Raw genomic sequence first — 57671 nt, 5'->3', positions numbered from 1 at the left:
ATAAGCCGGCAATTCATTTTCGTACTCTCTCATATTTTCCATGAATTTATTGTTAACACCCCGGGCTGTCTTACCAGAAAAGACCCTGGTTAATAATACATCTTCTTCTGATGCATTAAGAATAGCCTTCTTATGCAATGGATGTGCTCCACTCTCTTTTGTAGTTAAAAAAGCTGTGCCTAATTGAACTGCTTTTGCACCAAGACATAAAGCTGCTGTGATACCTCTCCCATCCATAATCCCTCCTGCAGCAATAACAGGTATGGAAACATTGTCTACAACTTGTGGAATTAAAGACATTAATCCTATTAAGCTATCTGGATTCATAAATGATCCTCTATGTCCTCCTGCTTCGCTGCCTTGAACAACTACTGCATCCATTCCTATACTCTCAACTATATGTGCTTCTTTAACATTTGTTGCAGTACCTATAACAACTGTTCCTATCTTTTTTAATTCTTTCACAATCTCTTTACTTGGAATTCCAAATGTGAACGAGCAAACCTTCAATTTTTCTTTTAATACTATTTCAATTTGTTCTTCGAATTCTGATTTAGTAGAAATCGACAAATCATCCTTTACTATCTGAAGTTCTTTTCGATATTGGTCTAATAAACTATTCGTTTTTAAAATTTTATCTTCTATTAATTCATGATTTTCAGGTACAAAAAGATTTATACCAAATGGATGTTTAGTTTTTACATTATGTATGAATTCTCTTGTTTTATCTGCTGTTAAATAACCGGCTCCAATACTACCTAAACAATTATTATTTGAAACTGATGAAACGAGTTCCGGAGTAGTCACGCCTGCCATAGGAGCTTGTAAGATGGGATATTTAATCCCTAACTCTTGAATCAATTTATTCTCCATAACGAGTTCCACCTCATTTTTTTGAATTTATAATAAAGTTTTCCCCTGGGATGTATTGTATTTTTTACTTATCATTGCTAGGTTGCCAAACGTTGAATAACCTTGAATGGATATTGCAATAATTCTCTGATAAAACAAGAAATATTTAGCTTTTGTAGCTTGTTCACTGATTAATGCTAATATCAATTAACCGTTTGATAACGGTTGATAGGCCGTCCTATCCCGCCATACTGTAATACAATTTCTACTTTGTTTTGCTTTTCGAGATGTTCCAGATAGCGACGAGCTGTGACTCTTGCAAGTCCAGTCCCTTCGGCAACTTCTTCTGCTGAGATTGGTTTCTTTTTCTCTTCGATGAATAGAAGTATTTTCTCCATTGTTGCCGGGTTAAGCCCTTTAGGGAGTACTTCCTTCTTCATTTTATGCTCCTGTTCAGGTTGGCTGCGCAAGAGGCGGTCCAATTCATCCTGAGTCAATTCCTCTTTCTGTTTGAATTGCTCCCTGTATGCCTTATAGTTTTCGAGCGCTTGCTTCATTCGCTCAAAGGTGAATGGCTTCATGACATAGTCAAAAGCTCCAAACTGCAGAATTTCCCGAATTGTCTGCTGGTCATTAGCTGCCGTAACGACGATGACCTCTGTCGAAATGGCCTTTTCCCTGATTTTGCGGATAGTAGCAAGCCCATCCTGTTCAGGCATGAATATATCCATTAAAACAAGTTCTGGCTTCAAGATTTCTATTTGTTCAAGCCCCACCTTACCGTTCGGGGCAAAACCGACGACATGGAAGCCTTCTATTTTCTCAATAAACCCACGATTAACCTCGCGTACCATTGGATCGTCCTCTATTAGTAATACAGTAACTGTTTCCATTTCATTTCCCCCCTTAAAAAGTAATGACAATGCTGCTCCCTTCACCAGGAGAACTATCCACTTCAATATTGCCGCCGCCTTTGGCGACAATTTCATGAATCAAGTACATGCCAATCCCATGTCCTTCTTCTTGTTTGGTGGTGTATCCATTTTTGAATAGATTATTGATGACGGCTTCATCCATCCCAATTCCATTATCCTCCACCAAAATTGATGTAGATTCATCCGTTTGGTCCAAGCTAATAGACACTTTACGCTCTTTTTGGATAGATTTCTGTACAGCCTCGAATGCATTTTCCAGAAGATTTCCGATAATGACGACAAAATCATGATGGTCGAGCCCATTTGGAAAATGAGTCCAATTGCTGTTCTTATCTATTTCGACTTCGATACCTAGTTCTTTCCCATGGCTAACCTTACTTAAAAGCAAACCTGATAGATTGTCATCTTTAATGCGTTCATGTAGGAAATCAGTGAGCATTTCTTGTTCTTCTTTAGCTTGGAAGATATATTCAGTTGCTTTTTTATATTTACCAAGTTGAAGCAAGCCTGCGATTGTATGCATCTTATTTTTATGTTCATGATTTTGAACACGGAGAGCCTGAACAAAAGCCTTTACGCCTGTAAGCTCCTCGGCTAGCTTCTTCACGTCTGTCCTGTCCTGAAAGACTGCGACGGCTCCAATCGTTTTGCCCCTTACCTGAATAGGAATACGATTACTCAAAATGGAATGCTGGTTGACCAATAACTCCTTATTATAGACCGGGTGATTAAAATCAATGATCTCTGGCAATCTTGTATCAGGCAGAACATCATAAATATTCTTGCCGATTAGATTTTGCTTATCTACACCAAGGATACGATAGGCCTTTTCATTAAAAACCGTAATGGTCATATCATTATCAATAGCGATAATTCCTTCATGCATTGCATTGAAGGTTTCATTCCGTTCGGCATAGAGACGAGCTATTTCATGTGGCTCAAGCCCAAACATTTGGTTTTTAACATGCCGTGCAAGTGACCATGCTCCCCATGCGCCAAGTAGCAGCGAAAAACCAATAGCCAAGAAGATTTCAATCCTTGTCCCCCATACAATTTCCCATAGAGTTGGGGTCAGATAACCTGTGATAACCACCCCTACCTGATTATGTTCATCATCCATAATAGGAACAAATCCGCGCATAACTGTGCCTGCTTCTCCATTCGCTTTAGAGACATAGCTGTGTTCCGTAAACGCAGCATCCTCATCTGTCGTTTTTGACACTGTACCTATCATCCTTTTGACAGGATGGGACAGTCGGATACGATTATTATTGAGCACAACAATATAATCAGCATTATTGATAACCCTAATCCGCTCAACAACTGGGTTTATTTCTTCCGCTCTGCTTTTGTCACCGCCTTCTGAAAGCAGCTTCCTCACCTCAGGCAATTCAGCAACCGTTCTTGAGAGGAGCAGGCTCCGTTCGCTGATTTCTGCCTCCTTCTTTTCCATGACACTTCCGAGCACAAAGATACCTGCAACAGCAAAAGAACAGATAATGATGAAGAAAGTCATAGTCATAATCTTCCAATGGATAGATATTTGCTTCATGCCCAAAACTCCTCGAGTAACTTTTTTCCATTGTACCACCAAAAAACACGGTAGAATATTGAAAAGAATAATATGGCGGGGATATGATATGAAAAGTTTTTTAATAACAGCTGTTTCCATCATTGCCGTATTGGTGATATACATGGGGGTTCAGCATGATTTTGGGCAGAAAGCAAGCTTACCGCCTGATTTTGAACAAGAGGGCTTAAACGAACAAATTGTCATCAACTTTAGTCATGTTGTTGCCGAAAATACACCAAAAGGGCTCACCGCTGATAAATTTGCAACGCTAGTCGAGAAGAAGACTAACGGAGCTATCCAGGTAGAGGTATATCCAAACAGCACACTCTACTCAGATGGGGAGGAACTGCAAGCTTTGCAAAATGGCGATATCGAGATGATTGCTCCCTCCTTCTCAAAAGTGACAGATTGGATTCCCGAATGGCAAGTTCTCGATCTGCCGTATTTATTGAAGAATTATAAAGATATAGAAGAGATTTTCACAGGTCCCATAAAGGGAGAGCTATTAGGGATGCTTGATGAGTATGGTGTAAAGGGCTTGGCCTTTTGGAATAATGGATTTAAACAAATTACAACGGCCCATTCTCCTGTTAAACTGCCAGATAATCTTGAGGGACTTACTCTGCGTACCATGCCAAGTAACATGCTCAAAAGGCAGCTGAACCTTGTTGGTGCAGAGAACCGAAGCGCTTCCTTTGACCAGGTTTATAGTTTATTAGAAAGGGAGAAGCTTGACGGCCAAGAAAATACGATCTCTAACATTGATTCTAAGGGTTTCTATCAAGTGCAAGATCATATGATACTATCCAACCATGGTATTCTTGGATATGCAGTCATGATTAACAATGAGTTTTGGAACAGTCTTCCAAAGAATTTACAGCAGGCAGTCATCGAAGCAATGGACGAAGCGACAGCTTGGAACTTAACGCAATCCGAGCAAATGAACAGAGAATCCTTAGCGAAATTGGAAGCTTCCGCTGAGCTTGAAATCTATCATCTAAGTGACGAAGAATTACGGCAATGGCAGCAAACTTTCTTGCCACTGTATGATTACTATAAGACCCAATTCGACGAAAAACTATTAAAAAAGATTCAAGAGTCGATTGACTGATGAGGCCTTCCCCTACGGAAGGTCTTTCTTTTTCATATAGATTGGATGCTGATTAAAGAAATATGCTCATTCTTTCGATTAAGATAATTATCCTGGTGACCAAAAAGACCAAAAAGAACATTAAAACCATAATCCCACAATTCCTTCTTTATCCTTTAAGATAAACACAATAAATTGTAAGCGCTAACAATAAAACAGAAAGAAGGGTTGGCTTTGAAAATCTTTAAGAATCTAACTGTCCAAGTTGTCACCGGTATCATTTTAGGGATTATGGTAGGGGCAATTTTCCCTGAGTTCGGTGCCAGTTTAAAAATCCTTGCTGATTTATTCATAAAATTAATTAAAATGTTGATTGCTCCAATTATCTTTTTGACAGTAATCATTGGGATTGGAAGCATGGGCAACCTAAAGAAAATCGGGAAGATTGGCGGCAAGGCTTTATTGTATTTCGAAATTGTATCCACTCTTGCTTTAGCAATCGGTATTCTTGTCGTCAACTTTGTTCAGCCTGGAAGCGGGCTTAATACAGAGAATTTAAAAACTGGCGATGTATCTCAATATACGGCACAGGCTGCTGAATCGGATCAGGGCTTCGGAGCATTCATTCTGAACTTGATTCCTGAGAATGTTGTCGGCGCCCTTGCTTCAGGGGAACTGCTTCCGGTCTTGTTCTCAGCAATTCTATTCGGACTGGCTGCTGCTTCTGTCGGCGAAAGAGCCAAACCAGTCATCACCTTCTTTGAAATAATAGCTGATATATTCTTTAAGATTGTCAATATGGTTATGAAAATATCCCCTATCGCCGCGTTTGCCGCAATGGCCTATACAATCGGAAATTTCGGTCTTGGATCGCTTGTTTCACTCGGAAAATTGATGGGCTCTGTGTACCTCACTATGTTTTTATTCGTCGTCTTGGTCCTCGGCTCAATTGCAAAATATTACGGTTTTAATATCTTTAAGTTCATGGCCTATATTAAAGAAGAGATTCTGCTGGTTCTTGGTACATCATCTTCCGAATCTGCCCTGCCGGGAATGATGCGAAAGCTAGAAAACTACGGCTGTTCAAAGCAAGTCGTCGGTTTGGTCATCCCTACAGGGTACTCCTTCAACCTTGATGGTACATCTATATATCTATCAATGGCCGCCATCTTTATCGCCCAGGCCTATGGGATTGATTTGACCATCTGGCAAGAACTGACCTTGCTTGGCATATTGATGCTAACCTCAAAAGGCGCTGCAGGGGTGACAGGATCCGGCTTTATCACACTGGCCGCCACTTTGGCTGCCTTCCCAATGATTCCGGTAGAAGGAATGGCGTTATTAATTGGTGTCGATCGTTTCATGTCTGAAGCACGTGCAATTACGAACCTAATTGGCAACGGTGTGGCAACTGTTGTTGTTTCTAAATCAGAGAAAGAATTCAATGCGGATTTTGTGCCTGATGAACAACCAAAGAGGTATGATGCCACTTCTCCTGCAGACAATCTATAAAACAAGAGAAAGACAAGCCGTGCCTCCATCTGCCAGCTTGTCTTTCTTTTTAAATACTTTTTCTAATTTTCCATTCATATACGGATGATCAACCTGTGATACTTATTATTTTTCATTTTCAGGTTAATTTAATTATTGCTCTTAATCCATACCTGAGAAGATAGCTGCATAATGAAAAGACTGCCTATCTGACGTCCCGTCTCTGAAGAACAGTTAAATAAAAAAAAACGCCGAATCAATCGGCGTTTCAGTAGTATATTCGATTTCCTTTTTCCTTCTGCTTTTTATAATACTTGTCGTATGCAACCAATGTTAAGACTGCTAGGATGGGATAACACAGTACCATGGAGTTGTATGAAGTGTATCCTGCAAAATTAAAATGGAATAGCAGGAAACCAATCGTATTAATGACAAGCAACCTCATTTTCAATGAATGGTTTTCTTTCATTTTCATAAAGAATAAGCCAAATAAAAGAATTGTAATCCCGATGGACATGGAAATATAGGAACCCAGGAACATTCCGAATGAATCAAAGAATACCACTGGTATCAATCCACTAAACATCACGGTCAAATAACAGGTTAGCAGCAAGAGAGAATATCTAACATATTGCATGGTTTCTTCCCCCTTATTGATTTAATAACTTCGTTTTCATTTCTCTGTTCATATCATCCAGCTTCGTTACAAACTCTTTACTGCTGGCGATAATCCTTCTGCTGGATGCTTCCTGGGTCTCAATAGCAGAATAAATATCCTGGTAAGCCTTTTGAAGCTTTTCAATCGAGATAGATGGATTCTCCAGGAGCTTCGTTGTTTTTTCTGTGTTTTCTTTTAGCATTTGCGCGTTTGCCAAAATCATGTTTTCTGTAGCTTCATTTACGTCATTGATTGCTGTAATGATTCTTTCCTGATTTTGCAGTGCCAAATGAATAGCAGATGTAACGGGAGCTAAGTTCTTAGTCGTATCAATTGCATTCCGAATGGCTTCTTTCAATTTATCATTATTTTTCTTGATAATATCAACAGAAGCAAGGGATTGCTGTAGCACATTTACCATAGAGCTCATATTCTTTGTTCGCACAATAATTTTCTCCTGTGCCTCCATGACAAGCTGCTGCTTATTCTGCCATTCTGGATCGTTCTTTTTATCCTCAATCATTTGGAAAAGATGCTGACCCATATAGATTTGTTTATCTAAGAGATAAATTTTTTCATGGACATCTTTTTTGATGACATCAAGCTCAGCATTATCCTCCTGAAGCATATCTCTTCCTCTAAGTAAGGACTGGACGATTTCATCAATATTCTTTTCCACTGTTTGATACTTGGCAATAAACTTTTCATTTGAACTCTTGCGCAAAAACTTCGGAACAATCTTTGCTATTCCTTTTGTCTGATAGGCATTTGGATTTAGGTCAGAAACCGCCTCGCGAAGCTTGAGCAGATTAGTTGGTATATCGTGATTGTCCTTGTTGTCCATCATGTCTTTGACTGGTCTGCGAAGACTGTTTAATGATTCCCCAGCCATACGTTGCTCATTGCCGCCGAAATTGCTTAAATGCTCTAGGACGGAGTCAATATTATGTGCATCCGTGTCAGATATTTTTTTGACGACCTGAGTTGCTTCATCATTTAATTTTTTCATATCTTCGGGATTTATGAATGATTGAATCGCTGTTTCATCAAATTCCCTATTTTGTTCACTCATCGGTTTTCCACCTCTTGTCCGACATTATTTTTCGTATCTTTGATCGATTGTAGTCAATGTTTTCTTTAAGTCAAATTCCCTTGTATTGTCAATATGTCTGCGAATTTGTGTAATTCGCTCCTGTATGATAATCAGTCGATTTAATGTATCATGTTCATACTTTTCTTGTTGTTTGGATTCCAATTGACTAAAGTCAGCTATCAGCTTTCGTAAATCTTTAATTATTGTCTCCTTAACCTGATGCTCATAATCAACATCAGAGATGAGATCCACATGCTCCAGTAAATAACCCAGGCTTGGGATAATTTGAGTAAAGGCATGATCAATCGGTGATGAGAGATAGTTTCTTTTTCTCGCATCTTCCAGCTCGTTTATAAGAGCAGTAAAGTTATTGTTATTTTGATATATCATTTTCATTTTTTCCGGCTGAAAACTCATAATGGCCCATCTTAAAAACAGGTCAATCTTTTCTAGATCGCTTTCTTTCTTTAATAACTGTTCAGAGATTTTCTTTTCTGTATAAACTCTCGATCTTGTATCGTATCGAACATCAAGTAAAGGCTGTTTGGTTTTAGCTTTTTGCGCATTAATCGTAATGTAATCCGGTCCAGCCAAGATAGATAGTATATTTGAATCCAATTCATATACATAATGGGCATAACGATCATCCAATTGAGTGCATACAAACTGGTCTTTTTGATTTTTACCTGCTATTCGCTTCATCACATTTGCCAAACGTTCCTGTTTTGGTCCTGCTGGTTTTGCGTCCTGCAGAAAAACTACAGCTGTAGCTCCTACCAATCCAAGAAGGATCATATAGAACATAAACAGTCACCCCTTTCTAAGGCAATTTTACCATACTATACATACGAACAAACAGACAGATAGTTTCAAAAAACATTGGTAATTTTCATTTCCTGTAGCACTTTTATCAAAAATAATGGATATCTCAAGAAAAACTATATTTATATATTATTTCTTTCCCTAAGCGAATATCTTAATTTAAAATTTCAGAATAGAAACTATTTTACACACCTAAAATATGGATTGTTTTGGTAAAATACAAATTGAAAGCTGACCCAAATCGTAAAACGGCCAATCGACGGCGAATTTCCATTAATTCACCTGTTAATTTAAAGGGTAAATCACATCTACATACGTACCACCAAGAAAGTATAAATTCAAACGAATAGAGGATGATAGCATGTATTTTTCATCAAAAAGAGACTTATGGATAACCGCTACCATTTGGTTATTCGCATTTATTTTTATTCTTTCACCCATTTTCTTTCCAGACCTTGGTGTTTGGATGACCCCTGAGTTCTTAGACAAGCAATGGATTAAAATCGTACTCTTAGTACCAGTTGGTTTTTGTTTAATGTGGATATGGCTTAAAACGGGATATACAATTGCGGAAAATCTCCTCACCATACACTACGGTCCATTTAAGAAGGAAATTAAGATTGATACGATTAGTAGTATAAGAAAAACCAGAAATCCTTTTACAGATCCTGTCCAATCTATGAATAAAATAGAAATTAATTTTACAGGATTTAATACGATTGCCATTTCACCAAAAAACCAAACTGAATTTGTTCGTCAATTATTAAAGCAAAATCCACATATAAAAACGGATTACCATTTTGAAAATCGTACGGAGAGTTAGGATAAGAATTAATAGATTAGCCTTTTTAAGTGCAATCTGCCTGCAGCGTCGGTCTAATACCATGAGCACATAAAAAACACCGGAAAACACCGGTGTTTTAATTAATTATCTATTTGTTGTCGATTAGCTTAAAAGGAAAATGCAGTTCAAAATTGGCTTTTCTTTTTTCAGGCTCTTTCTTAATCACTTCCCCTGTATTCAGCCAAGATGCTACATCAAAGTATTTCTTATAATCCGTTAGCTCATTTTGTAATTTGGTTTCTATGTGTTGATTTGAAAAACAAATCACATTGTCTAAATGTCCCATTGGCCTAGCCGTAAAACAGACTTTGTTTTTTAAAGGCAACTGATTGAACGTTTCAATACATTCTTTTCTGCACTGATACTGATCGCTGAATTTAAAAAACAACTGATCCCAATTTATGCGTTTAACTCTTTCATTCCAGTCATTTAATGCTGTCTGTTTATACTTATAGGAATAGAAATGGATCTCCACTTTCTGGTCCAACAGCCCAATGGGATAGATATCCGTTATTCCATCATATTTTGAATGGAGTGTAAATTTAAGGGGAGATTTCATATAATGCTCAAAGTTAGATAAAAGCTCAATATAGTCCGGTGCAAATATGAACATTCCAATAAATGGAGAGTTGTATTCCATACCTAAATCATCGTATACTTTCTTGCCCCAATCATTGTCTGAGACAATCGTGAAATGACTGTTTTTCACTTTCTTTTTCATATCCAGATGAAAACAATAACTAGATATCTTTTTCGTTATTTTTTGTAGATAACCTTCCATTTTATCTCCCCCTTTCTACATTATTATTACCTTTATTCCTTTTTTTAATGAAAAAATAACATCTAAATTATGGAATCTTACATTTCTCGCTAAAGATTTCCCAAATTATGCCGATATGTGATATAGCACCCTCTATGACATTTTATGATGGAGACATTTTTTAGTTACTCATTTTATCCTTAAATTTGTTTGGGATTGATTTAACTGGTCTTTGCAGTTGTCTGACAAAAATATATGCCATACAGCCTTGTAAAACTGAGGGAGAATAAAGGAGGATGTACATTTGCAAAATCAAAAGGCAAGCCATAAGCCATTGGTCTATAAGGGTACAACACTTTTATTATCTGCAGGATTTATCCTATATAGCGGGGATACATCATTAAAATTATTGGACACCAAAAAGGCAGAAGCATCTAGTGTTACGTATTACGAAACCACTTCTAATTTAAATTTACGAGTCAGTAATTCTACTAAAAGCACTGTACTCTTAACCATCCCTAAAGGGGAAAAGATTAGCTACCTTGCAAAAAGTGGTTCTTGGTTCAAAGTGAAATTTAACAATCGCACAGGATGGGTCAATAATAAATATGTGAAGAAAGCTGAAAATATTACTTCTAGTAAAGCAATTGTGTCTGGCTATCAAACTACAGCTAATCTTAATTTACGATCCAAAGCGTCAACCAATGGGAAAATCCTGAAAACCATACCTAAAGGGAAAACCCTAACCTATATTTCCACTAGCGGTTCTTGGATTAAAGTAAAATATCAAACTACTACGGGCTGGGTTAGTTCAGATTATGTAAAAAAAATAAATGAGAAAGCTAAGGTTGAACCTGCTGTGGTGAAATCTGCTGTTGTTACCAGCAGTTCATCAGCCTACACAACGAAAGCTAACCTTAATTTACGATCATCCGCTTCAACAAAAGGAGCTATTTTAACGACGATTCCTAAAGGGAAATCCGTTACTTATGTTTCCAAAAGCGGTTCATGGTTCAAAGTAAAATATGGCGGTAAAACCGGTTGGGTCAGCTCCAGTTATTTAAAAGCTAACTCAGCTGCTGCTAAACCAACGAGCAGCACCCCTTCCGCTGTGGCAAAACCACAGCAAGAGGTTACGTACCAAGCAACAGCTAATTTAAATTTACGATCCTCTTCTTCCACAAAAGGATCTATTCTTACGACGATTCCTAAAGGGAAATCCGTTACTTATGTTTCTAAGAGCGGTTCATGGTTCAAGGTGAAATATAGCGGTAAAACCGGTTGGGTCAGCTCCAGTTATTTAAAAGCTAACTCAGCTGCTGCTAAACCAACAAACGGTACAGGCACACCATCTACCGTGGCAAAACCACAGCAAGAGGTGAAGTATCAAGCGACAGCAAATTTAAATTTACGTTCTTCTGCTTCAACGAAAGGATCCATTTTAACGACAATTCCTAAAGGGAAATCTGTTACTTATGTTTCCAAGAGTGGTTCTTGGTTCAAGGTGAAATATAGCGGTAAAACTGGTTGGGTCAGCTCCAGTTATTTAAAAGGTGTTACACCGGTTAAAAATGAGAGTCCCTCCCCTTCTGTTGAAAAACCAAAGGCGAATTTGACTTATCAAACTACTGCTAAACTGAATCTAAGAACTGAGGCTTCTACCCAGGGGTCTGTATTAACGCTTATACCAAAAGGAGAGAAAGTTACCTATCTATCAAAAAACAGTTTTTGGTTTAAGGTGAAGTATGGAAACAAAACAGGTTGGGTCAGCTCTGAATTCCTAAAGGAAACAACTGAAGATAAAAAAGAGGAAGTAAAGAATAAAGAGATTTATACGACAACTGCTAATTTGAAGTTTCGAATTTCAGGCTCTACCAGTGCAACAGTCATTACTACTATACCTAAAGGAAAGCAGGTTACGTATTTATCCAAAAAAGGGGCATGGTATAAGGTTTCCTTTAACTCACTTACAGGCTGGGTCAACTCATCCTACCTGGTAAAAGGAGCATCTACCTCCGATTCCTCTAATCCAATCAGTTCAGATTCCTATGTAACAATGGATTTAAGGACAAAATCATCCGTAACAGCTGCTCAGATTAATACGTATATTGCGAAAAATGCAACCTCCTCCAACAGTGTTCTATATAACAGGGGAAGCATATTTATTGATGCAGCAAACAAGTATGGCGTGAACGCTTTGTATCTTGCAGCACATGCCATTCATGAGAGCAATTTCGGTAAATCGACTATATCATTGGCAAAAAATAATCTGTTTGGTTACGGAGCCTACGATGCAGCTCCATTCGTGGGTGCTGTCAAATTTAATACAATCAAATCAAATATTGAATTTATTGCTCAAATGATGAAAGCAACGTATTTAAATGAAGGATACTGGTCCTATAAAGGTGCTTATCTTGGTTCTACCGTTAAAGATAGTAATGGGAATAGAATCGACAGCCTAAGCAGCGGGATGAATTTTTATTATGCGACCGATTCAAATTGGGGAAAAGCGATTGCCAAACATATGTCGGCAATGCTTGATTACAGTAACGAGGGTGCAAAAAATGCCACCCCGAATAAAAAGGTGCCAAGCAGACCCTCTTATCCTGATGCAAAAGATGTCTTTCCTACCGGTACTCTTGCTGTAGCCCATAAAACAATTAATCTGACATCAGCAGATAACACAGGTTCAACCGTTTATCAGACAACTTCAAACCTAAATTTGCGATCAAGTGCTTCAACAGATGGTTCTATTCTGCTCACCATTCCTAATGGGAAAACGATAACCTATCTTAGTGCAAGTGGTAGCTGGTGTAAGGTTCAATATAACGGAAAAACCGGCTGGGTCAGTTCTGAATATGTCACAAAAACAAACTCAGGATCTTCTGTCAGCATTCAAGCAGGAGAAACCTTTAATTTACTAGAAAAACATAACAATGAGTCTTTAAAAGTAAAATACAAAGGGAAAATGTATTATACATCCAGTTTTGGATTAAGCAGTTATTATAAATACATGTCCGTTAAAAATCTGGCGCGTGTGGATGCTACATCCTTAAATGTCCGTTCTGCTGCGAATACAGGCAGCAGTATAGTCGGTACCCTATCTAATTATCAATATATTGAGCTATCGGTTGATTCAAAAAACAATCCGGAAACCAGCAATGGATGGTATAAAGTGAAACTTTCAAATGGTACACAAGGATGGGTTTCCGGAATGCATATTATCCGTGAATTGAATAAATAATAGATTGTGAGATTGTCATATCTTAGTTTTTAGCCCAAAGATTCACTCTGGGCTTTTTTCTATAAGGATATATTTGTTTTGTCACAACAGCCCATTAGAAAACAAAAGGAAACATTCACTATTTATCCGCCCTTACGTTTTGTCCGACTCCTCATATATTAATTATAAAGATTTATATGGAGGTGGAAGTATGCAAAGAAGAAGAAGACGTGCAGGCAAAGGACTATGTTATCCAGGATATAATTGGTGCGGTCCTGGCTGTTCCGGTCCATGGGGACCTACTAATCAAGTAGACTCATGCTGCAAGAAACATGATGACTGTTATAAGAGATTTGGACCCACCAAACAGTGTGACGAGATGCTGTTAAACTGCCTTCAATCACAAATAAATCCTCGAACAAAAATGGGACGAGATGCTCGATTGTTTTACAATGTCATGCGCCTTAGGTATGATCTCCGATAATTTAATCAGAAACTATAAAAAGCCTCTCAAATCTTTTTGATTAGAGAGGTCTTTATTTTTACCTATACATTACATCAGTACTATTAGATCTGGAAATTTTCTATTTAACTCCATATTTCCCTCAGCTATAATCACTCTTAAATATTATGTAAATTGCATTCCCTCTTGTTCTATTCTTTTTATTATGCCGTGTTGCTTTATCGGAATGTTTAATATCTATATATATGGGCAAAACATTTAATATACCTAGAGAAATGAGGCGGAATTTATGTATTTTGAGTTGAAAGAAACGAAACATCGCCCTTTCCCTTTACCGAAATCACCGTGGGTACTGACCCAGGTATGGAATGATATGCTATTTTTACATTATCAAATAGATCCCACCCTTCTCCGTCCATATGTGCCGGAGGAATTGGAGATTGATTTATATGAAGGAAAAGCATGGATTTCGATTATTCCCTTTAAGATAACTAAAATGAGAGCAAGAGGGCTTCCACATTTTCCATATCTTCATACTTATTTAGAGCTGAATGTACGTACATATGTTAAATACAAGGGTGTTCCTGGTATTTATTTTTTTAGTTTGGATGCTGATAAACTATTAGCCGTCTTGGGAGCACAAGTGGGCTTGGGCCTACCTTATAAAAAAGCACATATGTACTTTCAACAAGATAGGGATCAATTTTATTTTCAAAGTGTACGAGAAAGCAGTAAACAAACCTATCAACTCGATGTTCATTATGAGCGTAAACAGATTTTATACGAACCCCTGCCGGACTCTTTGGATTTTTGGTTATTAGAACGATACAGTATGTATAGTATTTGGGGCGATTTAATCATACGCGGAGATATTCATCACGATCAATGGAAAGTAAGTATGGTTCATGCGCATATTTCAACTAATACTATGCTCGACTTTTTAGGAGATGAAACACTCGATCCTGCACCACAGCATATGCATTACTCGAGAAGAAAGCGATTTTTATTTTTCCCTCCAAAAATTGTGGGCAAAATTAAACACTCCACAGACAAATAATCTATACAATAGGTGTAATCTCGACTATATTATGTTAAACGAAAATATACTCTCTTTAGTCTGGTTAGATAAAAGTATTTAACTGAATTCTTCTTAATTCATTCTCCCTTTTATCATACCCATCAGTTGGGTAAATGATTGCTACCATAACTTACTCCTATCTTTTCGGTAAATTGGCTTTCTTTTGACTTCTTAATAATATTAAAATGTAAACTCCTATTAATCTATTCGTAACATTGTAACTATATAATGGTACTATAATAGTTTTCCAGAAGGATAGATGCTAAAAATGGACATAAAAGAGCCAACGAAAAAAACGAATTCAATAACCATACCTCCGGTGATTAAAGATTATATCGGAAATAAAACTACATTAGAAGATTTAGAGCAACTGAAGCATTTGGTTGCAAAAAGATATGCTGAACTTAAAGTACCCCGTCTCGATTAACGGGGTTTTTTATTTGCCTACATTCAACCTCTATTCATACTTTTCCTACTTAGTGTTTTCTCTTCATTTTTTCTATAATTCTTACCCCGTATTTTCCTATCCTAGTTCATCAAATCTGCACCCTTAACTTCATTAAGATGTTAATCTAATGAAAATAAAAAGCTCTCTCCTAGGCTCATTCTGGCTATAGTATTCTCTCAGCCCTATATTTAATAGAAGAAACTCGATATTTTTTACTAAACGATATTTCTAACTTCAAAAAATTGAGGATTCAGAGTCAATACCTTTCTAAAAAACAATAGAATCATGACTTTTTACTTATATTGACTATAACTTTCAATTGAAAGATGAATCTAACCACCCTGTACTAATTGCCCTCTTTTTTGTAGTATATGGGAGAAATGATAGAAATTTAAAGGAGAGTGTCGAATGTCAAAATCCAATATTAATCGTTTCTTCGTCCCAGCCTTTCTCGTGTTCCTGCTCCTCTTATCGTTCATTCCTGCGGTAACACCCAAGGCAGATGGACCAATTACTGTAACAGAGGCAATAGCAAACAATACAGGCAATGCTACTGTTGAAGGCTATATCGTTGCCCATACGACAGGAAATAATAGCTACAATTTTGAAGCACCATTCAGCAGTGATTTTAATATTGCGCTAGCTGATTCACCCAATGAAACGGATAAAGAAAAACTGCTTCCTATCCAGCTCCCGGCTAAATTCCGAGCAGAATTTGGGCTTCAGTCTAATCCATCCATCATCGGGAGTAAAATTCACGTTACTGGAAATCTTGAGGCTTACTATACAGTGCCTGGATTAAAATCACCTACCTCCATTGTTTTTGCAGAAGAACATGATCCAACTCCGAAAGCTGCCGCTGCTGCGAGCTCAGTCTCTCCAGGACCAGTATCAGCTGGAACAGCTATTTCCTTAACTACAGAGACGGAAAACGCAACCATCTACTACACAACAAATGGGATGGAACCTACCATAGACAGCGAAGTGTACACGACCCCTATCATCATCGCAGAAAACACGACAATTAAAGCAATCGTCGTAGCAGACGGCTATAAAAACAGTGATATTGTATCACTAGCCTATTACATTGCCACTAGCGGTTTACAGATACATGACATTCAAGGTGCCGAGCACCACTCTCCATATCAGGATCAATATGTGGCAGATGTTGAAGGCATCGTAACTTATATTGCCGATGCTAACAACTTTTACATGCAATCTCTAACGCCTGATAAAAACCCTGCCACCTCAGAAGGCATACTTGTCTATAAAAGAAACCATGCTGCACAAGTTGGTAATACCATTAAAGCAAGCGGTCAGGTTAAAGAATGGGTACTTGAAGGTTATGCAGAAAAATTAACAACGGATTTACCGGTTACAGAAATCAATGCTACTAACATTACGATTGTAAATGACTCACAACCGCTCCCTAAGCCGATTGAGATTAGCCCGCTTAAAGGACAGCCAACACGAATCATCGATAACGACCAGTTCAGCAAGTTTGATCCATATCAGGACGGGATTGATTATTACGAGAGCCTAGAGGGAATGCTCGTAAACATTAAACAGCCGAAGGTTATTGCACCGCAGGATTATGGCGAACTATATGTAGTGTCAAAATATACTTTACTCAACACCCTGGCAAAAGGCTTGAGGATTTCAGAAAACGATTATAACCCTGAGCGACTCATCATTGATACTGGTGATTCAAGCTTTGTTACCAAGACAGGCGATTCATTTACTGGAGATATTCATGGTGTTGTAAGTTATGGTTTCAGCAATTACCGAATCTTATCTGATAAAGAAAATTTACCAGAGCTTAAAAACGGTAGCCTGAAACAAGAGGTAACGAAATTTAAGCAACATGCCAAAAAACTGACAGTCGCTTCCTATAACGTAGAAAATTTCTCCCCGAAGGAAAGCGACGAGAAAACTACTAAACTTGCAAAAGCCATTACTGACAATTTAAATCAGCCTGATATCATTGGACTTACTGAAATACAGGATAATGATGGTGCCACAAATAGCGGTAATACAGATGCAAGTGCAAGCTATCAAACATTGATTGATAAAATCAAAGAGTTGGGCGGTCCTTCTTATTCATTCACAGATATTGCGCCGGTTAATAATCAAGACGGAGGCGCTCCTGGAGCGAATATTCGCGTTGGATTTTTATATAACCCAGAGCGAGTGTCACTCACTCCTGCTCCAAAAGGCAGTGCGAATGAAGCAGTCAGCTATGAAGATGGCAAACTGACAGCTAATCCAGGACGAATTGATCCTGAAAATCCTGCTTTCGATAGTAGTCGTAAGCCTTTAGCTGCCCAATTCACCTTTAATGGGAAGGATGTTATCGTCATCGCTAACCATTTTAATTCAAAAGGCGGAGATCAGCCGCTCTTTGGAAAAAACCAGCCGGCTATATTGTCTAGTGAGGAGCAGCGCATTAGCATAGCAAATGTGGTGAATCAATTTGTAAAAGAAATCCAGTCCAAGAACAAGAATGCCAATATTATTGCTCTCGGAGACTTAAATGACTTTGAATTTACAGATACACTCAAAACACTGAAGGGAAGGGAACTGACGAATATGATTGATTTGATTCCCTCAATTGACCGCTATACGTATGCCTATCAAGGAAATTTACAAGTGCTAGACCATATCCTTGTTTCGAAACCACTAACATTGCGTACAGCTGTTGATATCGTTCACATCAACGCTGCCTTCATGGAAGAACACGGACGGGCAAGTGATCATGACCCTGTATTAATCCAAACCATGCTAAAATAATGCTCAATAAATTCTTGAGAAGGCGGTCCTAAAAGGATTGCCTTCTCTTCTTTTATGTAAGGCAGAGTTTTGAGATGATACGTCTTAGGTAACGCATATTATGAACACAAGAAACCCAATGGTACATATACATCGGGTTTGTCATCTCTTGGCACTTCATAAGTCAAGGCTTGTCTACTGTCTCCTATTCCTTTAATGGTCGGATCCTGAACAATACCAATCCAGCTAAAATAACCACAAAAATCAAAACTAATTGTGGTGTATCATCTTCTGCGACAGACGGCATGACTCCTATTAAACCGAGCAACTTATATATAAAGCTGGTGACTAAAGTAGCAAATGCAATAATAAGATTGGGTTTTTAAAACGTACTTTCCAATTCATTCTATCACTCCATTAACTTAGTATGCCTAACTTCAAATATATTTAAAAGGCTGAATGCTGACAGTAAAAAGAAAATCCCTGCCCCCCAATTTAAGGACATTTCACTCGTGGCATAAGAAACAGCAATGATTAAATAAATTAAGGCGGATAACCCTAACCCAAACTTTCTCATTACATAACTATTAATAACCAGCCCAATAACCTTAATGGTAGCTGCAGAAAAGAAAATGAGAGCAAACAATGTCTCGCTTCCCAACTGACTTAAAGTTCCATATAACTCTGGCAATTGCTGAAACATATCATTGTTGAACATACATACCATAGCAAGGTAATAGCTCAATATACTAACTAGTGCCTCAAAATATGGTATAGACCTTTTCATCATCCACCCTCCTTAGTTCAGTTTTTGTATAGCAAACACAATAAAACCGATAACCGCTGGAATAGTTCCACCTATAACGGCAGCGGTCACAGTTCTTCTTAACCATACAGTATCTCCTTTAATGTCTTTTAGGGTTTCTAAAATACCAGCAATCTGTTGATCGTGTACAATTTGTGTACTACGCATTTGGTCCAACCGATCCTCCTGCTTGTCCATCCGGAGTTCATGTTTTTCAAAACGCACGTCCTGTTTATCAAATTGCCCTTCCGTCTGACGCTTGTACTCTTTGAACTCTTCTAACATATTCATCACCAACTGTTTTAACATGTAACCTTCACCCTCATCATATGCGAAGAATCTTTCTTTTGTGCCATAATTAGACTTTGTAACTATCATTTAATGTCTGAATAGTTGGCCAAGAGAATGGCTCACTTTACACGAGCATCACTTTAGGCAAAAAAAGAGGACTCCAACTAGAAGTCCCCTCATACTATGTGATTTGATCATACTTACCCGTGAAATAACTCAATGGTTTATTACTTATAATTGCATTCAAGTCTACATTACCAGCATATCCATCTACTATTCCTTTGTCTGTAAACTGCCATAAGTCGCAAACATAGTCAGGTTTCCTGCTACTTGCTCGCATGCCATTGTTACGCCCATAAGAAGGTATCCAAACAGCATCAAAGTCTCTTATATCGATATTAAAGGATTTATAAAGATGATTGGCAATATATATCCCTACTTTCTTCACCCCAAGAGCTCTCAATTTCTTTGCATAGACCTTAACCCCTGCTCTCATATCTTTCATGCTCTTCTCCTCAACGTCAAGCCAGTAAACAGGCGGGCTAAATTCTTTAGTCCGGTTATAAAAATCAGTAGCCTCTTTCTCCATATCAGAGATCGAAATACCTCTTACCCACGCATAGGCATTAGTTGGTACACCACGCTTATTAAATTCCTTGTGATGAGTTTTATAATGTCTGTCGATTGTAGAAGATCCATACTGAGTACGAACAATAACTAAATCCACTTCCTTGGCTAGTTTGTCATAATTTATAGATGATGGTGGCTGGTGATGTGAAATATCTATAATTTTCCCCATTTTTATCAGTACCCCCTTTTATTAGAATATATAAAAAGAGCCCTGGAGGACACTTAAAATAAATTAAACGGCAACTATAGTTTTTGACAGAGGCGAGCAATTTTGCTGGGCATAAAAACTGACTCGCTTTTTTATATTAAATCCTTAAATGGTAAGACTTCTCCCCTTCCCTTAAGGGATTGTGTGCACTATATTGGCCGAGCATACACCTGGATTCTGCTTGCCGTTTTTTATCCAACTAAGGCGATCTATAAAGGGCTTTTCGCTATGTCCTTCACAAAGTGGATGGGCTAATTTTTTCTCGCTATAACAGCAAACTTCTCTTTAGAGTGTATTCTTAGTTGTTTCTCCAGAAATTCATCCGCTTCCGGTTCCCATGGAATTCTAGCATCAGTTTTCCATGTGTATCTCATTTTTATCGCCTCCTACTTTTATAATATCAGTCAGAGGAGATTTATTAATAAGAGGTAAAAAGGTTTTATAAAAAAGAGGACTTCCAGAGTGGAAAGTCCCTTTAATTTTAAATTTTCAGCTTTTCTAATTCGTTTAATTTTAAATGCAAAAGAAGAATTTTTTGATTCACTTCCTTAGATGATTCCACATGTTGAAGCAAATAGCGTAACCGCATGGTGTGGAAAATACACAAAAGTTTCTTCATATATAATCATCCTTTATCCGACTTACGTTAATAATAGCGTTGGTATATAACTTCAACAAGAGGCTCAAGATGCGGTTCATTTGTCATATACAAATAAGAGGAATCCCACTTAGGAACCCTCTTATTTATTCTTCTCATGTTACCGCATAGTATGTTCCAATTATACTTTAAATCCACGAAACCTTTCGCACAGGATATTCATTTCCTGTAACTATTTAATGCTATGGAACGAATCCATAAAAGAGCCGGATTGCCAAAGATACAATTCACGCTTTAAGGCATACTCATGCTGTTCTACTTCTAGAATCAGGAGCTTCGATGAAATACATCCAAGTACGATTGGGTCATGGATCCATTCAGATCACCGCAGATGTGTACTCTCGCGTCTCTAAGAAAATCGAAAAAGATACTATGGAGAAATTTGAAGATTTCACAAAAAGTTAAAATGTTTAGAGGCGGGGCAAAAGCGGGGTGAAAATTTGGACAAGCTAAAAACATGTGATTGCCCCACCAAATAAAAAACCCTTGACGCTAGCAGTGTCAAGGGTTTCAGCTATTAATACATTTGAAGATATTGTTCTCTCTCCCATGGATGAACTTGGGTTCTAAACATATCCCATTCAATCTCTTTTGCTTCTACAAAGTGTTCCAGGATATGATCACCTAGACCATTCATGATGACTGGGTTTTTTTGTAATTCTACTAACGCTTGATATAATGTAGACGGAAGATCTTTAATACCTTCTTCAGCACGTTCTTGTGCAGACATTACATAGATATTACGGTCAATTGGCGCCGGAGCTTTTTTCTGATTTCTAATGCCATCAAGACCAGCGCTAAGTAATACCGCCATAGCTAGGTATGGATTTGCAGTTGGGTCAACAGAACGTACCTCAACACGTGTGCTCAATCCACGGGAAGCCGGAATACGGATTAGTGGGCTACGGTTACGAGCAGACCATGCAACATAACAAGGTGCTTCGTATCCAGGAACTAGACGTTTGTATGAGTTAACTGTTGGATTTGTTACTGCCGTGAACGCAGGCGCATGCTCAATGATACCAGCAATGAATTGATGAGCTGTCTCGCTCAATTCGATATTTCCTTTTGTATCGTAGAAAGCATTCTTTCCATCAGAGAATAAAGATAAGTTCATGTGCATACCGGAACCATTCACACCGAACAGTGGTTTTGCCATGAAAGTTGCGTGCAAGCCATGTTTACGAGCAATTGTTTTTACTACCAATTTGAACGTTTGGATTTGGTCACATGCTGTAATCGCATCAGCATATTTAAAATCAATCTCATGTTGTCCTGGAGCTACCTCATGGTGGGAAGCTTCAATTTCAAATCCCATCTCTTCTAGCTCAAGAACGATATCGCGACGGCAATTTTCACCTAAATCTGTAGGAGCAAGGTCAAAGTATCCGCCTTTATCATTTAACTCCAAAGTTGGTTCCCCTGCTTGATCCAATTTGAATAAGAAGAATTCTGGTTCAGGCCCAAGATTGAAATCTGTGAAACCTAGCTCTTTCATTTCCTCTAACACACGTTTTAAATTAGCACGTGGGTCACCTGAGAAAGGTGTGCCATCCGGATTGTAAATATCGCAGATTAAACGAGCCACTTTTCCTTTTTCAGCAGTCCAAGGAAAAATTACCCATGTATCAAGATCTGGATATAAAAGCATATCAGATTCTTCGATACGAACGAACCCTTCAATGGATGAACCATCAAACATCATTTTATTTTCTAATGCTTTATCAAGCTGACTTACTGGAATTTCTACGTTTTTAATTGTTCCCAGAATGTCGGTAAATTGTAATCGAATAAATTTCACATTTTCATCTTTAGCTAACTTTCTAATATCATCCGCAGTGTATTTCCCCATCTTCCTTTTTCCTCCTTAAATAATAAAGCTTTTTATATTTTAATTTTTAATTAAAAAACCGATGCATATCACCAGATTGGTTGCTGCCTCTCGTTGTAAAGCGGCCAGCCTTCAAAATTTCATCACGCAATAATTTTCTTAATTGCGCATTGGTCAATTCTGGTTTTGTTTCTTCTTTAGAATGTTCATCTTTAGCAATTATTTCAGTTTCATTATAAATAGAAGGTTCAAGAATTTTTTTAATCCCAGCCATATTTATGCCTTGATCAAGCAATTCTTTAATTTCCAAAAGACGATCAATATCGTTTAACGAAAACATCCTTCGATTACCCTCTGTTCTGGCTGGATAAACCAATTTGTGTTCTTCATAATAACGGATTTGACGTGCAGTTAAATCGGTCAGCTGCATGACAATACTCATTGGAAAAAGTGGCATGGTTCTTCTGATGTTACCGCTCACCACTACATCCTCCTTCAATACCTCTTCTTGATATTGTTAGTTTATGCCATGTAAACTTCTTTGTCAATCATATGTAAGGTTTTCTGACATGGAATCTCTGGAGTAATGTATCATTTTAACTGCTTTACTTCTTTTACCCCAAACTCAGACAATTAACCTATTAATTTATAAATAAAAGCAACAAGCTGGTCCTTATTTTGAATTTCACATAAAAAAGCACTTCTATTTACACATTAATTCAACTCTTTTCCACTAAAAAGTATACCTACCTCTATGGAGCAAATACACCAAGATACAGAAAAGATATTGCACAGACACACTAGAGGTGTATAGAAGATGCAGGAAAGCCACGGTATCCTACGCCTATCTTACATCTATCAAACACCTTTAATTAGGAATAGGTGTAACAAAGATGTAGCATAGCATCTATTCAGCACCTTCCAGACACCTTTGACCCCGCATAGGTGCGGCATAGGTGTGCCATGGGTGCAGCATAACACCTATCCTCCACCCTTCAGACACCTATGCTATGCGATGCCATTCAATAAACAGCTAATATGATATAGATAAACAGAGTTCACTTTGAATCCCACTCTGCAAATAATCGGTTACTTGTAACTCACACTGACCATTTTTACTAATAAAAAACTCCCCTATTCCAAAAATAAGGGAGTTATTATTAGTTACTTTATTAATCCTTTTTCAATCATCTGATCAATTGCTTTGCAAATGGCTATTTTAACATGGGAGTACGTTAGTCCGCCCTGTACAAAAGCGGTATATGGCGGTCTTAACGGACCGTCAGCGGTTAATTCGATACTCGCTCCCTGAATAAACGTTCCGGCAGCCATGATTACATCATCCTCATATCCTGGCATATAAGCAGGATATGGTGTTACATGAGAGTTAATTGGTGAAGCAAACTGAATCTGCTGACAGAACAGCACCATCTTATCTCTGTCATGAAATTGGACTGATTGAATGAGATCTGTTCTTGGTTCGTTCCATGTAGGTGAAGGGTTAAATCCCCATTTTTCTAGCATGGCAGCTGTAAAGATTGCTCCTTTTAAGGATTGTCCAACAACATGCGGAGCCAAGAAGAATCCTTGGTACATTTCTAATAAACTGTACAAGGAAGCACCCGCTTCAGCACCAATACCCGGTGTTGTTAAACGATATGCGCATCGTTCTACCAAATCAGCTCTACCGGCAATATAACCACCCGTTTTCGCTAAACCGCCGCCAGGATTTTTAATTAAGGAACCAGCCATTAGGTCCGCACCAACCTCAGTAGGCTCCATTTTCTCAGCAAACTCTCCATAGCAGTTATCAACAAAGACAACGACATCCTGTTTGATAGCTTTTACAAACTGAATCATTTCCTTGATTTCTGCAATTTTAAATGATGGGCGGTTATCATAGCCTTTTGAGCGTTGAATTCCAATTACCTTCGTATTTGGTTTAATGGCTTTTGCTACTGCATCAAAGTCAACATACCCATCTTCCTTTAAAGCGACAGATTGATAGGATATTTGATATTCCTTTAAGGATCCTATACCACTTCCGCGTATGCCAACAATCTCTTCAAGCGTGTCATATGGCTTTCCAGTGATGTATAAAAGCTCATCTCCAGGGCGTAACACGCCGAATAAGGAAGTTGAAATAGCATGTGTTCCAGATATGATTTGCGGGCGGACAAGTGCCGCTTCGGCTCCAAATACATGAGCAAACACCTTTTCCAATGTATCTCTTCCCATATCATCATACCCATAACCTGTTGATGGATTAAAATGGGCATCACTAACCTGATTTTCCTGGAAGGCTTTCAATACCTTCGCTGTATTAAAGTCTACATTTTCTTCAATTTCTAAAAATCTTTCAGCAATCATTTTTTCAGTTTCCTGAACAGTTTCTTTAATTCTCTCACCGTTCTTTAATTGTTCAAACATGTTGCATTCCTACTCCTACTCATAATTTTTAATAATTCCCATGATTGCATGGTCTGCTAAAGCAAGTCCCTTTAGATGATAGGTCTCATTGCTTTCATGAAACTCGGTTGATTTAACGATTGTCTCATCCTTTAACCGGGCTATAATTTTCCCTTCATTAGCTGGAATCATTACGGAATATGGTTCCATAAAGCTTTCAACCAATTTTTCCATTTCTAAAAGGAGTTGTTGAATCCCTTCATCCTGACGAGCAGATATATGAATGGATTTTTCCTTGGATGTCGGTACAAATTCAGAATGGGCGGCATCTTTTTTGTTATAGACAATCAATTGAGGAATATCCTCAGCACCCAAATCCTCGATAATTTTTTGAACGGTCTTCTCATGATTATAAGCATCAGGATGAGAAGAATCCACTACATGTAAAATGGCATCGGATTCTGTCACTTCTTCAAGCGTGGATCTAAATGCCGCAACAAGGGAGGTAGGTAAATCCTGAATAAATCCAACAGTATCACTGATAAGGACCTTGTATCCAGATGGAAGAAGACATTCCCTGGTCATCGGATCAAGGGTAGCGAACAGTTGATTTTCCTCATAAGAATCCGCTTCAGCCAGACGGTTAAACAAGGTTGATTTACCGGCATTCGTATAGCCAGCCAATGCAATTTGGAAACGATTATTTCGTTTTCTGCGCGCTCTGTAACGTTCCCTATGCTTAACAACTGAATCCAACTGCCTTTTGATCTCATCCAAGCGACGTCGAATGTGGCGTCTGTCAGATTCCAGTTTGGTTTCCCCCGGTCCCCTCGTTCCAATACCGCCGCCGAGTCTTGATAATTCAGTACCTTGCCCCGCCAATCTTGGCAGCATATATTGCAATTGGGCTAACTCTACTTGCATTTGACCTTCGCGAGAACGCGCACGTTGAGCAAAAATATCTAAAATCAACTGGGTACGGTCAACGATTCTAGTTCCCAGCTCTTTACCTAGATTTCGTATTTGACTAGGAGACAATTCATCGTTAAAGATTACGACATCCGGTTCTAGCTCTTCAACTAATGCAATAAGCTCCTCGACTTTCCCTTTCCCGATATATGTAGCAGGATGAGGCTTAACTCTCTTTTGAGACACTAATACAAGAGCCTGCCCTCCGGCAGTTTCCGTTAGTGATTCAAGTTCCTCCATAGAGGATTCAAATCGACTGTCATCAATATCTTCTCGCTGACAACCAACTAGTATAGCTTTTTCATATGTTTCTTCCATTATGTCACTTCCCTCAATAGTTCACTATTCTTCTTATCATACCAAAAAAATCACCCGTTCCAAACACTGTATTCAAATGATATGATAAATTAGCCAGATTTTAAATGATTATTTGAATTTTATTTAAGGAGAAAAAGAAAAAAGTATGACATGGGATGTATTAAGCATTATCGGAACAATCGCTTTTGCGATTAGCGGAGCCTTAGTGGCAACAGAAGAGGAATATGACTTATTTGGCCTTTATTTACTCGGATTTGTAACAGCCTTTGGGGGAGGTGCCATTCGCAATTTGCTGCTCGGGATCCCAATAATCCATATTTGGGAACAAAACGGATTATTTTTTATCGCATTCATTTCTATAACTATTGTTTGTTTATTTCAGCATTCGCTTTTAAAGCATTGGAACAGGTGGGGGAATTTTTTTGACGCTATCGGTTTAAGCGCATTCGCTGTACAGGGCGCTTTACTAGCAACGGAAATGAACTTACCGCTTATTGCGGTTGTATTTGCTGCTATCCTGACAGGAAGTGGCGGCGGTATCGTACGAGATGTCCTCGCAGGCAGGAAGCCAATACTGTTAAGATCTGAGATTTACGCAATTTGGGCAGGTATTGCAGGTCTCTTAATCGGCCTCGGAGCGATGACATCCAACCTTGAATTATACCTTTTATTTATTATTATTACCTTTTTACGAATGCTTTCTTATCTATACGAATGGCATTTACCTGTTGTTAAAAGAAGTTACTGATTAAGAGTTACTACATAAATATCCTACTAATCCACTTTCATAGATTCGTATTTATATAGGATAAATGATAAGGGCCTTGCTGTTTTCTTAGCAAGGCTCTTTAATCTGTATTGATGATTATCTTAAGTGCCATACTCCACAACTGGCATGAATCCTTTTACCTCATAATCAGAAATCTCTATAAATGAAAAATCATGACGATGAAAAATAGCTCTGATTTTAGAAGAGAACTCCCTCTTATACTCAAGAATGCGTTTTGTTGTTTCAAATTCCCATACACATAGTTTATTTTCTTCTATAAATAAGCCGTATTTGTAGGTAAGTGCAAAGGTAATTAAATTTCCTGTATCAAAAGGAATTTTCATCGTTTTTTCTTCTTCAAGCTGCTCGTTTAGTATTACTAACTCATTTCTCTCCGAGTTGATACAAGCATAGGGCTTATAACGAGTAACCAGAGGGTCATAGAGAAGATCATATTGGATAGCATTGTTATAAAAAGACTCTAAACCACTGAATGGAGATACACAGTTCAATATATTTACTCCAGCACCCTTTCCGTATACACCTTGATCTCCATATGTACATAGAACGCCATCTTTGTAAGGAAATAACTCATGAATATGTGAACCAACCTCAAATTCAGATACAAATTTACCCGTTAATGAATAAAAAGATAGAGTCGTATTGTATAAAAGACAGAAATGGTCTTTTGTGAATCGAATAATATGGTGACCCTTGGGAAGAGTTAAAATAAGTTCTCCGTTTAATTGAACCGTATTTTCACCGGTGTTTTTTAACAAAACAATCAAATCTTCTTTTTTACAATCTGCATCAATGATTACCTGTTTGCTTGTAAATATAATTTCTTCTATCAAATTCATCTCGTTTAACCTTCTACTCTCATTCCACTTCTCGATCTTTATGGCAAGAGATTGTTAATATAAAATCTACCATTCCAACCTATGCAACTAACTAAAATTTACCACAAAATCTAAATTATTAATAGATTACTTAGACGTGGTAGTTCGTTAATTCCCTGCGTTTGATTTTAGTATTCTAACCTACTAATAATCACCATCTTAGAAATATTTCATTATGACTATTTCTCAAAAAAACAAATGCCCCAAAAGCTTTATGACAGCTTACGGGGCACTCATATTTATTCGTATCTCTTACTCAAACGTATCGAACACTAGGTCATCACTTCGGATGGTCATTAATTCCCGACGTTCATATTGATCCGACAGCAAAAGACGCATTGCCTGAGTTCTGATTGATTTTTCTATTACATTCCTTACATATCTACCATTGGAAAAGGATTTAAGATGTAGAACATTTGTTAAATAATATAGATGATCGCGCAGTTTTCTTTCCGCGTCCAGACTATAAACGTATTGCCTGGCACTTAACATTCGGTTCCCTATATCCATTAATTGATCAACCGTGTAATCCGGAAAATCAATGACAATCGGAAAACGGGATTGCAGGCCTGGATTCAAGGTTAAAAAATACTCCATTTCCCGTGAATATCCGGCAAGAATAAGAATAAATTCATGCTGCCGATCCTCCATATGCTTTACCAATGTATCAATCGCTTCCTTACCAAAATCCTTTTCACCACCCCTTCCCAAAGAATAGGCTTCATCAATGAAAAGAATACCCCCAATTGCCTTTTTGATTAAATCTCTCGTCTTTTGAGCTGTGTGTCCTATATATTCTCCTACAAGATCTGCCCGCTCAGCCTCGATTAAGTGGCCTTTGCTCAAGACATTCATCTTTACAAATAAATCTCCTATAAGCCGTGCGACCGTCGTTTTTCCAGTACCGGGATTACCTTTAAACATCATATGAAGCGCCTGTTTTTCAGCCTTAAGGCCAGCTACTTCCCGTTGTTTATTCACATAAATCCATGCATAAATTTCCTTTATAACTTTTTTCATTTCCTCCATGCCTACGAGACTATTCAATTCAGCTTCAATTTCTTTTAGGGCTATATGATGAGAAGGTATATCCTTTGGTAATGGAGGAACATTTAGAATCGGCTTAACCTGAGCCTTTGCTTGACCATTTTTCAATACAACATTAATTTGCCCATTATTTCTCACTCGCATTGGCTGTTGCTCCATTTGATCACCTCTTTAATGAAGCCGTGTCCCCCCTTTTTTACCTGACACATTCGACAAAGTGAAGGCAAAATAGACAAGGGCACCCCTGAAACTACAATATAAATTTATTTTTTACCAATAAAGGTGTGCCTGATTGTCACATACTGCGATTGCCCGGAAAATAATTATATTTCCTCTCCTTATTTATATTCCGGGCACCCTCCATACAGAATGAAAAAATCAGTTAAATAAAAAACAGACTCACCGTAGAGGGAGTCTGCCGTACTTATCCTTAACCTTCAAGGTCAACTTGTACATTTTTTTGAGGAGCAAATGTTGAAATCGCATGTTTGTAGACCAGTTGATGTTTACCCTCTGTTTCAATTAAGACTGTAAAATTATCAAACCCTTTTATCAGTCCGCGTAACTGAAATCCATTAAGTAAAAAGATTGTTACATATACATTTTCCTTACGCAATTGATTTAAAATTTGATCTTGAATATTGATTCCTTGTTTCATTTTTTTGCCTCCTCTTTTCTCTCTATAGTTTATCTATTCGCCTTTAAAGCGAGCATTCCTGCCACTTCAAGCGATATTTCTTCAGAAATTTTTTCGAAATCAGCCAAATTGGTCATATCGAACCAGTGAACATCCATCTTATTTCGGAACCAAGTAAATTGTCTTTTTGCAAACCGACGGGAATTCCGCTGTATTTCTGCTATGACATTTTCTCGTGTTTCAGTTCCTTCAATTAGTCCCTCAAATTCCTTATATCCAATTGCTTGCATGGATTGTGCATCTTTTAATCCTTTTGCATATAGTTTTCTGACTTCCTCTTCAAGACCCTTCTGCATCATTGCTTCGACTCGTTCATTGATCCTTTTATATAAAAGATCGCGGTCCATCGTTAACCCAATCAGAGCCACATCATATAATAATGTTCTCTCTGTGGATTGTTCCTGTTCACTGAAACGCTTTCCTGAATCGTAAAATACCTCTAAAGCACGGATAACTCTTTTTGTGTTATTAGGATGTATTTTTTTTGCAGCAACGGGATCAATCTCAACAAGTGTTTGATAAACAGCATCAGGCCCTTCTTGTTCAATTCGTTCTTCCAGCTCTTTTCGAATATTAGGATTTGCTGTGGTTTCAGGGAACTGGTAATCATAGAGGACGGATTGAATATACAAACCGGTACCACCCACTAATATAGGAAGCTTTCCCCTATTCGTTATATCATTAATCTTCTGCTGCACTTCTTGCTTAAAATCATAAACATTATAGGATTCAGATGGTTCCCTGCAATCAATTAAATAATGAGGAATCCCTTCCATTTCGTCCTTTGTAACTTTAGCAGTTCCTATATCCATACCCTTAAAAATCTGTGCTGAATCGCCACTTATAATTTCACCATTGAACTTCTTGGCCAAATTGATTGATAATTTGGTTTTTCCCACTGCCGTTGGTCCAATAATAACGACCAATTTCTGTTTTTCCATTTATGCTTCACACTGCCCTATTCATTTTTTTCTTATCTTAACATAAATCATTATAATCTGAACATGAGCGAGTAACATCTAACCAGTATAGTCAGTTTAAATGGTCTTTATTCAAATCTTTTTTCACACTTTTATTATTTTTAAATAATTTTTAGATGAACTTTAACCTTAAGATAAATTCTATTAATACTAACCCTATAATTAAGGTGCTTCAGTAATCAATCATATAACAATTACCTAATCAATATTTATTATAGAGGTTTGAAGGCGTAAACGATATTACGCGCAGTAAATTGCTGAGGATGAAGAAAGGTATCTTACATATATAGAAATGAGGAGATTGTTTTCATGCTCCGTTTCATACAGGTGTTAACCGGCTTACTTACGTTTTTCTTACTGGGTTATATTTTTTCATATAGAGTTTTCGCCTTGGTGCAATTACTTTTTGTTTATTTATTCGTCCTATTTTTAATAACCGGTATTAGAGAACTTTATAACTATAAGACTTTTATAGGATTCATGTATGTTCTTGTCTCGCTTCTTCTTTTCTTATTTTTTATCCACAGATGAAATAGCGGGTTCAATATGACCACTGGCATCTTGATTCCATAGGAAACTTACAAACCCATCTAATTCTTCACGTTGGAAAGTTCTTTCTACAAGGCTTACATTTATCTGTAAGATCCTGAATTTAAATCTACAATAGTTACTTTAAAATAGATTAATAATATAAAATCATTTCAATTTAACGGTATAATAGGTATTAATTGGGTTGTTTCTCTCCATGTAAAATTGCAAAATAAAAGCTAATTCTCATGATGTTTTTTTTAAACTTTTGATGTAGTTTTACTTAACTTCAGTAAAGTGGTAACGATTATTTTAGAAGGAGTTCAATTCCAAAAAAAATGTTAAGGAAGTGATGGCTTTGGGAGAACAACTAAAGCTCGATAAAAACCAATGGGATGACAGTCATCGTCCATGGGCTCTCCCGAATTTACCTTGGACAATGAAGCAGACATGGAGCGATCTTTTATTTGCCCATTATCCAATTAAATATGAGGTATTACGAAAGTTAGTACCTGAAGTGCTCCCTTTGGATTCATATAATGGCATATGCTGGATTGGGGTTGTACCGTTTCGTATGTCGGGTATTAGACTCCGGGGATTACCCCCTATTCCAGGAACAGATCAATTTCCTGAGCTAAATGTTCGTACATATGTCATTCTCGATGGAAAGCCAGGTGTGTACTTTTTTAGTTTGGATGCTTCCAATTGGCTTGCTGTAAAAGGGGCTAGAACACTATACCACTTACCGTATTGGTACACTGATATGGAGATCCAGACTAATGATACAAACATTGAATTTAAAAGTAAGAGACTACATGACCATGAAATCGAGTTAGCCTGTAGCTATAGACCAATTTCAGAACCATTTCAGGCAGCTAAAGGGTCTTTCGAGGAATGGATGGCCGAGCGTTACTGCTTTTATACCTTAAATTTATCAGGAGTACCGCTTCGCTGTGATATTTTACATGACCCTTGGATATTACAAGAGGCAGAAGCAGAATTCAGTAAGAATTCCGTTCTATCCAAGCAAGGTATTGATATTAATGGTGAAATGCCTATATTTCATTTTGCAAAAAAAATTGAGGTGCGTGCTTGGCCTTTGGTTCACCATTTCACTAATCGTTTCAGTACATAGAATAGTATAAGGTCTCAGTGCCATGGACTAAAATACTGACTCCTTTTATACACATCTCCTTAGAGCCAAATAAAAAGAGATTCCCTCATCCTTTGTTAGATGCTGAAATCTCTTTTTATGTTTAAATTGTTCCATTTTATCCTTCTTTGTTTTCGTCATTCTTGTACTCAAATCAATTGTATATAGGCCGGCCCGTAGAGTCTCAGGATTGCGCTTGCCTTCCCTCTCCAATTTCAACCTATATTTTTTAGCCCGACTTTTACTCATAACTCTATACACCTCAATTTTTCTCAGGATAGGATTAGTATACACAAATTTAGGGAAAAAGACATTAAGCAGCACTTCTAATGAGAGGTATTTAATTTATTTTCAAGCCAATCACTGAAATGTTGTTAGTTGAAGAAATATACCTTAAAATGTAAACAAGTTGTCGTTTAGGAGGAATGAGTAATGGAAGAACAAAACAAAGGAATACATAAATATAAAAAATACATCGATTCAGCCAAAACCTATTTAAATAATACAAAAAAATCAAATGAGCTATTAGATGAAGCAACTACGAAATCAAATACAAACAAAAATGCACTGGAAGAGGTATGGGACAATCTTCAATTACTCATCACCATGTTTCGCTCTTGGGTAAAGGGTGATTATAAAGAGATTCCTAAAAAATCGATTATTTCTATAATCGCAGCCATTATCTATTTTGTATCACCTATTGATTTTATCCCTGATTTTATTGTAGGTCTTGGTTTTGCTGATGATGCAGCCATCATCGGATTTACCATTAAGCAAATAACTGAAGACCTCGAAAAATTCAAACTATGGCAAGCGAAGCAAGAGCAAACTATTGATATTGAGTAATTAAAAAGGTGTCTGATCAGTATGATAGGCTGATTTGACACCTTTTTTGATTTTCAAGATTGATTTCTCGGGTCCTGGTTAATACATATATGCGATTTACATAAAAACATAAGCAGCTGCTTAGAGAGAATCAACCCTGCAAGTAATGGTACCTGCTCATAAATTAAATTCCCTAAGATGACTACCTTTCAGACACTTTTACCCCGGTATAGGCTGGTCATAGGTGGAGCATAGCTGAGGCATAGCGCTTTCCTCCATACTTCACCTACCTTTCAGACACCTTTACCCCGGTATAGGTCAAGTTATAGGTGCCTCATAGCTGGGAGATAGCTCCTTTCCTCCATACTTCACCTACCTTTCAGACACCTTTCCCCCGGTATAGGCCGGTTATAGGTGCCTCATAGCTGGGAGATAGCTCCTTTCCTCCATACTTCACCTACCTTTCAGACACCTTTACCCGGTATAGGCCAGTCATAGGTGCCTCATAGCTGGGGGATAGGCCCCAAAAAAGCGCAGCTTAGGAGCTTTTTTGTATCCAAACTTATATTATAAACACAAAAAAAGCGGAGGAAAACGACTTGTTCCCCCGCTTAATTAAAGTTTAATGCATTTTTATTTACTTACTACATTACATAACCCGTTTAAACATTTTCTCCAGCTCATAAATCGAATAATGAACGATAATTGGACGGCCATGCGGGCATGTGAATGGATCATTTGTATGACGCAATTCATCCAGTAATGCACTGATTTCATCATTACGCAAATGCCGGTTGGCTTTAATTGACCCCTTACAGCTCATCATAATTGCCGCTTCCTCACGCAATTTCTTGATATCCACCTTTTTCATCGTTAATACTTGGTGGACCATTTCATCGATGATCGTTTCTTCCATGCCTGCTGGGAACCAGGTTGGATGGGCGCGGACAATATAACTATTTAATCCAAATGGTTCTAAAAATACTCCGACCGCTTCCAGCTCTTCTTTATGTTCTTCCAGCTTCACAAACTCATCTGTTGAATACTCCAGTGTCATCGGTACCAACATTTCTTGCAGTTCTTTGTTGACCTCTCCCACCTTATGCTTGAAGAACTCATACTTAATCCGCTCTTGGGCAGCATGCTGGTCAATCATATAGAGCCCTTGTTCATTTTGGGCCAAAATATACGTTCCATGCAGCTGTCCAATCGGATATAAAGGCGGAATTCGGCTTTCTTGCATGTCCTGATTGTCTTGAATCGGCTCTAATTCCTCTTCTTTTTGCTCTACGATCGTTCCGACACGTTCGGAACCCGCTTCTGAACTGATAAACGGTTCAGTTTCTACCTGTTCTTCTACTGATTCCCTTCCAGGCTCGTTCAACTCGATAGGACTAGGAGCCTCGAATTCCCGCTTCGGCTGTTCAATCTCAGGCGGATCATAAATCACTGAAAATCCTTCAGTTGCCTTTACCATTGGAGGAGTCTGCTTTGGCGCCTCAGGCCGCTTGGCTCTTTCCTCCGTAAACGTAAATTGAGCTTGTTCCGTTTTTGCTTTTTCCTCACGTTTAACAGGAGCGCCTGTCGGAATTAATGTCTCTTTTTTAAACGTATTCCGGATGGCCTCGCTAATTAATGTCATCAGCTCTTGCTCTTTACTGAAACGAACCTCCATTTTGGAAGGATGCACATTCACATCAACCAATAAAGGATCCATTTCAATATTGAGCATCGCAATTGGATAACGTCCAATAGGCAATAAAGTATGGTACCCTTCCATGACTGCTTTGGCGATTAAATAATTCTTAATAAATCTTCCATTTACCAAAATGGTCATATAGTTACGCGAAGCCCTCGTCATTTCCGGATGTCCGGCATAGCCTTTTATTGAAAAATCAAGTGTTGATGCTTCAAACGGCAGCATTTTTTGAGCAGTTTGTATCCCATATATCCCGGCAAGCACCTGAAGTGGATTGCCGTTGCCTGATGTTTGTAATAAGGTACGGTCGTTGTGAACCAGCTTAAACGATACATCCGGATGCGACAGTGCCAGCCTATTTACGACATCGGTTATATTCCCAAGCTCTGTATGAACGCTTTTAACATATTTCAGACGAGCCGGTGTATTAAAGAACAGTTCACTCACCGTTATATCGGCTCCTTTACGGCTTGAATAGGACTCATGAGTAAGGACCTTGCCGCCCTCGAGTAAAAGACGGGTTCCAGGTCCATCACCTGTTGAGGTCTTTAATTCGAATTTGGAAACAGAAGCGATTGAAGGCAATGCCTCACCCCGGAAACCTAGCGTACGAATTCTGAATAAATCGTTTTCGTCCTTTATTTTACTGGTCGCGTGCCTGTGAAAAGCATTGAGGGCATCGTCCTCTTCCATCCCTTCCCCATTATCAATAATGCGAATGGATTCAAGACCGGCTTCCGTAGCATAAATCTCAATTACCGTACTGTTAGCATCTATTGAGTTTTCCACTAACTCTTTTACAACAGATGCAGGTCTCTCTACTACTTCTCCGGCAGCGATTTTATTGGATAATAGATCATCTAACAGTACAATTTTCCCCATATCGTTCTCTCCTTCCTACTTTAATTTTTTCTGTAAAGCATATAAGGCGTTTAAAGCTTCTAAAGGATTCATCTCTAATATAGATAAGGATTTAAGCTCTTCCGCTACCTTCCACTCTTTTGAGTGTCGGGATGATGAAGTCGTTTTTTCCTTTTTATCTTCTGTGAAAAAGGATAATTGCGCCTGTTCACTGACAATTTCAGCATCAGTTTCAGTTTTTACAGGCGGCGTAGGTTTTGGTTGCTTGTCCCCTTGTTCAAGGACGTTTAATATCTCTTGCGCTCGCTTAATCACCGTCTCCGGCATTTCCGCAAGCTTGGCAACATGAATACCATAACTGCGATCAGCAGGTCCATCGACTACTTTATGAAGGAAAATGACTGTGCCATTTTGCTCAATTGCACGAACATGTACGTTACTCAGCTTGCTGAGTTGATCAGCTAGAGCTGTTAACTCATGATAATGCGTGGAGAAGAGGGTAGCTGCACCAATATGATGATGAATATATTCTATGATTGATTGGGCCAATGCCATTCCATCATAGGTTGACGTTCCTCTTCCGATTTCATCGAATAGAAGCAAACTGTTTTCTGTTGCATTCGTAATCGCATGGTTCGCTTCAAGCATTTCGACCATAAAGGTACTTTGTCCTGATATCAAATCATCTGCTGCACCGATTCTCGTAAATACCTGATCGAATATTGGCAGGATTGCTTCGTCTGCAGGTACAAAGCAGCCGATTTGGGCCATAATCGCTGTCAAGGCAACCTGGCGCATATACGTACTCTTACCGGACATATTTGGTCCAGTAATTAATAAGATTTCCTTCTTTTTATCCAAGAAGCAATCATTCGGTACATATTCCTGTGCTTTTAAAACCTTTTCTACGACTGGATGTCGGCCATTTTTTATACTCATTTGACGTGTATGAGAGAATTGTGGTTTTACATAGTGGTAACGTTCACTAATAGTAGAGAAACATTGTAAAACATCCAATTCACTGATTTCCATCGCTAATTTTTGCAGACGAGGTATATAATCTTTAATTTGATCACGTAATTCACAGAACAAATCGTATTCCAGACCTGTACTTTTTTCCTCTGCTTCGAGGATGATTGTTTCTTTTTCTTTTAATTCTGGAGTGATATAACGTTCTGCATTTGCAAGAGTTTGTTTTCTGTCATATCGATCATCATTCAGAAGGTGGAGATTTGCCTTTGTTACTTCCAAGTAATAACCAAATACACGATTATAACCAATTTTTAGAGAACGGATACCTGTTCTTTCTCTTTCCTTTTGTTCCAACTGAGCGATCCAGGTTTTCCCGTTCTTGGAAGCATCGCGATAACGATCTAAATCTTCGTTATACCCTTCGCGAATAATGCCTCCCTCTTTAATGGAAATCGGCGGGTTCTCATGCAGCGCCTGCTCAAGTAAATCCGTCACTTCTTCACACGGATCCATCCGGGAAGCGATTTGTTTAGCCGTATCAATAGGCAGCCTTCCAATCACATCAATAATAGCCGGTACTTGCTGCAGGGAACGCTTCAGCTGCAGTAAATCTCGTGCATTTACATTGCCATAGGAAACACGGCCTGTTAAACGTTCCAAATCATACACTTCATGTAATAGCTCACGCAGCTCTTCCCGTTCAAAAAATTGATTCATAAATGTTTCAACCATCGATAACCGAGCTTCTATTTCAGATTCGCTGACTAATGGGCGTTCAATCCATTGCTTTAGTCTTCTGCCGCCCATGGCCGTCTTGGTTTCATCAAGAAGCCATAAAAGAGAGCCTTTTTTACCTTTTGAACGAATAGTTTCCGTGAGCTCTAAATTTCTTTTTGAATAGTAATCAATTTTTAAATATTGTTCCGTTTCATATAATTCAACTGGTTGAATATGTTCAATCGTCCTCTTTTGAGTACGCTGTATATAATTGAGCAAACGGGCTACCGTATGCTTTAGGTCTTTTTTCGGAAGCTCACTTACCAAATGGTTAAACTCTTCCTTCGGTTCCGAGTCGGCTTCATAAGAAATCGTGACAATCCCTCTGTCTTTTAATAACACTTCTTTTTCTTCACCGAAATCTGGCTGAACCACAACTTCTTTAGATCCTATAACGGAAACTTCATTTAACACATCTTTAAAATTGGAAAAATGGGTTACTCGATTTTCGCCAGTCGTTAAATCAATATGAGCCACTCCAAATCCCAAGCCATCTATGGAAGAAATAGTCGCAAGATAGTTATTCTCTTTTTCGGCGAGACTCTTTCCTTCCATCACCGTACCTGGAGTAATTAATTGGACAACTTCACGTTTAACGACTCCTTTTGCCGCTTTTGGGTCCTCTGTTTGTTCGCAAATGGCCACTTTAAAGCCACGATCTACCAGTGTTTCAATATAAGACTGCGCTGAATGATAAGGAACCCCGCACATGGGAATCTTTTGTTCTCCTCCACCATTCTTCGCTGTTAAGGTTATCTCCAATTCTTTTGATGCCTTAATGGCATCCTCAAAGAACATTTCATAAAAATCACCGAGACGGAAAAACAAGAATGCATCTTGATAATCTGCCTTTATACTCAAGTACTGTTGAATCATAGGAGTATAGGTTGCTACTGCCATTTTCCCAAAACCTTTCTTTCAATCAAATATATAATAGAAGTATTATATCATAGGAGCCAAGCTCATCTAACAACAAAAAAACTAGAGAGTTTTTCTCTCTAGTTACTTAATCCCGCTTGCTTTTGCTTTTTTTCCTGTCTGATTCATAGGAGCTGGACTCTTCACTGGATGACTCACTATGATCAAGGAAATCAGGATTAATTTCCTCCAGTTCGTCATCATCTACCTCAAGCTCCCAGCTTTCCTCATCGGTGTCTGCATTTTCCCTGATTGAAACAGTTACTTTTGTTTCACCAATAATCTCCACTAAAAATTCACGTTCAACATGAACAGAAATTTTTTCACCATCTGGAGTTATTAGACATTCAATACAATTCGGTTGTTGAACCACTTTGGCTATGACTTCATTATCATCATAGACTGTTTGGTCCCGATACTTTAATTTGATGGTATCTTTATACGGAACCTTTTCTGTTCTGACTTCTGTCTTTGTATTATTGCAATATGAATACCAAATATTGATATCATAATATCCTGCAATTTCTACCTTTTTACCATGTTTCTTAGCTTCGTACGTATGATTAATAATCCAGCAGCCCAGTATACTGGTAGGATCGTTGTCTGGACAAACCGTATGATTTGCCTTGGTAAACTTACGCCCCTTTGCCACTACTGCCTTCGTGATAATTTCTCTATATTGCGACATACAAGGTTACCCTCCTCAACCATTTTCATTTCATCCTATGCATGATAAATGTCTAGCGTGCAAATTAATTATCAGTTCAACAAGGATTGCATGCTACAGTTTATGCCCATGCTGAAGAAAGGTGACCTTGATTTAAAAATAGGAGCAAGTTATGCGGAATTTAAATAAGAAAGCTAGGAATGATAAAGTGTTACTACTCATTTCCCTTTACTATTAAAAATAGAGGATAGACTTTAAAGCTCTCAACAGATGAACAAGCATTATTACTGAAAATATAATTAACAGAAGAAATGAGGCATTTATCTACGGAGATCATGCCTTTTTGAGTTTTAGTTTTATCTGGAATTAAAGGACAGGTAGAATTATGACAGTTTTTCACTTAAATAGTACAATAAGGAGTATAAATAACACATATTTATAATAATACAAAAGTTCTGTACTCAAACATTAGTACTTAATTATGTAAAGAGGAGGAAATTATTATCATGAAAAAACAGGAGGATGTAATCTTTCGAGAAGTTCAATACCCTCGCCAACCCTTGCTATGGATTTTTATTATAGCTCTCGCTACATTATTTTGGTATGCATTTATTCAACAGGTCATTTTCGGAATTCCATTCGGTGATAAACCTGCATCTAATCCGTTTTTAACAATTCTTTGGCTTGTTTTTGGAATAGCAATCCCATTAGGACTATTACTGGGATTCTGTAAGCTAGAAACTGAGGTGCGTAAGGATGGATTGTATGTGCGTTATATGCCGTTTCACCTCCATTATAAATCATTTTTATTTAAAGATATGGTTCAATATTCTAGTATTACCTACAATTCGTTACTACAATTCGGAGGCTGGGGCATAAGATTTAATTTAAATGGGGATACAGCATATAATATAGGCGGCAACAAGGGAATAGAATTGCAATTAAGAGGAAAAGGAAATGGAAAAGTGGTAGTGGGTTCACAAAATCCGGATGAATTAATAAAAGCATTAAATTCAAAGTGAATATTTTCCACCTTACTCGATATTATGTATGTTTCTTGAGTTTGATGGTGTATTTTTTTGCTTTTTCACAGAGATATTCGGAAATTATCCATACTATATATAGAGAGAACACAAGAAGTCAGCCAAAAAAATGTTTCTTTTGAATGCATCTCTTCACAATGAGTTTTCAGACTATTGATTATATTCAGATATTAATATATAATTTCCCATATTAAACAAATTTATCCCTGAGGTGAAATATGAAAGCTTTAGAACGTTTCAGTCAATTTGTAAGTAACACCTTTGCAGTATGGGTACTTATTTTTGCAGCACTTGCCTTCTTTATTCCAGATGGTTTTTCTTGGATTGCAGCCTATATTACCGTTTTATTAGGGATTGTCATGTTTGGGATGGGATTAACAATTTCACCTGCTGATTTTAAAGAAGTATTAACAAGACCGAAGGATGTTCTCATCGGTGTAGTCGGTCAATTCTTGATTATGCCCACATTGGCATTTTTATTGGTCAAGCTATTCGATCTTCCACCAGAAATTGCAGTCGGCGTCATTTTAGTAGGCTGCTGCCCAGGAGGAACGGCTTCTAATGTCATGACCTTTCTTTCAAAAGGAGATGTTGCATTATCCGTAACCATTACTTCCATCACAACATTGCTGGCTCCAGTTGTCACACCTGCACTCATTTTCTTATTCGCAAGCGAATACATCGATGTTGCACCTACTAGCTTATTTATCTCGATTGTGCAAGTAATTGTTATACCAATCGCACTTGGCTTTATTGTTCAGAAATTGTTTAATAAGCAGGCGAAAGCAAGTGTTAAAGTAATGCCTCTTGTTTCTGTTATTGCCATAGTTGCTATTGTTGCAGCTGTAGTTGCGGCAAATCAGCAAAAAATTGCTGAAACAGGATTGCTCATTTTCGCTGTAGTCATTTTACATAATGGCTTAGGCTATTTAATCGGATACTTATTCGGTAAATTATTAGGCATGAATCTGGCGAAAAGGAAAGCAGTCGCGATTGAAGTCGGTATGCAAAATTCAGGATTGGGTGCTTCATTAGCGGTAGCACATTTCTCACCTTTGGCAGCTGTTCCAAGTGCCATCTTTAGTGTATGGCACAATATATCAGGACCGATTTTAGCAACGATCTTCAGTAGAATGAAGGATAAAAATGAACCTGTTGATCTGGATGAATCGCAATCTATTTAAGTTGGAGCCTCTGCAAAGCGATAGCCTTGCGGGGGTTTTTAATTAAGTCGTTAGCAATAATTCTACGATTCTGCCCAGAAAAAAGGATCCTGCGATAGCATGCAAGATCCTTTTCCTTCTTTTAAACTGTTTTATTTACTGATTTCTTATACCTATATTGCTGCCACTGGAAACGAATAAAACAACCAATACAGAATCCAAGAATAGCTACAAATGAAGCAATAGCAACCATGGCCGTAAATACATATCCAGCAATCACCCAATCAAGTAGATAACTGATCAGGCCGCCTGCAAGACAAATAACAGCGATCACTTGATTAAATTGTTGCTGAGCCCACTCTTCCGGGATATAATCAGAAGGTTTTTTTCTTAAAAATAACTTACCTCCTTGCATGATTGGATTGAATCCAGGGACTAAACCCATAATTCCTGCAAATAAAGGCAGTGCTAAAATCCATTCTATACCTGTTACCCAAGTAGCGACCACGCTAAGAAAAATCACCCATTGGTTTAAACGTACCAATGGTCTCGGAACTGTGCGGACCGTTTCTCCCATTATTTCACACCTCTCCAATATGTTTTATATGTTATTTTTCATCTTACTCTGTTTAACCATAAATGGGAAAGTAAAAGAATTTAATTAAATTATATTTCTCATCAAATACTTTTAGATTGTATTTAAAGGAAGATTCATGAACCATTCCATTTGACAGCAAGGAAACTGATAAAGGATACATAACTTTCCCAATCAATTTGGAAAATCAACTGGTTCGATAGAAAATCCCTTTCCATATTTATATAAAGTTGATATTTTCATACTCTAATTAAAAGAACATAATTAAGAATACCTGCTTCTTAATTGAGAATCTCCTTGCTGCCTCTCCTGCTTGCTTTAGGTATTATCCCTACCATTAAGAGCTCTCTCATAATGAATTAAAAAAGCATCCTTTCGCTTAATTTCATTCTATTTATAATTATTTTAAATAAATAGTTGTTTTTAATTGATAATATGATAAAAAATAAATATAATAGGTTTATCATACGAAAAAGGTGGTATAAATAATGTCCAAAAAATTAACAACTAGTTGGGGAGCTCCTGTAGGAGATAACCAAAATTCCATCACAGCTGGAAGACGCGGACCAACTTTAATCCAAGACGTACATTTATTAGAAAAATTAGCTCACTTTAACAGAGAACGTGTACCTGAGCGTGTTGTGCATGCAAAAGGCGGCGGAGCACATGGTTATTTCGAAGTTACAAAGGATCTAACTGAATATACAAAAGCTGCTTTCCTATCTGAAGTTGGCAAAAAAACGCCTTTGTTCATTCGTTTCTCTACAGTTGCAGGTGAACTTGGTTCTGCTGATACATTGCGTGATCCTCGTGGATTTGCTGTAAAACTTTATACTGAAGAAGGTAACTATGATATCGTTGGTAACAATACTCCTGTCTTCTTTATCCGTGATGCAATCAAATTCCCTGATTTCATACATACACAAAAAAGAGATCCAAAAACACATTTGAAAAACCCTAATGCTGTTTGGGATTTCTGGTCACTTTCACCAGAATCTTTACATCAAATAACAATACTTATGTCTGACCGTGGTATTCCTGCTACTTGGCGTCATATGCACGGATTTGGTAGCCACACATTCAAATGGACGAATGCGGAAGGTAAATCCGTATGGGTTAAATACCACTGGAAAACAGAACAAGGGGTAAAAAATCTATCTACTGATTTGGCTGCTGAGCTTGCAGGTACAAATCCAGACTACCATATCGAAGACTTACACAATGCAATTGAAGCTGGCGATTATCCTGCATGGAAATTATGCGTACAAATCATGCCACTTGAAGATGCAAACACATATCGTTTCGATCCATTCGATGTAACAAAAGTTTGGTCTCAAAAAGACTATCCTTTAATCGAAGTTGGCCGCATGGTATTAGATAGAAACCCAGAAAACTATTTTGCAGAAGTAGAACAAGCTACATTCTCTCCTGGTAATTTCGTTCCTGGTATTGATGTATCACCGGATAAATTATTGCAAGGTCGCTTATTCGCTTATGCAGATGCTCACCGTTACCGTGTGGGAGCAAACCATAATCACTTACCAGTCAACCGTCCTAAAGTTGAAGTAAATAACTATCAACGTGACGGACAAATGAACCCAAGTATAAATGGCGGTTCTTCTGTCTACTACGAGCCAAACAGCTTCGGAGGTCCACAAGAATCTCCAGAAGACCAACAAGCAACATTTGAAGTGGAAGGCTATGCTGCAAGCACTTCTTATGATAATGATGATTTCTACACTCAAGCTGGTGATCTTTACAGATTGTTAAGCAGTGAAGAACGCGCTAACCTGGTTAACAACATCGTTGGATCTATGCAAGGTGTAACTGTACCTGAAATTATCGAACGTCAAATCCAGCATTTCTACAAAGCTGATCCTGAATATGGAACACTTGTAGCTGCAGGACTTGGTTTAACAGTAACTGAAGAAGTTTAATAGAATAATTTAATCCTATTTTACATTTTCAATTATATTCTCATATTCTCAATTAAAAAAAGGTGCTGCTACTTGCAGTACCTTTTTTATCTAAAACTCTATCTCCCCTTCTCATTTCTAAGCCATATTTTTCAACCAAGTAAGGACTCGAATGAAATAAAACGGCTCAAACCAGCTAATCACAAAGAACACAATAAAAAAAGAACTGAGTGAAATGAATTTTAACCAACCTTCTTCCTGTTTTGCAATCGCCACAAAACTGAAGACTATTCCAACTACAAAAGAAAGACTTCCTAAAAGAAATAAAAGTTCCACATGTTTTTCTATACCTGCGGTTAAACCGAATAATATCAGCCCTGCTATCATCATTCCCATCGACCATAAACTGAATTTTCTCAACACTCCACCTCCATTCATAAGAGTATCACCATTTGGAATAATATTACAAAACGTTTTCCATTTAGATTTCATTTAAATTTAATAACTCGGAAAATAAAGATCTGTAAAATTTAAGATCAAAATTAATAACCTTTCTCCTTCATCTTGAACACATACACTATATGATAAGGTTAATCAGATTTCTAAGGCTTAATTATTAAACAAAACATTACAGATACTAAATAAATATCTCTTAAAAGAATTGATTATTAATATATAGTTCAAATTTACCATTTATTTGAAAATTATGTCGATTGCCTCGAAAACTAATTTATAATCAGATATGAGGCCTATATCTTGGCCATATCAAACAAAAGGGGAGCGGTATATGAAGTTTCGATTGAAGTTTTCTCGTATGTTGGCCATTATGACAATGGTTGTTGCGCTTGCTGGAACATTGCTTGCGCCGGCAGTCGATGCAAAAACATCTGATCGCCAGAATGAAGCACGTTTTATTCAGGAACTGGGCGTTTCGTCCCAAAGTATGAAGAAACAGAAATCCATATCTAGAATTGATGCAGCTGCTCTGATGGCGCGTGCATTAAAACTCGATAGCCAAAAAGCTCCAAAGACAAGCTTTACGGATGTGCCAAAATCGTCCCAAAAAGCTGTAAACTCATTAGTCTATGCCGGTATTCTTGATGGGAAAAGCAAGAATAAATTTGGCAGCTATGAGCCCTTAACTCGTGGGGAGCTTGCTGTTTGGATTGCGAAGGCTTTCGATTTGAAAGGAAGCACAGTAACAAACTTCTCTGATGTACCTGCTAAACACGCTGAAAGAATCGGTTCTATCCTTCTATACGACATCGCTGAAGCTATTTCCGATACTGAATTTGGTTATAAACAAAAGGCTAGCTTATCTGAGCTTATTTCCATGCTGCAACTAGCCCTAAAAGCCCCAGATTATCAGTTGCGTGTTCTTCATGTGAACGATACACATGCTAATATTGAAAATGCACCAAGACAAATAACCGCAATTAATGAACATCGCAATGGAAATACGAATAATCTTCTTCTCCATGCTGGTGATGTATTCTCAGGCACCCTTTATTTTAATGAATTTAAGGGACTAGCCGATCTTGAATTGATGAATCTTGCCGGATTCGATGCTTTTACCTTTGGTAACCATGAATTTGACCTTGGCACTGAGACCTTGCTGCCATTCGTTCAAAGCGCTGAGTTCCCATTTGTGAGTGCAAATGTTGACTTCAGCGATGATGCCCTCATGAAAAGACTTCAGAATAACACCTATACTGCTAAACCACATGATGGAAAAATATACGACGGTATTATTAAAAATGTAAACGGTGAGAAAGTTGGTATTTTCGGCTTAACGACCGCTGAGACTACCAGTATCTCTAGTCCTGGTGATGTTAAATTCGAGGAATATATCAATTCAGCTAAAGCCTCCGTTAAAGCATTCAAGAAACAAGGTGTCGATAAAATCATCGCCCTTACCCATATTGGCTACAATGATGGCGGAGGAGACAATGACCTCGAGCTTGCTAATCAAGTCGAAGGCATTGATATTATTGTTGGCGGCCACTCTCATTCACAGCTGAACGAACCCGTCGTTATAGATAAATACAAAGAACCGACTATTATCGTCCAAGCAAACGAGTATTCCAAATATCTTGGTGAGCTTGATGTGAGCTTTGATAAAAAAGGAAAAGTTATCGCCTATGATGGCGAACTGATTAGCATTGATGCTAAGAACACAGAAGGATCTTATATCTTTGCTGAAGACCCGGCAGCTGCTCAAATCCTAGCGAAGTATAAGCCGATTGTTGACGCAAAGAAAAAACAAGTTGTCGGAACAACAGCCGTCGATCTGATTGGTGGCAATCCTGCTGCAAGGACAGGCGAAACAAATCTTGGCAACTTGATTGCTGATGGAATGCTCGATAAGGCAAAAGCCATCAACCCAAATACTGTCATTGCCCTACAAAATGGCGGGGGTGTCCGGACAACCTTAAAGGCAGGACCAATCACTTTAGCTGACGTTATGACAGTCCTCCCCTTCAGCAATGCACTCGCAATCATGGAAATTAGCGGAGCAGAATTGAAAACAGCTCTTGAACATAGCGTTAGTGCTGCTCCAAGCGCTAGCGGCGGATACCTGCAGGTCGCAGGCATTCGCTTTACCTATGATAGCTCTAAACCAGCAGGCACACGCGTGCAATCAGTCGAAATAAACCAGAATGGTGAATATACATCACTCGTAGATACACAGACCTACTTCGCTGCTACAAACATCTTCACTGCCAAAGGCGGCGATGGCTATTCTGTCTTTGCTGATATTTATGCAGATGGCCGCGTAAGCGAACCCGGCTTCGTTGATTGGGAGATTTTCTCTGATTACATCCAGTCCTTCCCTGAACAAACTGTTTCACCTAATGTAGAAGGTAGGATTATTGATTTAGCTAATTAAGATAAAGCTATTCGAGATAAGCAAATTAAAGGCATCAGTTTGAGACTGATGCCTTTTTTCAATGACTTTTACATTAATTTTGTTAACCTGATATAAGTTTTCTGATAGGACATGCCTTTTTGCTTATTCCATAAATACCCATATTAACTTTATAATGGTGTAGGATGTTCAATATATTAAATTTATTAAGAGATAGGATGCGATGATTATGGATTATATTAATTATACTGAGATTATCTTGAGGTACGCTCTCCTGGCGTTTTCCTTTTTTTGCGTTTATGCAGTAACCAGGCAAGGGAGTAAAAGCGAGCGTTATGCAGCACTATTAATCTACCTAGCTACCTTTGGCTTGTATACGTTCTTAATTATTGCTGAAGTGATTACCCCCTCTGAAGATGCGAACATTGGATTAGGCTTTTCTATATTGCTAATGGGATTTGTGAGCATCGCAGGCATCATCTTAGCAGGCATCATCTACCTGGTGAGGAGAATTAAATCCCGTTAATCGATTTACATCACTATTATTTTTTCAGATTACTAGTTTATCTATTTAAGGTGCACTCAGTAGAAGATAGTAAATAACTAAAAGTATTGATGAAAAAATAAAAAGAACTATTAACTTGGATGATGCAAAAATAAAACCTGTAAAGAAGCGTGAAAAAAGAAGCTCCCACCCTTACTTGAAAGATACCCCCGGATAGTGGCACTTTTTTATCAGTGTCCGCTATCCAGAGTATCGTTCATGTTCTGAATGGAAGCTTCTTTTCTATTTTTTGTTTACCTTTTTAATTAATCAATTTCAGAGGAATCCCAATCCAAGAATGTCTTTTGAACAATGGATTGAACATTTTTACCTCCGCCATTATTTTGTACATCTTCTATTAACAGTGCCATGACAGCCTTCGGATTTTTTTGATCATAGGCTACGAATAACCCATTTTCAATACCTTCTTCTCCTTGTGTGCTTTTCAGCTCAGCTGTACCTGTCTTACCTGCTAATTCCAGTTTAGGTGTGTTTGCAGCCTTTCCTGTGCCGCTTGTAACAACCTTCCTCAAGTCAGTTTTCAATGTTTTAGCCTGTTCAGCAGTAATAAAAGAATCATGCCAAACGGCAGTTTCAGTATCAAGGTAAAGACGAGGCTTCATCAATTTTCCATCATTGACAATTGTACCGTAAATACTGGATAAATGAACCGCACTCATTAATACTTCTCCTTGACCATAGCCAGTATCAGCTAATAATTTACTGCTCTCCAATTTGCCGCTATTTGAATATTGTGATGCGCGGACTGGATATTCGAGCGGGAATTTTTCTTCGCCAATCCCTAATTCCTTAAATCCATTAATCAAATCAGTCTCACCAATCGAAAGAGCTGTCTGTGCGAAATAAATATTATCTGAGATTTGTAAGGCAGTTTGAAGATTAACAGGTTTTCCTGGATCGCTTACTCTTGTAATAGAGGCATTTCCCCATTCTTTCCCTTTAGACCATTTTAAGCCTTTAATATTCAGCTGTTTTTCTGGGTCAAGCTTACCCGTTTTTAAACCAATTGCTGCAATAATCGGCTTGATCGTTGAACCAGGTGAATAAGCGGCCGCAAATCGATTTAACAATGGCAGTTTTTTATCATTTTCCAGCTGACTATACTTCTCTGAGCTAATTCCCAGTACAAAGTCGTTTGGATTAAACGACGGAGAACTTACAAGCGCCAATACATCTCCTGTATTTGGATGTACCGCAGCAAATGTCCCCGCAGCTCCCTTCATATTTTGAAATGCTTGTTTTTGTAATTCACCATCCAATACTAACCTAAAGCTTTCCCCATCCTCTGCTTCTGTTTCAGCAATGACTATAGGGTCATCTTCGCGGTTAATATAAATCGTATTGCCATCTTTCGGGCGCAGTTTATCCTCTAATAATTGCTCAAGCCCTCTTTTGCCAATTATACTGTCATTTGAATAGCCCTTATCTTTATTTTTCTCTAGCTCTTCAGCAGTAATAGTACCTACATATCCTGTCAAATGGGCTGCACTTTCACCATATGGATATTCCCGAATCTCTTTTTCTTGGAAACTGACACCATTAATAACTTTTAATTTTTCAATCAGCTCTGTTTGGTTATTTTGGATTGTTTTAATTGGCACAAAATAACCTGGCTGAACCCAGCTTTGATTAAGCTGTTTATCAATATAGTCATTGCTAAGATTCAAAAATTTTGTTAACTCAGCTTTTTTGGATTCATCAAACTTCTCTGGTGTTATACCTACAGTTTGAGCAATTCCATTTATCGCAAGTCCATTTCCATTACGATCAAGGATTTCGCCCCTTTTACCAGTTGTCGTTTTAATCCCAATCTTATCGTCTGGCTGAAGTTCAGGGAAAATATAAGTTGTATCCCAGTCTACATACCAATTCTCTTCCTTATCCTTCGTTTCAAGCTTCATGGTTACTTCTTTTTCAAATTCAATCGGTCCTGCAAGGGAATTCATTTTTACTTGAATGGGAAGTGTTATACTTTTTTGATCCCTCTTCAGCTCTTTCTCATCCTTGAATTCGCTTTTAACTGATAAATCGGAAATCTCCAGGTCCTTATAGACCTTTTGATATCGATCGACATATTGTTCTTTTTTAAACTTGTCTTTGGCTGAGTCTGCTACATAGTTCGAATACATCTTATCAAATTTCTGATCGTTCCACAGGTTTATGTATTCCTTCAATCGCTCTTCTGGACTGACAGTTTCATTACAACCAGCCAAGATAAGAACCATTAATAACATTCCTATACTTCCCCATATGGTTTTTTTAACCTTCAACGTGAGAGCCCCCTTTCACATACAAGACTATTATACTAAACTAATCAATGATTTTCACAATGTTTCATCTTCAAAATAAAGCTTATAAACAATTTTACTAAAGCGAATAGACAAAAAAACCTTTTAAGTTTAACTACAAAGAGTTAATTTAAAAGGAATTAATTAGAATAAACTATTTATTTTTTGTGTATTTTAATTGAAGTTTCATGCTTATATTTTTTTATCAATTTAATAAAATCAGGAAGAGTCTTACAAATATGAGTAGGCTTTGTTCCATACAAGCTCGTTTGAACTGTGCTAAACCATTGAGCTGCGATGGTCGTTACGTGCGCTGAAGCTCCTGCAGCGATATCAGCCTGGCTATCTCCAACAACGATGACCTCAGATGGATCATTATGGAGTAAAAATAGTGATTTCTGTATCCCTTCAGGATCGGGTTTAGGTGCTTTAACTTCATCGCCAGAAATGGTCACATCGAAATAGTCGTATAGATTCAACAACTCTAGTGAGAGTGTTAATGATCTTCTGCTTTTTCCAGTAACAATTCCCAGATTTATATCCATGTCCTTTAAAACATCCAGCATTTCCTGAATTTCTGTTAAGTATTCAAACTCACGATTATGCCCTTTTTCATATAAATCATAAAAATCTTCTATGGCATGCTCCACCTTTTCCTTATTACGTAAATGATTTCTTATAATAACATCCTCAATGGGACCAAATAATTGAATAATCTCTTCATCAGTTAAACTTCTTTGATCATATTTATTAAACACATACCTAAAAGCTTCAAAACTAACAGGTAAAGTATCGGCAATAGTTCCATCAAAATCAAACAGAACGGTCTGGAGACTCACCGTGCCACTTCCTCTCTGTATTAGCCCTATCAATAGTTTATTACCCTTTTTGTAAGAAGGTTAATACAGAACTAAAATAAAGTTTTACTCCCATCAAATGAAAGCGCTTTAAATTTAAATAAAAAAATTATTTATCATATTCATAGGCTTTGTAAATCTCAGTTGCTTCTTCCACAGATATCTGAAATGAATCACTTGCCATTTTCATAAGCCGATCATCATAGACTGCCGGATTATAATTAGGAGCTGTACTGAGATGAGCTTTTGCTTTCTTAATATATGTATGTACGGCTTTTTGTCCAACAGAACTCTCAATCTTCACCTTTTCGTTTACCTAATTGAACTTTCGCTAGCACTGCACCCTGTAAATAATAATGTTACACCTAATGCGATTAACATCTTTTTCATTATATGGACCCCCCTTCCATTTGCCTACTTCTAGTATAAAAGACTTATAGAAGGAACGTATATACTGTTTTTGAATTTGTCATATTTCATTATTTTCTAAATCAAATTTCAACACATCTCTTAACCCCTATCTTCGCAACAAAAAAGCCCCGAGCTTGGATGTTTATACTCTTAACATTAATAATCGGTTATTAAAAAATCAGCTCTCCCTCTAATAGTTATATCGCCAATTCTATCATTTACCAAATTTGTATAAATCCCTTTCTAGAGGGGTTCAAATGGCAATATTAGTAGATTCCTGATATTGACAACCAATTCTCTTCCATTCTTTTATATAATCGAACCCGTAATAAAAATTTTAAGGAGAGGAAAGATGAAGAAAAAAATCACATCAGTTATACTCACAACTACTTTACTGCTACCTACAGCCACCGCTTTTGCAGACTATCAATATACGGTTGTCTCCGGTGATACTTTATGGAAGATTGCTGTTAAAACAGAGACAGGAATCAGCGAACTTATTGCAGCCAATTCTCAAATTTCAAATATAAACTTGATTTATCCTGGTCAAAAGATCAATATTCCTACTCAAGACGATGTTAAGGCCTATGAGCAAGAAGTTATCAGGCTCGTCAATGTTGAAAGAGCAAAACAAGGTTTGCAGGAATTAAAATATGATTGGGAGCTTGCCAGAGTAGCTAGATACAAGTCAGAAGATATGAGAGATAATAATTACTTTAGTCACACTAGTCCTGTTTATGGTTCTCCATTCGACATGATGAAAAACTTTGGCATCAATTATAAATCTGCCGGTGAAAACATCGCAAAAGGTCAAACAACACCTGAACAAGTTGTAAATGCGTGGATGAATAGCTCAGGTCACAGAGCAAATATTTTAAGCTCGAAGTTTACTCATATTGGCGTAGGTTATGCGAAGTCTGGCCACATCTGGACTCAGCAGTTTATATCTAAGTAAAGAGAAAGCCTGTTTTGGCTTTCTTTTTTTCGTTTTCTAAACCTTCCTTTACTTGTCTTAGGAGATAAACTGACGGGAGAGGTGGGTTTGATACCCGGGGCAAAGGTGCTACATAGGTGTTCGATAGCTGCCTTCCTTCACCTTGGACGCACCTTTGCTCCGCCTTTGACCGGGGATAGCCGGGGCATAGTTGGTTATTGAAGTCTTAGCTAATTCGTTTTAAAAAACTTAATAAAAAAACAAACAGCTCTGTCATTATGATGACAGGGCTGTTTGGCCATGGATAAACGATAAACTATGCATCAGCGCTTCTTTTTATATCTTTTCCCCTTTTCTTGGAGCACAACCGTACTTAATGCTGGAATAATTACCTTATCACCTTTCAATTTATATATGGGTTTCGAGGAAGCCTCATTCGCATTAACGAGTACATTCCATACAGCGTTCCTTGGAAGTACAACTTCAACATCATTTGTGTTAGCATTATGTGCTACAAAATAGCTCTCATATTGCTTTCCTCTTGATGGTTCAGTAATCGTATAGACAATCGTATTTACCGGTGCATCCAAAAAGCGAATACTATCCTTTATTGCGCTGGCCTCCGTCATCCTGAATACTGGATGGTTTTTACGAAGATCTATCAACCCCGACATATATTTCACTTCATTCACAAATTCTGCATTCCGTTTCCAATCTAATTGATTAATTTCATCTGGGGATTTATAGCTATTATGGTCTCCATACTTAGTTCGCATAAATTCCTGTCCGGCGTGAATAAATGGGATCCCCTGTGAAGTTAAAATGATAGACGAGGCCAGTTTATGTCTTTGTTTTTTCTCTTCATAACTTGCATTTGGATTCGTCAATTCCAACTTGTCCCAAAGGGTGTGATTATCATGTGCTTCTACATAAGTGATGACCTGTTCCGGATCACGGTATGTCGCCTGGTTATTATCATAATCAAGACCGGCCATGATGCCTTTTTTGATTCGATCTTCCATATTCAATTTTCCATTTACGAATCCATTATCCTGCTCTTCAAATACGCTGCCCTTCAGTCCATCTCGAATGTCATCATTGAAATGAGCAATGCCAGGCATTTTTTCAGCATTTTTCTGATTTGCCTTTATGTCAGCCGCAAGCGGAGTATTTAAATCCCAACCTTCCCCATGGATAATAAATGATGGGTCAATACGCTTCAAAGCCTTCCTTACATCATTCATTGTCTCAACATCATGGATTCCCATTAAATCAAATCGAAATCCGTCCAGTTTATATTCCTTCGCCCAATAGCTTGAGGAGTCGACGATGAATTTACGCATCATTCTTCGCTCGGAGGCAGTATCATTGCCGACACCGGTACCATTGGCCAATGTACCATCCTCGTTGTAGCGGTAGTAATAGCCAGGAACCAACTTTTGAAAGTTTGACTCTGCAGCATCATACATATGGTTGTAGACAACATCCATTACTACACGTAGGTCCTCCTTATGGAGCGTTTGGATCATTTGCTTCAGTTCTTTTATTCTCACTTTAGGTTCATAGGGATTGGTAGAATAAGACCCTTCCGGTACATTGTAGTTTTGTGGGTCATACCCCCAGTTATACTGTGGCTCGTCAAGCTTTGTTTCATCTACTGTTTTATAATCATAGATTGGCAAAAATTGAACATGAGTTACTCCCAATGATTGTATATGATCAAGACCGGTTGGAAGCCCATTTGGTCCCTTTGTACCTTTCTCCGTAACGCCTAAATATTTCCCCTTTTGCTTAATTCCGCTTTCTGACTGGATGGACAAGTCGCGTACATGCAATTCATAAATAATTGAACTCTCTGGATTCGCTAACTTTGGTCTCTTATGTTTATCCCAGCCCTTCGGATTTGTTTTCGCTAATTCTATCACGGCTCCTTTTTGACCATTGACTGACGCTGCCTTTACATATGGATCAACAGCCTCTGTCCATTTCCCACCTATATTCACTTTATATGTGTAAAAGAGACCATCCTGATTTCCTTTTAATTTAGCCGTCCATGTCCCCTTTTTATCCGACTTCATCGTAATTTCCTTGCCCTTAGGATCATTCCAATTTTCATAAAGAACGAGCTTTGCCTCTTGAGCTGTTGGAGCCCATAAACGGAAGTTGGTCGAAAAACGTGAGTAGGTGTTCCCAAGATCATTGCCACCATAATAATACTGGCGATCAAACTCCTCTGTCCGCACCACTCCTCCTATCTCAACAGCCCGCTCTCCATAGCCCTCAATTCTCACGGCATAGCTTCCACGCACATCAAGCTTCTTGTTTGTTTTTATCGTAAACTTATTTGTTACTGAGTTATTCCCTTCCTCAGGAATAATTGCTTGAATGGGTGCATTTTCAAGCTCAATCACTGTTCTGTTTATATCAAGTGGATTATTTGTCGTGACAGTGATTTCTGTAAAGCTGTCCATCGCTGCCTTTTTGATGCTCGGCTCACTGTTTGGTTCTGAATAGTACACTTCATCATCTCCTGAAATAATCCACACCTCCGCCTTTCCATCCTTTATTCCTTCAATCCAACGGTCGCCTCCATCTTTTTCCCATGAATCAGTACGAATAATAAAGCCAACCCGCTCATGAAGTCCCTCCAGTGTAAATCTCGCAACCTTTCCAAATGCATCTTCTTCCTCAAACTGTTCGACATGACCTTCTCCATTTTCAGGCCATACCCATAGATTCCAATCCTTTGCATCATCATTTTCCTGATAATGGATGACAATCTCCGTGTTTCCATCTTCTGCTTTTGCACTTAGCTGAGGGAGCATTGTCAATAACAAGCAAAATGTGCCTAGCCACGCGATAATTCTCTTCTTTCTCACAGACATCTTCCACTCCTCCTTCATTCTTCTCTTAGTAGGCAAACGATTGCATAAATTCATATATGTAATCGTTTTCATAATTACACCCTTCCATTCTAGTAAACTAGCTTTCTGAAGAACAGTTTACGTTTTCCTATTTTTAGAAGAATATGATTCAGAAATATGGACTTTATACCTATACCTTCATATAAAATACACGAAAGAAGATTTTCAGGCAGTTGAATCATTTTCCCTTACCAAAAAGATCCGTAATTCTTGAATAAGTCCTCTTTGACAGAAGGAAAGTTGCCCATCAACATACAAATGTCATTAATTATATGTATCTGCTACTATATTGCAGAATTCTCTTACATAATGGAGATATTTTTCACCCCAACAATAATCTGATTATTGATTACGAAGACATATTATCCCCCAAAGAATAATCGTGAAATATTCTAGCCATATTCTTAAACTCATGGCCCACCTGAAACATTCTTTGTACTTAAGTAAACTGAAGTACTTTATATTTTAAATCAACAAGCAACTAAGCTATCATTCTGTACACGAAGAAAGATGGTCTCTGCATCATACAGAAACCATCTACCCACCACGTAAAATTTTTATATGTTCAATAAAATGAAAATAGAACTAACTTTCTCTATTCATCATTGTTTAGGTTCATTTTTAACACATTCTATCAAAATAGATTCTCTTCTTCGTATGATTTACCTAAACCCCTATCTGAGTCAATATTTCAAAAGAGACAAAGCAGACAACTATTGAACTTCAAGATGAAGATCACCTGCTTTAACCTTTCCAGCCATTTTTAGGAGGCGGTGAATCGCAAGAGCAATCATAACAGGAAGCACCATCCCTATTCCTACATAGTTGAGGAATATGCCCATCCCTTGATTAGCTAAGATGTTTATCGGTGCAATCAACGAGCTTAGCCCCATCCCGCCTAGTTCATACGGTACTTTAAAATCAAAGACCATCGTAGCTATTGGCGCAGCAATTGCGGCAGCCGTAAACGCAGGTATAATGTAGATTGGGTTTTTTATCAAATTTGGAAACTGTACCTTTGGTGTCACGATTGATTGTGCAAGAAAGCCACCTAAATCATTATCTTTATAGCTCATTGCTGTAAAGGCTACAAATTGTACCGTACAGCCAATCAAGGCTGCTGCACTTGATACTGGGTCCAACTGCAGAGCAATCGCAAGCGCAGCTGATGAAGCTGGGGTCATTAATAAAAGACTAAATATTAAGGATAAGACAATCGATCCAATTAAAGGTGAGCCTTCTACAGAAGCTGTAATTTGTGCACTTATCCTTGTTAGTAATGGTGTTGTCACCGCTGCTAATCCAACTCCGGAAATCCCACCAATAAAAATAGCTGTAATCGGAATTGCCATAATGTCCAATTTTGTTTTACCAACCATCCTCTTGCCTATATATGTAGCGATGAGTGCAGCCAATACAGCTGATATAGGTTGTCCAGTGACAATCGTAAAAGCACCTTCTGCTGTTTTTTGAATAGCGGCTCCACCAACAGAGGCACATGCCATTGCACTAAATTGTACTAATGAGTTACCTCCAAGCTGATAGGCAATCCCTGCACCAAGAGCAGGCGCAAGCAAGACCTTTGCCGCTCCTCCAATAGTAAGGAATATTTGCCAATCAAAGTAACCCCCAATTGATTCGAATAATAGACCGATTCCTAATGTTACTAAAACGGCATTTGCGATTCCCGTAGATGCCTTATACATTCGATCAATAATATATTCTTTTCTCTTCATCCCCATCGCCCCTTAGTAGTTAATTAAATATTCTGAAAAATAAAGGTGTTATGTTTTCTTTTTTCTGCATCCTTCCTTTATTGGAGATATTAGTATTTAGATATATTAACACAAATAAAATATAAATAGCAAAATATTTTGAAAATTTAATATAAATAAGTAAATTTGTACTTCGAAATAATTCCATAACGCTTTTATCAACTAATTTTCCCGGTTTATATTAAACTTTTAACCCACAGTTATAGTTGGTTTCTGGCATATTTTCCTTTTTCACTCTCCACTTTCCACAGCCTATAATTCTATTTTTAAATATAATCTAGTTTACACATTTTTATTTATGAATACTTACTAATAATTTCAGTCATAAAGTATCATACAAACAGACAAATATACAAAACTTGTTCTACCTTTTAAGCAGTGCGAAGTATCTATGAATGATTTAGAGGATTTCTATCTAAAATAGGTGCTACATCTAATCTTTTTGGTCCAAAAAAAGGATTTCCGCACTTTTACGGAAATCCTCGCTCTTCTTTATAATGATAATGTTAACTTGATTGTCCCATCATTCATCTCATACGATTTAATTTTTCCAACAGGTATCTTTTTGACGATACCCCAGGAATTAAAATCCATTTTAATCGTCTGATTTGTGTAATTTGAAAATGGCGGACTGTTAAAAATTTTAATTTCATCTATCTTTATATCAATCGGCTTCATACTCTCAATTTCAAAAATAATCACTCTTTTTTCCATATGAATTGGTTTCAGGCTTATCATATATGAAACATTTTTATCTGTTTTACCTCGAATGTTCAAATGGCCTGTTGTTATTTCTACTTTTATATCTTTTTGGCCAGACTGTCTTTTTATTAGTTGTTCTAACATTACTGGCTTAATAGGAACGGTCACTCCATTTTTACTTATTTCGTTAAATTTCTGTTTAAATTTATCCAGCACGGTGGCACTCCTAAAGTATTTAGTTTCCGGTTTAATTAAACTCAAATTTTACTTCTGCTTGTTTCTTTTTAATATAACTTAATCGTAACATGGCTAGAATTACATTCCCTACTAATGTGTCCTCTTTTCATCCATAAAAAAGCACGATTCTTTCTTTGGTTATGAAAGAATCGTGCTTTTCTTTTTATCAAATCATACATTCTCTCTTCATTAAAAATGGATAACAAGATCTATCTAACTCTATTATTTTAGATGTAGGCTTAAACATTCATTTCTTTTTCACAGCATATGATTTACTGACAAAAGGAATTTCCTGTATGCCGTTCACCTGATTTACATAAACAGCCATCACAAAACAAACATTTGCGAGCAATCCTAGGAAATCAAATAAGATGTCTAGCAC

The 57671-nt window shown here is 37.7% G+C and carries 52 protein-coding genes and 1 pseudogene (2 of these 53 cut by a window edge); 18 read left to right on the top strand and 35 right to left on the bottom strand.

The features are described from left to right. The 3 genes from AC4BHA_RS06965 to AC4BHA_RS06955 form a co-directional block, all read right to left on the bottom strand. Window positions 1-873: the 5' portion of an NAD(P)H-dependent flavin oxidoreductase gene (locus tag AC4BHA_RS06965; RefSeq protein WP_490558350.1), read on the bottom strand. The gene continues 183 nt to the left of window position 1, outside the view; 873 of the gene's 1056 nt are visible here — the first part of the coding sequence; the start codon lies at window positions 871-873; its stop codon lies beyond the left edge, outside the window. A 182-nt stretch (window positions 874-1055) separates the two neighbouring features. Continuing rightward, window positions 1056-1745, bottom strand: coding sequence for a response regulator (locus tag AC4BHA_RS06960; RefSeq protein ID WP_490558349.1), 690 nt, complete (start codon window positions 1743-1745; stop codon window positions 1056-1058). A 13-nt stretch (window positions 1746-1758) separates the two neighbouring features. Beyond that, window positions 1759-3339 (bottom strand): ATP-binding protein, encoded by a 1581-nt coding sequence (locus AC4BHA_RS06955; RefSeq protein ID WP_490558348.1) that lies wholly within the window; start codon window positions 3337-3339, stop codon window positions 1759-1761. 88 nt (window positions 3340-3427) lie between these two features. Here AC4BHA_RS06955 and AC4BHA_RS06950 point away from each other — a divergent pair, with 88 nt between their 5' ends. Beyond that, the gene (locus AC4BHA_RS06950) at window positions 3428-4471 is read left to right on the top strand and encodes a DctP family TRAP transporter solute-binding subunit (protein ID WP_139891101.1); all 1044 of its coding nucleotides are present in this window, start codon (window positions 3428-3430) and stop codon (window positions 4469-4471) included. Window positions 4472-4684: 213 nt separating this feature from the next. Continuing rightward, window positions 4685-5962 carry a dicarboxylate/amino acid:cation symporter gene (locus AC4BHA_RS06945; RefSeq protein WP_066104184.1) on the top strand — a complete coding sequence of 426 codons (1278 nt, stop codon included), beginning with the start codon at window positions 4685-4687 and terminating at the stop codon, window positions 5960-5962. A gap of 247 nt (window positions 5963-6209) precedes the next feature. Here AC4BHA_RS06945 and AC4BHA_RS06940 read toward each other — a convergent pair whose 3' ends face one another. From AC4BHA_RS06940 to AC4BHA_RS06930, 3 genes are read right to left on the bottom strand one after another with little or no spacing between them, the layout of a single operon-like run. Continuing rightward, a complete protein-coding gene (locus AC4BHA_RS06940; RefSeq protein WP_066104187.1) occupies window positions 6210-6578 on the bottom strand; it encodes a hypothetical protein in 369 nt (122 codons plus the stop codon). 13 nt (window positions 6579-6591) lie between these two features. Beyond that, window positions 6592-7671 (bottom strand): toxic anion resistance protein, encoded by a 1080-nt coding sequence (locus AC4BHA_RS06935; RefSeq protein WP_066104191.1) that lies wholly within the window; start codon window positions 7669-7671, stop codon window positions 6592-6594. Between the two features lie 24 nt (window positions 7672-7695). Then, window positions 7696-8496, bottom strand: coding sequence for a hypothetical protein (locus AC4BHA_RS06930; RefSeq protein WP_066104194.1), 801 nt, complete (start codon window positions 8494-8496; stop codon window positions 7696-7698). 379 nt (window positions 8497-8875) lie between these two features. Here AC4BHA_RS06930 and AC4BHA_RS06925 point away from each other — a divergent pair, with 379 nt between their 5' ends. Then, window positions 8876-9337, top strand: coding sequence for a PH domain-containing protein (locus tag AC4BHA_RS06925; protein WP_490558347.1), 462 nt, complete (start codon window positions 8876-8878; stop codon window positions 9335-9337). A gap of 109 nt (window positions 9338-9446) precedes the next feature. Here the strand turns inward: AC4BHA_RS06925 and AC4BHA_RS06920 are convergent, their stop codons facing one another. After that, window positions 9447-10139, bottom strand: a complete 693-nt coding sequence (locus AC4BHA_RS06920) for a DUF1919 domain-containing protein (RefSeq protein WP_139891103.1) — start codon at window positions 10137-10139, stop codon at window positions 9447-9449. Window positions 10140-10422: 283 nt separating this feature from the next. On the opposite strand from AC4BHA_RS06920, the gene AC4BHA_RS06915 reads away from it, so the two are divergent. The 5 genes from AC4BHA_RS06915 (at window position 10423) to AC4BHA_RS06895 (ending at window position 18120) form a co-directional block, all read left to right on the top strand. Continuing rightward, a complete protein-coding gene (locus tag AC4BHA_RS06915; protein WP_490558346.1) occupies window positions 10423-13362 on the top strand; it encodes an SH3 domain-containing protein in 2940 nt (979 codons plus the stop codon). A gap of 190 nt (window positions 13363-13552) precedes the next feature. Further along, on the top strand, window positions 13553-13825 hold the full coding sequence (locus AC4BHA_RS06910; protein WP_139891105.1) for a phospholipase A2 family protein: 273 nt from the start codon (window positions 13553-13555) through the stop codon (window positions 13823-13825). A 268-nt stretch (window positions 13826-14093) separates the two neighbouring features. Continuing rightward, complete coding sequence (locus AC4BHA_RS06905) at window positions 14094-14861, top strand: YqjF family protein (RefSeq protein WP_139891106.1); 768 nt, start codon at window positions 14094-14096, stop codon at window positions 14859-14861. 289 nt (window positions 14862-15150) lie between these two features. Continuing rightward, entirely contained in the window at window positions 15151-15309 is a 159-nt protein-coding gene (locus AC4BHA_RS06900) for a hypothetical protein (protein ID WP_175354261.1), read from the top strand. A gap of 429 nt (window positions 15310-15738) precedes the next feature. Further along, a complete protein-coding gene (locus AC4BHA_RS06895; RefSeq protein WP_490558345.1) occupies window positions 15739-18120 on the top strand; it encodes a DUF8508 domain-containing protein in 2382 nt (793 codons plus the stop codon). Between the two features lie 98 nt (window positions 18121-18218). On the opposite strand, the gene AC4BHA_RS06890 is transcribed toward AC4BHA_RS06895, so the two are convergent. The 6 genes from AC4BHA_RS06890 to AC4BHA_RS06865 all read right to left on the bottom strand — a co-directional run bounded on the left by AC4BHA_RS06890 (window position 18219) and on the right by AC4BHA_RS06865 (window position 20652). Next, window positions 18219-18341, bottom strand: coding sequence for a phage holin (locus AC4BHA_RS06890; RefSeq protein WP_375138409.1), 123 nt, complete (start codon window positions 18339-18341; stop codon window positions 18219-18221). A gap of 167 nt (window positions 18342-18508) precedes the next feature. After that, a complete protein-coding gene (locus AC4BHA_RS06885; RefSeq protein ID WP_139891108.1) occupies window positions 18509-18889 on the bottom strand; it encodes a hypothetical protein in 381 nt (126 codons plus the stop codon). A gap of 9 nt (window positions 18890-18898) precedes the next feature. Next, entirely contained in the window at window positions 18899-19213 is a 315-nt protein-coding gene (locus AC4BHA_RS06880) for a hemolysin XhlA family protein (RefSeq protein WP_066104219.1), read from the bottom strand. 163 nt (window positions 19214-19376) lie between these two features. Next, complete coding sequence (locus AC4BHA_RS06875) at window positions 19377-19994, bottom strand: glycoside hydrolase family 25 protein (protein WP_139891109.1); 618 nt, start codon at window positions 19992-19994, stop codon at window positions 19377-19379. 290 nt (window positions 19995-20284) lie between these two features. Beyond that, complete coding sequence (locus AC4BHA_RS06870) at window positions 20285-20407, bottom strand: hypothetical protein (RefSeq protein ID WP_257468928.1); 123 nt, start codon at window positions 20405-20407, stop codon at window positions 20285-20287. A gap of 107 nt (window positions 20408-20514) precedes the next feature. Next, entirely contained in the window at window positions 20515-20652 is a 138-nt protein-coding gene (locus AC4BHA_RS06865; protein ID WP_180349899.1) for a hypothetical protein, read from the bottom strand. A gap of 211 nt (window positions 20653-20863) precedes the next feature. Here AC4BHA_RS06865 and AC4BHA_RS06860 point away from each other — a divergent pair. Beyond that, a pseudogene (locus tag AC4BHA_RS06860) lies at window positions 20864-21096 on the top strand (tyrosine-type recombinase/integrase); the annotation flags it as partial. A 112-nt stretch (window positions 21097-21208) separates the two neighbouring features. Here AC4BHA_RS06860 and glnA read toward each other — a convergent pair. From glnA to hflX, 4 genes are all read right to left on the bottom strand, one after another. After that, complete coding sequence (glnA, locus tag AC4BHA_RS06855) at window positions 21209-22543, bottom strand: type I glutamate--ammonia ligase (RefSeq protein WP_066104225.1); 1335 nt, start codon at window positions 22541-22543, stop codon at window positions 21209-21211. A gap of 46 nt (window positions 22544-22589) precedes the next feature. Continuing rightward, window positions 22590-23003, bottom strand: coding sequence for a MerR family transcriptional regulator (locus AC4BHA_RS06850; RefSeq protein ID WP_066104229.1), 414 nt, complete (start codon window positions 23001-23003; stop codon window positions 22590-22592). Between the two features lie 683 nt (window positions 23004-23686). Then, window positions 23687-24952 (bottom strand): methionine gamma-lyase family protein, encoded by a 1266-nt coding sequence (locus tag AC4BHA_RS06845; protein WP_139891110.1) that lies wholly within the window; start codon window positions 24950-24952, stop codon window positions 23687-23689. A 15-nt stretch (window positions 24953-24967) separates the two neighbouring features. Beyond that, window positions 24968-26218, bottom strand: a complete 1251-nt coding sequence (gene hflX / locus AC4BHA_RS06840; RefSeq protein WP_066104235.1) for a GTPase HflX — start codon at window positions 26216-26218, stop codon at window positions 24968-24970. A gap of 145 nt (window positions 26219-26363) precedes the next feature. On the opposite strand from hflX, the gene AC4BHA_RS06835 reads away from it, so the two are divergent. Continuing rightward, entirely contained in the window at window positions 26364-26966 is a 603-nt protein-coding gene (locus tag AC4BHA_RS06835) for a trimeric intracellular cation channel family protein (RefSeq protein ID WP_139891111.1), read from the top strand. A gap of 122 nt (window positions 26967-27088) precedes the next feature. Here AC4BHA_RS06835 and AC4BHA_RS06830 read toward each other — a convergent pair whose 3' ends face one another. The 4 genes from AC4BHA_RS06830 to miaA form a co-directional block, all read right to left on the bottom strand. Then, window positions 27089-27847, bottom strand: coding sequence for a hypothetical protein (locus tag AC4BHA_RS06830; protein WP_490558344.1), 759 nt, complete (start codon window positions 27845-27847; stop codon window positions 27089-27091). A gap of 291 nt (window positions 27848-28138) precedes the next feature. Further along, window positions 28139-29092, bottom strand: coding sequence for a stage V sporulation protein K (gene spoVK, locus AC4BHA_RS06825; RefSeq protein WP_066104245.1), 954 nt, complete (start codon window positions 29090-29092; stop codon window positions 28139-28141). Between the two features lie 271 nt (window positions 29093-29363). Beyond that, window positions 29364-29591, bottom strand: coding sequence for an RNA chaperone Hfq (hfq, locus tag AC4BHA_RS06820; protein WP_066104248.1), 228 nt, complete (start codon window positions 29589-29591; stop codon window positions 29364-29366). A gap of 29 nt (window positions 29592-29620) precedes the next feature. Continuing rightward, window positions 29621-30571, bottom strand: a complete 951-nt coding sequence (gene miaA, locus AC4BHA_RS06815) for a tRNA (adenosine(37)-N6)-dimethylallyltransferase MiaA (RefSeq protein ID WP_490558343.1) — start codon at window positions 30569-30571, stop codon at window positions 29621-29623. Window positions 30572-31577: 1006 nt separating this feature from the next. Here miaA and AC4BHA_RS06810 point away from each other — a divergent pair. Then, window positions 31578-32273 carry a YqjF family protein gene (locus AC4BHA_RS06810; protein ID WP_225983718.1) on the top strand — a complete coding sequence of 232 codons (696 nt, stop codon included), beginning with the start codon at window positions 31578-31580 and terminating at the stop codon, window positions 32271-32273. A 45-nt stretch (window positions 32274-32318) separates the two neighbouring features. Here the strand turns inward: AC4BHA_RS06810 and brfA are convergent, their stop codons facing one another. After that, on the bottom strand, window positions 32319-32540 hold the full coding sequence (brfA, locus tag AC4BHA_RS06805) for a ribosome rescue factor BrfA (protein WP_490558342.1): 222 nt from the start codon (window positions 32538-32540) through the stop codon (window positions 32319-32321). A gap of 183 nt (window positions 32541-32723) precedes the next feature. Here brfA and AC4BHA_RS06800 point away from each other — a divergent pair, with 183 nt between their 5' ends. Next, entirely contained in the window at window positions 32724-33137 is a 414-nt protein-coding gene (locus AC4BHA_RS06800) for a YkvA family protein (RefSeq protein WP_066104258.1), read from the top strand. A gap of 628 nt (window positions 33138-33765) precedes the next feature. On the opposite strand, the gene mutL is transcribed toward AC4BHA_RS06800, so the two are convergent. The 3 genes from mutL to cotE form a co-directional block, all read right to left on the bottom strand. After that, entirely contained in the window at window positions 33766-35697 is a 1932-nt protein-coding gene (gene mutL / locus AC4BHA_RS06795) for a DNA mismatch repair endonuclease MutL (RefSeq protein ID WP_490558341.1), read from the bottom strand. Between the two features lie 15 nt (window positions 35698-35712). Next, entirely contained in the window at window positions 35713-38325 is a 2613-nt protein-coding gene (mutS, locus tag AC4BHA_RS06790; protein WP_490558340.1) for a DNA mismatch repair protein MutS, read from the bottom strand. Between the two features lie 106 nt (window positions 38326-38431). Further along, window positions 38432-39031, bottom strand: coding sequence for an outer spore coat protein CotE (cotE, locus tag AC4BHA_RS06785; RefSeq protein ID WP_066099703.1), 600 nt, complete (start codon window positions 39029-39031; stop codon window positions 38432-38434). A 485-nt stretch (window positions 39032-39516) separates the two neighbouring features. On the opposite strand from cotE, the gene AC4BHA_RS06780 reads away from it, so the two are divergent. Together AC4BHA_RS06780 and AC4BHA_RS06775 are read left to right on the top strand one after the other, a co-directional pair. Beyond that, window positions 39517-40032: a DUF6141 family protein gene (locus tag AC4BHA_RS06780; protein WP_139891118.1), complete on the top strand. Its 516-nt coding sequence runs from the start codon at window positions 39517-39519 to the stop codon at window positions 40030-40032. Between the two features lie 239 nt (window positions 40033-40271). Continuing rightward, a complete protein-coding gene (locus AC4BHA_RS06775) occupies window positions 40272-41237 on the top strand; it encodes a bile acid:sodium symporter family protein (RefSeq protein ID WP_490558339.1) in 966 nt (321 codons plus the stop codon). Between the two features lie 121 nt (window positions 41238-41358). Here AC4BHA_RS06775 and AC4BHA_RS06770 read toward each other — a convergent pair whose 3' ends face one another. Next, on the bottom strand, window positions 41359-41793 hold the full coding sequence (locus AC4BHA_RS06770; RefSeq protein WP_490558338.1) for a DUF4395 domain-containing protein: 435 nt from the start codon (window positions 41791-41793) through the stop codon (window positions 41359-41361). Between the two features lie 503 nt (window positions 41794-42296). Between AC4BHA_RS06770 and katA the strand changes: the two genes are divergently transcribed. Next, window positions 42297-43748, top strand: a complete 1452-nt coding sequence (gene katA / locus AC4BHA_RS06765) for a catalase KatA (protein ID WP_139891121.1) — start codon at window positions 42297-42299, stop codon at window positions 43746-43748. Between the two features lie 117 nt (window positions 43749-43865). Here katA and AC4BHA_RS06760 read toward each other — a convergent pair whose 3' ends face one another. Next, window positions 43866-44150 (bottom strand): hypothetical protein, encoded by a 285-nt coding sequence (locus AC4BHA_RS06760; RefSeq protein ID WP_490558377.1) that lies wholly within the window; start codon window positions 44148-44150, stop codon window positions 43866-43868. Between the two features lie 364 nt (window positions 44151-44514). Here AC4BHA_RS06760 and AC4BHA_RS06755 point away from each other — a divergent pair, with 364 nt between their 5' ends. Further along, the gene (locus AC4BHA_RS06755) at window positions 44515-46617 is read left to right on the top strand and encodes a 5'-nucleotidase C-terminal domain-containing protein (protein WP_490558337.1); all 2103 of its coding nucleotides are present in this window, start codon (window positions 44515-44517) and stop codon (window positions 46615-46617) included. 208 nt (window positions 46618-46825) lie between these two features. Continuing rightward, complete coding sequence (locus AC4BHA_RS06750; RefSeq protein WP_140461352.1) at window positions 46826-47122, top strand: hypothetical protein; 297 nt, start codon at window positions 46826-46828, stop codon at window positions 47120-47122. 284 nt (window positions 47123-47406) lie between these two features. On the opposite strand, the gene AC4BHA_RS06745 is transcribed toward AC4BHA_RS06750, so the two are convergent. From AC4BHA_RS06745 to AC4BHA_RS06730, 4 genes are all read right to left on the bottom strand, one after another. Continuing rightward, window positions 47407-49431 (bottom strand): penicillin-binding transpeptidase domain-containing protein, encoded by a 2025-nt coding sequence (locus AC4BHA_RS06745; protein ID WP_490558336.1) that lies wholly within the window; start codon window positions 49429-49431, stop codon window positions 47407-47409. 176 nt (window positions 49432-49607) lie between these two features. Further along, a complete protein-coding gene (locus tag AC4BHA_RS06740) occupies window positions 49608-50288 on the bottom strand; it encodes an HAD family hydrolase (RefSeq protein WP_140461351.1) in 681 nt (226 codons plus the stop codon). Window positions 50289-50415: 127 nt separating this feature from the next. Then, window positions 50416-50610 (bottom strand): hypothetical protein, encoded by a 195-nt coding sequence (locus tag AC4BHA_RS06735; RefSeq protein ID WP_490558335.1) that lies wholly within the window; start codon window positions 50608-50610, stop codon window positions 50416-50418. Between the two features lie 8 nt (window positions 50611-50618). Next, window positions 50619-50696 (bottom strand): lipoprotein, encoded by a 78-nt coding sequence (locus AC4BHA_RS06730; protein ID WP_490558376.1) that lies wholly within the window; start codon window positions 50694-50696, stop codon window positions 50619-50621. Window positions 50697-51069: 373 nt separating this feature from the next. On the opposite strand from AC4BHA_RS06730, the gene safA reads away from it, so the two are divergent. Further along, complete coding sequence (gene safA, locus AC4BHA_RS06725) at window positions 51070-51672, top strand: SafA/ExsA family spore coat assembly protein (protein ID WP_140461349.1); 603 nt, start codon at window positions 51070-51072, stop codon at window positions 51670-51672. A 302-nt stretch (window positions 51673-51974) separates the two neighbouring features. Here safA and pulA read toward each other — a convergent pair whose 3' ends face one another. The 4 genes from pulA to AC4BHA_RS06705 form a co-directional block, all read right to left on the bottom strand. Continuing rightward, the gene (gene pulA / locus AC4BHA_RS06720) at window positions 51975-54536 is read right to left on the bottom strand and encodes a type I pullulanase (RefSeq protein WP_490558375.1); all 2562 of its coding nucleotides are present in this window, start codon (window positions 54534-54536) and stop codon (window positions 51975-51977) included. 752 nt (window positions 54537-55288) lie between these two features. Continuing rightward, the gene (locus tag AC4BHA_RS06715) at window positions 55289-56317 is read right to left on the bottom strand and encodes a PTS sugar transporter subunit IIC (protein WP_066099792.1); all 1029 of its coding nucleotides are present in this window, start codon (window positions 56315-56317) and stop codon (window positions 55289-55291) included. Between the two features lie 525 nt (window positions 56318-56842). Beyond that, a complete protein-coding gene (locus tag AC4BHA_RS06710; RefSeq protein ID WP_490558334.1) occupies window positions 56843-57268 on the bottom strand; it encodes a hypothetical protein in 426 nt (141 codons plus the stop codon). Between the two features lie 268 nt (window positions 57269-57536). Then, on the bottom strand, window positions 57537-57671 hold the 3' portion of the coding sequence (locus AC4BHA_RS06705; RefSeq protein WP_066099799.1) for a hypothetical protein. The gene runs 393 nt beyond the window's last position; only the last 135 of its 528 coding nucleotides appear in the window; the start codon falls outside the window, past its right edge; the stop codon is at window positions 57537-57539.

Source organism: Pradoshia sp. Z3_51, from assembly GCF_058215915.1.
This window is presented reverse-complemented; position numbering and strand designations above follow the sequence as displayed.

Coding starts and splice junctions, on each gene's coding strand:
- AC4BHA_RS06960 (WP_490558349.1), bottom strand. CDS start 1,745: ATGGAAACAGTTACTGTATTACTAATAGAGGACGATCCAATGGTACGC.
- AC4BHA_RS06955 (WP_490558348.1), bottom strand. CDS start 3,339: ATGAAGCAAATATCTATCCATTGGAAGATTATGACTATGACTTTCTTC.
- AC4BHA_RS06950 (WP_139891101.1), top strand. CDS start 3,428: ATGAAAAGTTTTTTAATAACAGCTGTTTCCATCATTGCCGTATTGGTG.
- AC4BHA_RS06940 (WP_066104187.1), bottom strand. CDS start 6,578: ATGCAATATGTTAGATATTCTCTCTTGCTGCTAACCTGTTATTTGACC.
- AC4BHA_RS06935 (WP_066104191.1), bottom strand. CDS start 7,671: ATGAGTGAACAAAATAGGGAATTTGATGAAACAGCGATTCAATCATTC.
- AC4BHA_RS06930 (WP_066104194.1), bottom strand. CDS start 8,496: ATGTTCTATATGATCCTTCTTGGATTGGTAGGAGCTACAGCTGTAGTT.
- AC4BHA_RS06925 (WP_490558347.1), top strand. CDS start 8,876: ATGTATTTTTCATCAAAAAGAGACTTATGGATAACCGCTACCATTTGG.
- AC4BHA_RS06920 (WP_139891103.1), bottom strand. CDS start 10,139: ATGGAAGGTTATCTACAAAAAATAACGAAAAAGATATCTAGTTATTGT.
- AC4BHA_RS06910 (WP_139891105.1), top strand. CDS start 13,553: ATGCAAAGAAGAAGAAGACGTGCAGGCAAAGGACTATGTTATCCAGGA.
- AC4BHA_RS06905 (WP_139891106.1), top strand. CDS start 14,094: ATGTATTTTGAGTTGAAAGAAACGAAACATCGCCCTTTCCCTTTACCG.
- AC4BHA_RS06900 (WP_175354261.1), top strand. CDS start 15,151: ATGGACATAAAAGAGCCAACGAAAAAAACGAATTCAATAACCATACCT.
- AC4BHA_RS06895 (WP_490558345.1), top strand. CDS start 15,739: ATGTCAAAATCCAATATTAATCGTTTCTTCGTCCCAGCCTTTCTCGTG.
- AC4BHA_RS06885 (WP_139891108.1), bottom strand. CDS start 18,889: ATGATGAAAAGGTCTATACCATATTTTGAGGCACTAGTTAGTATATTG.
- AC4BHA_RS06880 (WP_066104219.1), bottom strand. CDS start 19,213: ATGTTAAAACAGTTGGTGATGAATATGTTAGAAGAGTTCAAAGAGTAC.
- AC4BHA_RS06875 (WP_139891109.1), bottom strand. CDS start 19,994: ATGGGGAAAATTATAGATATTTCACATCACCAGCCACCATCATCTATA.
- AC4BHA_RS06870 (WP_257468928.1), bottom strand. CDS start 20,407: ATGAGATACACATGGAAAACTGATGCTAGAATTCCATGGGAACCGGAA.
- AC4BHA_RS06865 (WP_180349899.1), bottom strand. CDS start 20,652: ATGAAGAAACTTTTGTGTATTTTCCACACCATGCGGTTACGCTATTTG.
- glnA (WP_066104225.1), bottom strand. CDS start 22,543: ATGGGGAAATACACTGCGGATGATATTAGAAAGTTAGCTAAAGATGAA.
- AC4BHA_RS06845 (WP_139891110.1), bottom strand. CDS start 24,952: ATGTTTGAACAATTAAAGAACGGTGAGAGAATTAAAGAAACTGTTCAG.
- hflX (WP_066104235.1), bottom strand. CDS start 26,218: ATGGAAGAAACATATGAAAAAGCTATACTAGTTGGTTGTCAGCGAGAA.
- AC4BHA_RS06835 (WP_139891111.1), top strand. CDS start 26,364: ATGACATGGGATGTATTAAGCATTATCGGAACAATCGCTTTTGCGATT.
- AC4BHA_RS06830 (WP_490558344.1), bottom strand. CDS start 27,847: ATGAATTTGATAGAAGAAATTATATTTACAAGCAAACAGGTAATCATT.
- spoVK (WP_066104245.1), bottom strand. CDS start 29,092: ATGGAGCAACAGCCAATGCGAGTGAGAAATAATGGGCAAATTAATGTT.
- hfq (WP_066104248.1), bottom strand. CDS start 29,591: ATGAAACAAGGAATCAATATTCAAGATCAAATTTTAAATCAATTGCGT.
- miaA (WP_490558343.1), bottom strand. CDS start 30,571: ATGGAAAAACAGAAATTGGTCGTTATTATTGGACCAACGGCAGTGGGA.
- AC4BHA_RS06810 (WP_225983718.1), top strand. CDS start 31,578: ATGAAGCAGACATGGAGCGATCTTTTATTTGCCCATTATCCAATTAAA.
- brfA (WP_490558342.1), bottom strand. CDS start 32,540: ATGAGTAAAAGTCGGGCTAAAAAATATAGGTTGAAATTGGAGAGGGAA.
- AC4BHA_RS06800 (WP_066104258.1), top strand. CDS start 32,724: ATGGAAGAACAAAACAAAGGAATACATAAATATAAAAAATACATCGAT.
- mutL (WP_490558341.1), bottom strand. CDS start 35,697: ATGGGGAAAATTGTACTGTTAGATGATCTATTATCCAATAAAATCGCT.
- mutS (WP_490558340.1), bottom strand. CDS start 38,325: ATGGCAGTAGCAACCTATACTCCTATGATTCAACAGTACTTGAGTATA.
- cotE (WP_066099703.1), bottom strand. CDS start 39,031: ATGTCGCAATATAGAGAAATTATCACGAAGGCAGTAGTGGCAAAGGGG.
- AC4BHA_RS06780 (WP_139891118.1), top strand. CDS start 39,517: ATGAAAAAACAGGAGGATGTAATCTTTCGAGAAGTTCAATACCCTCGC.
- AC4BHA_RS06775 (WP_490558339.1), top strand. CDS start 40,272: ATGAAAGCTTTAGAACGTTTCAGTCAATTTGTAAGTAACACCTTTGCA.
- AC4BHA_RS06770 (WP_490558338.1), bottom strand. CDS start 41,793: ATGGGAGAAACGGTCCGCACAGTTCCGAGACCATTGGTACGTTTAAAC.
- AC4BHA_RS06755 (WP_490558337.1), top strand. CDS start 44,515: ATGAAGTTTCGATTGAAGTTTTCTCGTATGTTGGCCATTATGACAATG.
- AC4BHA_RS06750 (WP_140461352.1), top strand. CDS start 46,826: ATGGATTATATTAATTATACTGAGATTATCTTGAGGTACGCTCTCCTG.
- AC4BHA_RS06730 (WP_490558376.1), bottom strand. CDS start 50,696: ATGAAAAAGATGTTAATCGCATTAGGTGTAACATTATTATTTACAGGG.
- safA (WP_140461349.1), top strand. CDS start 51,070: ATGAAGAAAAAAATCACATCAGTTATACTCACAACTACTTTACTGCTA.
- pulA (WP_490558375.1), bottom strand. CDS start 54,536: ATGTCTGTGAGAAAGAAGAGAATTATCGCGTGGCTAGGCACATTTTGC.
- AC4BHA_RS06715 (WP_066099792.1), bottom strand. CDS start 56,317: ATGGGGATGAAGAGAAAAGAATATATTATTGATCGAATGTATAAGGCA.